The sequence below is a fragment of the Mesorhizobium sp. M7A.F.Ca.US.007.01.2.1 genome (genome assembly GCF_003998165.1).
Taxonomy (GTDB): Bacteria; Pseudomonadota; Alphaproteobacteria; order Rhizobiales; family Rhizobiaceae; genus Mesorhizobium; species Mesorhizobium ciceri.
Window position 1 is genome coordinate 1 of record NZ_RZQP01000009.1, and the last position, 54667, is coordinate 54667.

58 protein-coding genes and 1 pseudogene (1 of these 59 cut by a window edge) are annotated in these 54667 nt (G+C 63.8%); 40 read left to right on the top strand and 19 right to left on the bottom strand.

What is annotated here, in order from left to right; translation table 11 throughout:
• Positions 1 to 69 precede the first annotated feature (69 nt).
• Positions 70 to 2760: an aconitate hydratase AcnA gene (gene acnA / locus EN949_RS02960; RefSeq protein ID WP_013528828.1), complete on the bottom strand. Its 2691-nt coding sequence runs from the start codon at positions 2758 to 2760 to the stop codon at positions 70 to 72.
• 280 nt (positions 2761 to 3040) lie between these two features.
• Between acnA and ccmA the strand changes: the two genes are divergently transcribed.
• The 4 genes from ccmA (at position 3041) to EN949_RS02980 (ending at position 5210) form a co-directional block, all read left to right on the top strand.
• Positions 3041 to 3664, top strand: coding sequence for a heme ABC exporter ATP-binding protein CcmA (ccmA, locus tag EN949_RS02965; protein WP_013528829.1), 624 nt, complete (start codon positions 3041 to 3043; stop codon positions 3662 to 3664).
• Between the two features lie 28 nt (positions 3665 to 3692).
• Complete coding sequence (gene ccmB / locus EN949_RS02970) at positions 3693 to 4358, top strand: heme exporter protein CcmB (protein ID WP_127365768.1); 666 nt, start codon at positions 3693 to 3695, stop codon at positions 4356 to 4358.
• A 112-nt stretch (positions 4359 to 4470) separates the two neighbouring features.
• Positions 4471 to 4638: a heme exporter protein CcmD gene (gene ccmD / locus EN949_RS02975; protein WP_013528831.1), complete on the top strand. Its 168-nt coding sequence runs from the start codon at positions 4471 to 4473 to the stop codon at positions 4636 to 4638.
• Entirely contained in the window at positions 4635 to 5210 is a 576-nt protein-coding gene (locus EN949_RS02980) for a DsbE family thiol:disulfide interchange protein (RefSeq protein ID WP_127365769.1), read from the top strand. The genes ccmD and EN949_RS02980 overlap by 4 nt, the downstream gene beginning before the upstream one ends.
• Positions 5211 to 5368: 158 nt before the next feature.
• On the opposite strand, the gene EN949_RS02985 is transcribed toward EN949_RS02980, so the two are convergent.
• Positions 5369 to 5536: a hypothetical protein gene (locus tag EN949_RS02985; protein ID WP_013528833.1), complete on the bottom strand. Its 168-nt coding sequence runs from the start codon at positions 5534 to 5536 to the stop codon at positions 5369 to 5371.
• 259 nt (positions 5537 to 5795) lie between these two features.
• Here EN949_RS02985 and EN949_RS02990 point away from each other — a divergent pair, with 259 nt between their 5' ends.
• Together EN949_RS02990 and EN949_RS02995 are read left to right on the top strand one after the other, a co-directional pair.
• Entirely contained in the window at positions 5796 to 6716 is a 921-nt protein-coding gene (locus tag EN949_RS02990) for an SMP-30/gluconolactonase/LRE family protein (protein ID WP_013528834.1), read from the top strand.
• Positions 6717 to 6792: 76 nt separating this feature from the next.
• On the top strand, positions 6793 to 6999 hold the full coding sequence (locus tag EN949_RS02995) for a 4-oxalocrotonate tautomerase family protein (RefSeq protein ID WP_013528835.1): 207 nt from the start codon (positions 6793 to 6795) through the stop codon (positions 6997 to 6999).
• A 207-nt stretch (positions 7000 to 7206) separates the two neighbouring features.
• Here the strand turns inward: EN949_RS02995 and EN949_RS03000 are convergent, their stop codons facing one another.
• The 8 genes from EN949_RS03000 to EN949_RS03035 all read right to left on the bottom strand — a co-directional run bounded on the left by EN949_RS03000 (position 7207) and on the right by EN949_RS03035 (position 14535).
• Positions 7207 to 7737 (bottom strand): NADPH-dependent FMN reductase, encoded by a 531-nt coding sequence (locus EN949_RS03000; protein WP_127365770.1) that lies wholly within the window; start codon positions 7735 to 7737, stop codon positions 7207 to 7209.
• A 40-nt stretch (positions 7738 to 7777) separates the two neighbouring features.
• Entirely contained in the window at positions 7778 to 8398 is a 621-nt protein-coding gene (locus tag EN949_RS03005; protein ID WP_024504968.1) for a pyridoxamine 5'-phosphate oxidase family protein, read from the bottom strand.
• Positions 8399 to 8423: 25 nt separating this feature from the next.
• Positions 8424 to 9098: a septation protein A gene (locus EN949_RS03010; RefSeq protein ID WP_013528838.1), complete on the bottom strand. Its 675-nt coding sequence runs from the start codon at positions 9096 to 9098 to the stop codon at positions 8424 to 8426.
• A 61-nt stretch (positions 9099 to 9159) separates the two neighbouring features.
• Complete coding sequence (gene ftsY / locus EN949_RS03015) at positions 9160 to 10965, bottom strand: signal recognition particle-docking protein FtsY (protein WP_127365771.1); 1806 nt, start codon at positions 10963 to 10965, stop codon at positions 9160 to 9162.
• A 12-nt stretch (positions 10966 to 10977) separates the two neighbouring features.
• On the bottom strand, positions 10978 to 12291 hold the full coding sequence (mtaB, locus tag EN949_RS03020) for a tRNA (N(6)-L-threonylcarbamoyladenosine(37)-C(2))-methylthiotransferase MtaB (protein WP_127365772.1): 1314 nt from the start codon (positions 12289 to 12291) through the stop codon (positions 10978 to 10980).
• Positions 12291 to 13175 (bottom strand): diaminopimelate epimerase, encoded by an 885-nt coding sequence (gene dapF / locus EN949_RS03025; RefSeq protein WP_063173367.1) that lies wholly within the window; start codon positions 13173 to 13175, stop codon positions 12291 to 12293. Before dapF ends, mtaB begins: the two co-directional genes overlap by 1 nt.
• Before the next feature lie 96 nt (positions 13176 to 13271).
• Positions 13272 to 13433, bottom strand: coding sequence for a DUF1328 family protein (locus EN949_RS03030; protein WP_013528842.1), 162 nt, complete (start codon positions 13431 to 13433; stop codon positions 13272 to 13274).
• 82 nt (positions 13434 to 13515) lie between these two features.
• Positions 13516 to 14535, bottom strand: a complete 1020-nt coding sequence (locus EN949_RS03035) for an MBL fold metallo-hydrolase (protein WP_127365773.1) — start codon at positions 14533 to 14535, stop codon at positions 13516 to 13518.
• 278 nt (positions 14536 to 14813) lie between these two features.
• On the opposite strand from EN949_RS03035, the gene EN949_RS03040 reads away from it, so the two are divergent.
• From EN949_RS03040 to EN949_RS03100, 12 genes and pseudogenes are all read left to right on the top strand, one after another.
• A complete protein-coding gene (locus EN949_RS03040; RefSeq protein ID WP_013528844.1) occupies positions 14814 to 15353 on the top strand; it encodes a protease inhibitor Inh/omp19 family protein in 540 nt (179 codons plus the stop codon).
• 166 nt (positions 15354 to 15519) lie between these two features.
• Complete coding sequence (gene zapE, locus EN949_RS03045; protein WP_127371629.1) at positions 15520 to 16719, top strand: cell division protein ZapE; 1200 nt, start codon at positions 15520 to 15522, stop codon at positions 16717 to 16719.
• A 368-nt stretch (positions 16720 to 17087) separates the two neighbouring features.
• Positions 17088 to 18056: a malate dehydrogenase gene (mdh, locus tag EN949_RS03050; protein WP_013528846.1), complete on the top strand. Its 969-nt coding sequence runs from the start codon at positions 17088 to 17090 to the stop codon at positions 18054 to 18056.
• Positions 18057 to 18099: 43 nt separating this feature from the next.
• On the top strand, positions 18100 to 19293 hold the full coding sequence (gene sucC, locus EN949_RS03055) for an ADP-forming succinate--CoA ligase subunit beta (RefSeq protein WP_024504973.1): 1194 nt from the start codon (positions 18100 to 18102) through the stop codon (positions 19291 to 19293).
• A gap of 4 nt (positions 19294 to 19297) precedes the next feature.
• A complete protein-coding gene (locus EN949_RS03060; RefSeq protein WP_127366721.1) occupies positions 19298 to 19669 on the top strand; it encodes a cupin domain-containing protein in 372 nt (123 codons plus the stop codon).
• Between the two features lie 41 nt (positions 19670 to 19710).
• Positions 19711 to 20613 (top strand): succinate--CoA ligase subunit alpha, encoded by a 903-nt coding sequence (sucD, locus tag EN949_RS03065; protein ID WP_127366720.1) that lies wholly within the window; start codon positions 19711 to 19713, stop codon positions 20611 to 20613.
• Between the two features lie 128 nt (positions 20614 to 20741).
• Positions 20742 to 23729, top strand: coding sequence for a 2-oxoglutarate dehydrogenase E1 component (locus EN949_RS03070; protein WP_013528850.1), 2988 nt, complete (start codon positions 20742 to 20744; stop codon positions 23727 to 23729).
• Positions 23730 to 23776: 47 nt separating this feature from the next.
• Complete coding sequence (gene odhB, locus EN949_RS03075) at positions 23777 to 25057, top strand: 2-oxoglutarate dehydrogenase complex dihydrolipoyllysine-residue succinyltransferase (protein ID WP_127371212.1); 1281 nt, start codon at positions 23777 to 23779, stop codon at positions 25055 to 25057.
• A 59-nt stretch (positions 25058 to 25116) separates the two neighbouring features.
• Entirely contained in the window at positions 25117 to 25635 is a 519-nt protein-coding gene (locus tag EN949_RS03080; protein ID WP_127366543.1) for a hypothetical protein, read from the top strand.
• Positions 25632 to 26387, top strand: a complete 756-nt coding sequence (locus tag EN949_RS03085) for an SDR family oxidoreductase (RefSeq protein WP_127366544.1) — start codon at positions 25632 to 25634, stop codon at positions 26385 to 26387. Before EN949_RS03080 ends, EN949_RS03085 begins: the two co-directional genes overlap by 4 nt.
• Before the next feature lie 76 nt (positions 26388 to 26463).
• Positions 26464 to 27879, top strand: a pseudogene (gene lpdA, locus EN949_RS03090) (dihydrolipoyl dehydrogenase); the annotation flags it as partial.
• An 857-nt stretch (positions 27880 to 28736) separates the two neighbouring features.
• Positions 28737 to 29216: a DUF2867 domain-containing protein gene (locus EN949_RS03100; RefSeq protein WP_027163289.1), complete on the top strand. Its 480-nt coding sequence runs from the start codon at positions 28737 to 28739 to the stop codon at positions 29214 to 29216.
• A gap of 10 nt (positions 29217 to 29226) precedes the next feature.
• Here the strand turns inward: EN949_RS03100 and EN949_RS03105 are convergent, their stop codons facing one another.
• Both EN949_RS03105 and EN949_RS03110 read right to left on the bottom strand, forming a co-directional pair.
• Positions 29227 to 30297, bottom strand: a complete 1071-nt coding sequence (locus EN949_RS03105) for a TraB/GumN family protein (protein ID WP_027163290.1) — start codon at positions 30295 to 30297, stop codon at positions 29227 to 29229.
• A gap of 230 nt (positions 30298 to 30527) precedes the next feature.
• Positions 30528 to 31466, bottom strand: coding sequence for a tyrosine recombinase XerC (locus EN949_RS03110; protein WP_024504979.1), 939 nt, complete (start codon positions 31464 to 31466; stop codon positions 30528 to 30530).
• Between the two features lie 97 nt (positions 31467 to 31563).
• On the opposite strand from EN949_RS03110, the gene rimM reads away from it, so the two are divergent.
• Positions 31564 to 32163: a ribosome maturation factor RimM gene (gene rimM, locus EN949_RS03115; protein WP_024504980.1), complete on the top strand. Its 600-nt coding sequence runs from the start codon at positions 31564 to 31566 to the stop codon at positions 32161 to 32163.
• Positions 32160 to 32861, top strand: coding sequence for a tRNA (guanosine(37)-N1)-methyltransferase TrmD (gene trmD / locus EN949_RS03120; RefSeq protein ID WP_027163292.1), 702 nt, complete (start codon positions 32160 to 32162; stop codon positions 32859 to 32861). Before rimM ends, trmD begins: the two co-directional genes overlap by 4 nt.
• On the opposite strand, the gene EN949_RS03125 is transcribed toward trmD, so the two are convergent.
• Positions 32843 to 33595, bottom strand: a complete 753-nt coding sequence (locus tag EN949_RS03125; protein WP_027163293.1) for a sulfite exporter TauE/SafE family protein — start codon at positions 33593 to 33595, stop codon at positions 32843 to 32845. The genes trmD and EN949_RS03125 overlap by 19 nt on opposite strands.
• A 329-nt stretch (positions 33596 to 33924) precedes the next feature.
• Between EN949_RS03125 and rplS the strand changes: the two genes are divergently transcribed.
• The 7 genes from rplS (at position 33925) to leuC (ending at position 39965) form a co-directional block, all read left to right on the top strand.
• Positions 33925 to 34476: a 50S ribosomal protein L19 gene (rplS, locus tag EN949_RS03135; RefSeq protein WP_013528861.1), complete on the top strand. Its 552-nt coding sequence runs from the start codon at positions 33925 to 33927 to the stop codon at positions 34474 to 34476.
• A 156-nt stretch (positions 34477 to 34632) separates the two neighbouring features.
• The gene (locus EN949_RS03140; RefSeq protein WP_013528862.1) at positions 34633 to 35046 is read left to right on the top strand and encodes an organic hydroperoxide resistance protein; all 414 of its coding nucleotides are present in this window, start codon (positions 34633 to 34635) and stop codon (positions 35044 to 35046) included.
• The gene (locus tag EN949_RS03145) at positions 35043 to 35552 is read left to right on the top strand and encodes a MarR family transcriptional regulator (RefSeq protein ID WP_013528863.1); all 510 of its coding nucleotides are present in this window, start codon (positions 35043 to 35045) and stop codon (positions 35550 to 35552) included. Before EN949_RS03140 ends, EN949_RS03145 begins: the two co-directional genes overlap by 4 nt.
• A gap of 177 nt (positions 35553 to 35729) precedes the next feature.
• Positions 35730 to 36527, top strand: coding sequence for a transporter substrate-binding domain-containing protein (locus EN949_RS03150; protein WP_013528864.1), 798 nt, complete (start codon positions 35730 to 35732; stop codon positions 36525 to 36527).
• 201 nt (positions 36528 to 36728) lie between these two features.
• Positions 36729 to 37538: an amino acid ABC transporter permease gene (locus EN949_RS03160; RefSeq protein WP_027163295.1), complete on the top strand. Its 810-nt coding sequence runs from the start codon at positions 36729 to 36731 to the stop codon at positions 37536 to 37538.
• Positions 37539 to 37592: 54 nt separating this feature from the next.
• Positions 37593 to 38228 (top strand): class I SAM-dependent methyltransferase, encoded by a 636-nt coding sequence (locus EN949_RS03165; RefSeq protein ID WP_063169534.1) that lies wholly within the window; start codon positions 37593 to 37595, stop codon positions 38226 to 38228.
• A gap of 327 nt (positions 38229 to 38555) precedes the next feature.
• Positions 38556 to 39965, top strand: a complete 1410-nt coding sequence (gene leuC / locus EN949_RS03175; RefSeq protein WP_063169533.1) for a 3-isopropylmalate dehydratase large subunit — start codon at positions 38556 to 38558, stop codon at positions 39963 to 39965.
• 38 nt (positions 39966 to 40003) lie between these two features.
• Here the strand turns inward: leuC and EN949_RS03180 are convergent, their stop codons facing one another.
• The gene (locus EN949_RS03180) at positions 40004 to 40321 is read right to left on the bottom strand and encodes a hypothetical protein (RefSeq protein ID WP_013528869.1); all 318 of its coding nucleotides are present in this window, start codon (positions 40319 to 40321) and stop codon (positions 40004 to 40006) included.
• A 159-nt stretch (positions 40322 to 40480) separates the two neighbouring features.
• Between EN949_RS03180 and EN949_RS03185 the strand changes: the two genes are divergently transcribed.
• Positions 40481 to 41677 (top strand): GGDEF domain-containing protein, encoded by a 1197-nt coding sequence (locus tag EN949_RS03185; RefSeq protein ID WP_063169532.1) that lies wholly within the window; start codon positions 40481 to 40483, stop codon positions 41675 to 41677.
• A 73-nt stretch (positions 41678 to 41750) separates the two neighbouring features.
• Entirely contained in the window at positions 41751 to 42959 is a 1209-nt protein-coding gene (locus EN949_RS03190; protein ID WP_063169531.1) for a GGDEF domain-containing protein, read from the top strand.
• Here the strand turns inward: EN949_RS03190 and EN949_RS03195 are convergent.
• Complete coding sequence (locus EN949_RS03195) at positions 42943 to 43305, bottom strand: hypothetical protein (protein ID WP_024504989.1); 363 nt, start codon at positions 43303 to 43305, stop codon at positions 42943 to 42945. The two genes, EN949_RS03190 and EN949_RS03195, sit on opposite strands and share 17 nt — an antisense overlap.
• A 261-nt stretch (positions 43306 to 43566) precedes the next feature.
• Here EN949_RS03195 and EN949_RS03200 point away from each other — a divergent pair, with 261 nt between their 5' ends.
• The 6 genes from EN949_RS03200 (at position 43567) to EN949_RS03225 (ending at position 48368) form a co-directional block, all read left to right on the top strand.
• Complete coding sequence (locus EN949_RS03200; RefSeq protein WP_063169530.1) at positions 43567 to 43995, top strand: hypothetical protein; 429 nt, start codon at positions 43567 to 43569, stop codon at positions 43993 to 43995.
• 261 nt (positions 43996 to 44256) lie between these two features.
• Entirely contained in the window at positions 44257 to 44676 is a 420-nt protein-coding gene (gene sdhC / locus EN949_RS03205; protein ID WP_063169529.1) for a succinate dehydrogenase, cytochrome b556 subunit, read from the top strand.
• Between the two features lie 2 nt (positions 44677 to 44678).
• On the top strand, positions 44679 to 45074 hold the full coding sequence (gene sdhD, locus EN949_RS03210) for a succinate dehydrogenase, hydrophobic membrane anchor protein (RefSeq protein WP_013528875.1): 396 nt from the start codon (positions 44679 to 44681) through the stop codon (positions 45072 to 45074).
• A 1-nt stretch (position 45075) separates the two neighbouring features.
• The gene (gene sdhA, locus EN949_RS03215) at positions 45076 to 46911 is read left to right on the top strand and encodes a succinate dehydrogenase flavoprotein subunit (protein ID WP_127371098.1); all 1836 of its coding nucleotides are present in this window, start codon (positions 45076 to 45078) and stop codon (positions 46909 to 46911) included.
• Between the two features lie 9 nt (positions 46912 to 46920).
• The gene (locus EN949_RS03220) at positions 46921 to 47700 is read left to right on the top strand and encodes a succinate dehydrogenase iron-sulfur subunit (protein ID WP_013528877.1); all 780 of its coding nucleotides are present in this window, start codon (positions 46921 to 46923) and stop codon (positions 47698 to 47700) included.
• Between the two features lie 32 nt (positions 47701 to 47732).
• Positions 47733 to 48368 carry a DUF480 domain-containing protein gene (locus EN949_RS03225; RefSeq protein ID WP_164755331.1) on the top strand — a complete coding sequence of 212 codons (636 nt, stop codon included), beginning with the start codon at positions 47733 to 47735 and terminating at the stop codon, positions 48366 to 48368.
• Between the two features lie 2 nt (positions 48369 to 48370).
• On the opposite strand, the gene EN949_RS03230 is transcribed toward EN949_RS03225, so the two are convergent.
• Positions 48371 to 48910: a hypothetical protein gene (locus EN949_RS03230; protein ID WP_013528879.1), complete on the bottom strand. Its 540-nt coding sequence runs from the start codon at positions 48908 to 48910 to the stop codon at positions 48371 to 48373.
• A complete protein-coding gene (locus EN949_RS03235) occupies positions 48904 to 49257 on the bottom strand; it encodes a hypothetical protein (RefSeq protein WP_013528880.1) in 354 nt (117 codons plus the stop codon). The genes EN949_RS03230 and EN949_RS03235 overlap by 7 nt, the downstream gene beginning before the upstream one ends.
• Before the next feature lie 324 nt (positions 49258 to 49581).
• Here EN949_RS03235 and EN949_RS03245 point away from each other — a divergent pair, with 324 nt between their 5' ends.
• Positions 49582 to 50553 carry an AraC family transcriptional regulator gene (locus EN949_RS03245; RefSeq protein ID WP_013528882.1) on the top strand — a complete coding sequence of 324 codons (972 nt, stop codon included), beginning with the start codon at positions 49582 to 49584 and terminating at the stop codon, positions 50551 to 50553.
• A 62-nt stretch (positions 50554 to 50615) separates the two neighbouring features.
• On the opposite strand, the gene EN949_RS03250 is transcribed toward EN949_RS03245, so the two are convergent.
• Positions 50616 to 51041: an OsmC family protein gene (locus tag EN949_RS03250; protein ID WP_013528883.1), complete on the bottom strand. Its 426-nt coding sequence runs from the start codon at positions 51039 to 51041 to the stop codon at positions 50616 to 50618.
• A 220-nt stretch (positions 51042 to 51261) separates the two neighbouring features.
• Here EN949_RS03250 and EN949_RS03255 point away from each other — a divergent pair, with 220 nt between their 5' ends.
• The 3 genes from EN949_RS03255 (at position 51262) to EN949_RS03265 (ending at position 52504) form a co-directional block, all read left to right on the top strand.
• Positions 51262 to 51483, top strand: a complete 222-nt coding sequence (locus EN949_RS03255) for a hypothetical protein (RefSeq protein WP_063170404.1) — start codon at positions 51262 to 51264, stop codon at positions 51481 to 51483.
• The gene (locus tag EN949_RS03260; RefSeq protein WP_024504997.1) at positions 51480 to 51836 is read left to right on the top strand and encodes a YciI family protein; all 357 of its coding nucleotides are present in this window, start codon (positions 51480 to 51482) and stop codon (positions 51834 to 51836) included. Before EN949_RS03255 ends, EN949_RS03260 begins: the two co-directional genes overlap by 4 nt.
• Before the next feature lie 140 nt (positions 51837 to 51976).
• Positions 51977 to 52504, top strand: a complete 528-nt coding sequence (locus EN949_RS03265) for a hypothetical protein (RefSeq protein WP_127367597.1) — start codon at positions 51977 to 51979, stop codon at positions 52502 to 52504.
• 10 nt (positions 52505 to 52514) lie between these two features.
• On the opposite strand, the gene EN949_RS03270 is transcribed toward EN949_RS03265, so the two are convergent.
• Positions 52515 to 53774, bottom strand: a complete 1260-nt coding sequence (locus EN949_RS03270; RefSeq protein ID WP_024504999.1) for a ubiquinone biosynthesis hydroxylase — start codon at positions 53772 to 53774, stop codon at positions 52515 to 52517.
• Positions 53775 to 53870: 96 nt separating this feature from the next.
• On the opposite strand from EN949_RS03270, the gene tesB reads away from it, so the two are divergent.
• Positions 53871 to 54667, top strand: partial view of an acyl-CoA thioesterase II gene (gene tesB / locus EN949_RS03275; RefSeq protein ID WP_013528888.1) — the 5' portion only. Its footprint extends 79 nt past the window's final position; the window shows 797 of its 876 coding nt (coding positions 1-797); it begins with the start codon at positions 53871 to 53873; its stop codon lies beyond the right edge, outside the window.

Below are 54667 nucleotides of genomic sequence, written 5' to 3' on the forward strand. Positions count from 1 at the left end.
GAATAGGGGAATAGGGGAATAGGGGAATAGGTATTCCCTTCCCTACTTCCCTACTCCCCTACTCCCTTACTAAGCTGCCAGATCGCGCAGCACGTATTGCAGGATGCCGCCGTTCTTGAAGTAGTCGAGCTCATCCAGCGTATCGATGCGGCAGATGATCGGCACGTTCTTCACCGTGCCGTCGCCATAGGTGATTTTGGCGATCATCGTCTGGCGCGGCTTGATGGTGCTCAGTCCGTCGATCTCGACCAGCTCGTCTCCCTTGAGGTTGAGCGATGCCCATGAGGTGCCTTCCTCGAAGACGAAGGGGATGACACCCATGCCGACCAGGTTCGAGCGATGGATGCGCTCGAAAGACTGGGCGATGACCGCGCGGACACCGAGCAGATTGGTTCCCTTGGCCGCCCAGTCGCGCGACGAGCCGTTGCCGTATTCGACGCCGGCGAAGACGACCAGCGGCACGCCTTCCCTTTTGTACTCCATCGCCGCGTCGTAGATCGATTCCTCTTCCTTCGACGGGTAGTGGATGGTGTAGCCGCCCTCGCGGCCGTTCTCGCCCAGCATGTGGTTGCGGATGCGGATGTTGGCGAAGGTGCCGCGCATCATCACCTCGTGATTGCCGCGCCGCGTGCCGTACTGGTTGAAGTCGGCGACGCCGACGCCGTGGTCGGTGAGGTATTTGCCGGCCGGCGACGCTGCCTTGATCGATCCGGCCGGCGAGATGTGATCGGTGGTGATCTTGTCGCCGAACAGGCCGAGCACGCGGGCGCCCTTGATGTCGCCGATCTTGCCGAAACCTGATGTCATGCCGGCGAAATAGGGCGGGTTCTGCACATAGGTCGAGTTGTCGTCCCAGGCATAGGTCTGGCCTTCCGGCGCCTTGACGTTCTGCCAGTACTCGTCGCCCTTGAAGACGTCGGCATATTTGCGGGCGAACAGCTCGCGGGTGACGTTCTTCTCGATGAACTCCTGGATTTCGGCCGAGCTTGGCCAGATGTCCTTGAGGTAGACCGGCTCGCCGTTCTTGTCCTCGCCGAGCGGCTCTGTCGTGAGGTCCTTGGTGACAGTTCCGGCCAGCGCATGCGCGACGACCAGCGGCGGCGAGGCCAGATAGTTGGCCTGCACGTCAGGCGAGACACGGCCTTCGAAGTTGCGATTGCCGGACAGGACCGCGGCGGCGATCAGGCCCTTGTCGTTGATGGTTTTGGAGATCGGCGCCGGCAGCGGGCCGGAATTGCCGATACAGGTGGTGCAGCCGAAGCCGACCAGGTTGAAGCCGATCTGGTCGAGCTCCTTCTGCAGGCCGGATTTCTCCAGATATTCGGCGACCACCTGGCTGCCGGGAGCCAGCGAGGTCTTCACCCACGGCTTCTGCTTCAAACCGAGCCGGTTGGCATTGCGGGCCAAAAGACCGGCGCCGATCAGCACGCTCGGGTTCGAGGTGTTGGTGCAGGAGGTGATGGCGGCAATGACGACATCGCCGTGACCGAGATCATGGTCGGTGCCTTCGACGGCATAGCGCTTGGAGATTTCGGCCGCCTTCTTGTATTCGGTCTCCATCGCCTTGGCGAAGCCTTCCGGAATGCCTTCCAGGGCGACGCGGCCTTCCGGTCGCTTGGGGCCGGCCATCGACGGCACGACGGAGCCAAGTTCGAGCTCGAGCAGATCAGTGAAGACAGGGTCGGCCGAGCCGGTTTCACGCCACAGGCCCTGCGCCTTGGCATAGGCCTCGACCAGCGCGATGCGGTCCTCGCTGCGGCCGGACATTGTGAGATAGCGGATGGTTTCCGAGTCGACCGGGAAGAAGCCGCAGGTGGCGCCATATTCGGGGGCCATGTTGCCGATGGTGGCGCGGTCGGCCAGCGTCATGTTGGAGAGGCCCGGGCCGAAGAACTCGACGAACTTGCCGACGACCCCCTTCTTGCGCAGCATCTGGGTGACGGTGAGCACGAGGTCGGTGGCGGTGACGCCCTCTTTCAGCTTGCCGGTGAGGCGGAAGCCGATGACTTCCGGCAGCAGCATGGAGACCGGCTGGCCGAGCATGGCCGCCTCGGCCTCGATGCCGCCGACGCCCCAGCCGAGCACGCCCAGGCCGTTGATCATGGTGGTGTGCGAATCGGTGCCGACGCAGGTGTCGGGATAGGCTGTGGTTTCGCCGTCCTCGGTGTTGGTCCACACCACCTGGCCGAGATATTCGAGGTTGACCTGATGGCAGATGCCGGTGCCAGGCGGCACGACGCGGAAGTTGCGGAACGCCTGCTGGCCCCATTTCAGGAATTTGTAGCGCTCCTCGTTGCGCTCATATTCCAGCTCGACATTGCGGGCGAAGGCCATCGGCGTGCCGAATTCGTCGACGATGACGGAATGGTCGATGACGAGGTCGACCGGCACCAGCGGGTTGATCTTCTGCGGATCGCCGCCGAGCGAAGCCATGGCGTCGCGCATTGCGGCAAGATCGACCACGGCCGGAACGCCGGTGAAATCCTGCATCAGCACGCGGGCCGGCCGATAGGCGATCTCGACGCCGGCGGTGCCCTTGTCGGTCAGCCAGCCGGCCACCGCCTGGATCGATTCCTTGGTGACGGAGCGGCCGTCTTCGTTGCGCAGCAGGTTTTCCAGCAGCACCTTCATCGAATAGGGCAGCTGCGAGATGCCGGTAAGGCCGTTCTTTTCGGCCTCGATGAGATCGAAATAGGCATATTCAGCGCCGCCTGCGGTCAGCGTGCGGCGGCAATTGAAACTGTCGAGGGATTTTGACACGTGCGATCCTTGTCTGTTCAGCCTGAAAGGGAACGGACGCCGATGGCATGCAATCACGCGCAAAGGTGCGGGTACGGCCATTTCCGCTGTCCGTTCCCAAGCAACCCGAGCCGTTCAAGGCGGCGCGTGCGCTGGTTCGGCGCTAATTCTGTTCCCGTGCCGACCGCTGGCACGGATGCACCGCATATAGAGAATTTTCTGGAATAGTTCTAGACAGTTGGAAAGCAATTTTGTGCGATGCGGCAGCGGCCGCGACACATGGTTTCAGGGCAGGCGAGGAATGCGGCTGATCGCCGAAAATCTGGGCGGCGAGCGAGGCGGCGACGCGGTGTTTTCCGGCATCGGCTTTGCCTTGGAGCAGTGTCAGGCGCTTATCGTCACCGGGCCGAACGGATCGGGCAAGTCGACCTTGCTGCGGATCATCGCCGGGCTGCTGCCGGCGGCGGAAGGCAGCGTGAGGATTGAGGGCGTCATGAAGGTTGAAGACGGGGGCGAAGCGTTTCCGTCTGTCGCCTCGGCCTGTCACTATCTCGGCCACCAGAACGCAATGAAGCCGGCGCTCAGCGTGGCGGAGAATTTGCGCTTTTGGCGAGACTTCAATGGCGACGGACAGCTCGGCGTCGAAGAGGCGCTGGAAACGGTCGGGCTCGGCGGCATCGGCCACCTGCCGTTCGGCTATCTATCGACCGGGCAGCGGCGCCGCGCGGCGATCGCCAGGCTTTTGGTCAGCCACCGGCCATTGTGGCTGCTGGACGAGCCGACGGCGGGGCTGGACAAGGCGGCGGAGGCGCGGTTTGCGGGGTTGATGGCGAGGCATTGCGCGGATGGCGGGATGATTGTCGCGGCGACGCATCTGCCGCTCGGGATCGAGGGGATGGAGTTGAGGATGGGGGAAGCCGGTTGATGGTGTCTGGGCGAAAGCATCTCAAACCATGCTAGCGCTCTTCCTGCGCGACATCCGCCTCAACATTCGTGCCGGCGGCGGAGCGCTGACCGGGGTCATCTTCTTCCTCGCCGTCATCGTCACCATCCCGTTCGGGGTCGGGCCGGACCTGAAGCTGCTGGCCCGCATCGGACCGGCCATCCTGTGGATCGGCGCGCTGTTGTCCTGCCTGCTCGGGCTCGACCGGTTGTTCCAGGCCGATCGCGAGGACGGTTCGCTCGATCTCCTGGTGCTCGGCAACGATCGCCACATGCTGGCCTTGACGGTGCTGGTGAAATGCCTGGCGTATTGGGCGGGCAGCGTGCTGCCGCTGGTCATTGCGGCTCCCTTGCTCGGCCTGTTCATGAACATGGAGCCGCTCGGCATCGGCGCCACGGCGCTGACGCTGCTGGTCGGCACGCCGGCCATCACGTTCATCGGCGCCGCCGGTGCGGCGGTGGCGGTGGCGCTGCCGCGTGGCGGGCTGCTGATCTCGGTGCTGGTGCTGCCACTGACCATCCCGGTGCTGATCTTCGGCGTTTCGGCAAGCTATGGGGCGACCGCCAATCCCGACCCGTTTCTGCAGCCCTTCCTCATTCTTGCCGCGCTGACCCTGTTTCTTGGCGTGCTGGGTCCGGTCTCGGCGGCGCTGGCGCTGCGCCATGGCACGGATTGACGCGGCGTATGACTGCGGATTGCGAAGCCGACGGAGCGAGGCTAAGGAAAAGCATGTCTAGACTGGGCGACATGATCGGTTTGGAAGGCCGCACTTCAGCGGGGCCTGCCGCATGAGTGCGCATGCACTCTACGTGACCGCCGCCTATGGCATCACTGCCGTGGTGCTCGCCGGATTGATCGGCTGGATCCTGCTTGACCAGCGGGCGCGCAAGCGTGAGCTTGCCGAACTGGAGGCGTCCGGCGTAAGGCGTCGCTCCGACAAGGTCGCCAAGCCATGAGCACCGAAACGGAAACGCCGCCGCCCAGTCGTCGCCTGTTCGTGCTTCTGCCGCTGCTGATCTTCCTCGGCCTGGCCGGACTGTTCCTGTCGCAGCTGCTGTCGGGGCGCGATGCTTCGGAAGTGCCGTCGGCCCTGATCGGCCTGCCTGCGCCGCAAACCAGCCTGCCGGCGCTGGAGGGCTCAAACCTGCCGGGGCTCCATTCGAAAACCTTCGCCGGCAAGGTCACATTGGTCAACGTCTTCGCGTCGTGGTGCGCGCCATGCCGCGAAGAGCACCCGGTGCTTCTGGCGTTGTCGCAGGATAAGCGTTTCACCATGGCAGCGCTGAACTACAAGGACCGGCCCGAAAACGCACGCCGGTTCCTCGGCGATCTCGGCAATCCGTTCCAGGCGATAGGGGTCGACGAAGCGGGCCGCGCGGCGATCGACTGGGGCGTCTACGGCGTGCCGGAAACTTTCGTCATCGGCAAGGACGGCAAGATCGCCTACAAACATGTCGGCCCGCTGACGCCCGAGACGGTGCAGGCGTTGCTGTTGCCGCAGATCGACAAGGCACTGGCGGCGCATTGATATTCAGGTGATGCCGGCCTGCAAACAGCGGCTTCCTGCGCGTCCGGTGCTCGCGTACCAAAAGTACGCTCCGCTCCGGTTCTCGGAAACCACCGTTTTCGACTCGGCCTGACCTGAATCTCAACGCACCTTGGCGGCGCGTCTTATCGGGCTTGAGATCAGCCGTAGATCTGCTTGTGGATCTGGTAGAGCATTTCCGAGCGGTCGGCGCGCATGTCGGCCAGATCGCGGCTGGAAAAGCTGTCGATTTCGGCGACAAGGCGGTTGTAGTGCTTGCGCTTGGCAATGCTGTTGCGAGCGCGGGTCATGAGACTGTCGAGGATCATAGCAAGGTTCCTTTTTGGCGCCGCATTTCGGCGGCGGTTTCTTCCTCCCTTGATCGATACGAAGCATGACATAGTAATGGTGCATTGCAAAAAGAAGATGTTGCAATGCACCATTGCGCTGGACGCATAGCCGCTTAATGCGGCGCTAACGTCATGCGCAGAGCCGGCAAGCGATCTTTTGTGCGACACTGTGCGTACCCACATTGCCTTCTGTCCCTCCGGCTGGCTTGATCCCTGTCATTGATGCCGGGAGGAAAGCATGGCGGCCGCAGACTATTATGAAATTCTCGATCCGCGCTTCGCGCGCCTGTTCAACGGCAACGCGCAGGTCGAGAAGCTGTTCACCGGATGCCAGTGGGCGGAGGGGCCGGCCTGGTTCGCCGCCGGCCGCTATGTCGTCTGGTCCGACATCCCCAACAATCGCATGCTGCGTTATGACGAGACCGACGGCAATGTCAGCGTCTTCCGGCAGCCGTCCGGCAACTCGAACGGCAACACCGTCGACCGGCAGGGCCGGCTGATCACCTGCGAGCATTCGGGCCGCCGCGTCAGCCGCACCGAGTTCGACGGCTCGGTCACCACGATCGCGGCCAAATGGAAAGGCAAGCGGCTGAATTCGCCCAACGACGCGGTGGTGAAATCCGACGGTTCCATCTGGTTCACCGATCCAAGCTACGGCATCGATACGGATTATGAGGGCGACAGGGCTGAGAGCGAAATCGGCGCCTGCCACGTCTACCGGGTCGATCCCGGCACCGGCGAGGTCGAAGCCGTCATCACCGACATGGTCAGGCCCAACGGCCTCGCCTTCTCGCTGGACGAGAGCAAGCTTTATGTCGTCGATACCGGCCGCACGCATGGCGCGCAGAATCCGGCGCATATGCGGGTGTTCAATGTCGGCAAGGGCGGCAAGAAAGTCTCCGGCGAAAAAGTCTTCGCCGACTGCACCGCCGGCCTGTTCGACGGCTTCAGGCTCGACGAGGACGGCCGCATCTGGACCAGTGCCGCCGATGGCATCCATTGCTACGATCCGGACGGCACGCTGATCGGCAAGGTCAAGGTGCCGGAAGTCACCGCCAATTGCGTGTTCGGCGGCAACAAGCTGAATTGCCTCTACATCGCCGGCACCACGTCGCTCTACATGGTGCGGCTGATGGTCAACGGCGCCAAGACATACTGAGAGTTGAACACTGGCGACCGTTCGACGGTTTCATCGAAGCGGGTCGTGAGCACGAACATCCCCGGGAGGACAAGAAATGCCATTCGTCAACATCCGCATCGTCAAGGAAGTGATCGCCGCCGATCCGGCGGGCAAGAAGGCGGATATCGCCAAGAAGGTCACCGCGGCCATCATGGACGCCACCGGGCTGAGCAACGACGATGTCTGGGTGGTTTTTGAAGAGGTCAACGCCCGCGATTGGTACGTGGGGAAGACCGATGTGGAGACGCTGCGAAAGGGGTAGTGCGCGATCTTTCCTTCTCCCCTTGTGGGAGGTGGATCGGCGCGCAGCGCCGAGACGGTTGAGGGGTGGGTGACGGATTGCCGTCGGTGCCAAGCTGGAACACACCCTCATCCGACCTCGCTTCGCGAGGCCACCACCCTGGGGCGAGCAACGGGTCTCGCCCCGTCCTTCAGACCCCACAAGGGGAGAAGGAAGAGAGGCCGCCGCTCAACGCGAGCGGATAAACTCCGCGAAGGCATTCAGTGCATCATGCATCGCCTGCCGGTTCGCCGGCGCCGCCAGGATGCCCGCCACCTCCGGCGGCTTCCTGCCGAGCAGGGCGATCTCCAGCACATCGTCGTAAAGCGCGAACGACATGGTGCGCATGATCTCGGCCAATGCGGCGCGGGCGAACAGCGAGCGCGGCGAGGCGTGTACCAGCATGGCGGGCTTGGCGACGGCGGCATCGCGCGAGACCAGCCAGTCGAGCGCGTTCTTCAGCCCGCCCGGCACGCCATGGGCATATTCCGGACAGGAGACGATCAGGCCGTCGGCTCGACTGACGGCATCGATCAGCTTGGAGGCTTCGAGCGGCCTCCGCTCGCCTTCATCGTCGGGATTGAAGATCGGCAAACGGCCAAGCCCGTCATGGACGGTGACGCGGCAGCCGGACGGCGCTTCGCGCGCCAGTGCGGCGATCAGCGCCGAATTTGTGGAGGCCGCGCGCAGGCTGCCGGAAATGGCAAGGATGTTCAGCAAGGTATGGAATCGGTCCAGACGCGAATCGCGTCCGCAAAAACTACCACATCGTCTTCTTGTATTCCTCGTCGAGCCAGCGGTCGGTCGCCTCGGCGGAATCGGCAACCGCCAGCTGATCGCGCATGATCTGGCCGAGCGTCGGCAGCGTCGCGCGGTCGTACCAGGTTTCCGGCTTCCACAAATCCGAGCGCATGAAGGCTTTTGCGCAGTGCATGTAGGCCGCCTTGACGCTGACCACGACAACGCTTTGCGGCTCCCTGCCGTCGACGGCGAGCCGTTCGCGCAGATTTGCGTCGACGGTGATGCGGGCATCGCCGTTGACGCGCAGCGTCTCGTTCATGCCGGGGATGAGGAAGAGCAGCCCGACCGAGGGATTGACGAGGATGTTTTCCAGCGTGTCGAGCCGGTTGTTGCCGGGCCGGTCGGGAATGGCGATGGTGGTGTCGTCCAGAACGGTGGCAAAGCCCGGTTTGTCGCCCTTCGGCGTCACGTCGGCATTGCCGGCACCGTCGGACGAGCCAATCAGCACGAATGGGCTCTTGCCGATGAAGGAGCGGCAATGGCCGTCAAGTTTTTTCAGCTCCTTGCGGATAGAACCGTCGGTCGGCCGTGGCGTCTTGTAGATCGTCCTCAACTGGTCGCGCGTGGTGACGAATTCCATGGCCCTTTCCCCTTATTTGCAGGCTCTATTTCCCGGCCTTCTCTTCTTTGCCGGTCTTGTCGTCCAGCGAATGGCGCAGGATCAGCGGCATCTGGCTGAAGGTGAACAGAAGCGTGATCGGCATGATGCCCCAGACTTTGAAAGTAACCCAGGCGTCGGTGGAAAAATTGCGCCACACCACCTCATTGACGATGGCCAGGAACAGGAAGAACAGGCCCCAGCGGAAGGTCAGCTTGCGCCAGCCTTCAGCGTCGAGGCTGAAGGCTGAATCGAAGACATAGCCAAGCAGCGACTTGCCGAAGTACAGGCCGCCGAGCAGCACCCCGCCGAACAGCGTGTTGACGATGGTGGGCTTCATCTTGATGAAGATGTCGTCCTGCAGATAGAGCGTCAGCGCGCCGAAAATGAAGACGACGACGCCCGACACCATCGGCATGATCGGCAAGGTGCGGGTGAGCAGCCACGAGGCGATCAGCGCGATTGCCGTGGCAGCCATGAACAGGCCGGTGGCGACGAAGATCGGCCCGCCGAACTCGGCCAGAACAGGGAATTTCTGCACCAGCCATCCGCTGCGCGCATTGGCGAAGAAGAACACCATCAACGGACCCAGCTCCAGCACCAGCTTGAGCAGCGGATTGACGCCTTCCTTCTTCTGCTTCTGCGGGTCCGACGGATCGCGTTCGAGAATGGGTGGGTTCATGGAATCTCTTTCTTGCGCATGATCTGATCCAAAAAGTCTGCAACTTTTTGGGACATGCTTGTTAAGCTACTCCAGCGATCGCCCTGGCGAATTCGCTTGCCGAGAAAGGTTCGAGGTCGTCGACCTGTTCGCCGACGCCGATGAAATAGACCGGCAATTTGTGCTTTGCCGCGATCGCCACCAGAATACCGCCGCGCGCCGTGCCGTCCAGCTTGGTCATCACCAGGCCGTTGACGCCGGCGATATTGCGGAAGATCTCGACCTGGTTGAGCGCGTTCTGGCCGGTGGTGGCGTCGACCGTCTGCAGCACGGTGTGCGGCGCTTCCGGATCGAGCTTGCCGAGCACGCGGACGATCTTTTCGAGCTCGGCCATCAGTTCGGTCTTGTTCTGCAGACGGCCGGCGGTGTCGATGATCAGCACGTCGGAGCCGGCCTCTTTCGCCCGCTCGAATGCATCATAGGCAAGGCCGGCGGCATCGGCGCCGAGCTTGGAGGCGATGACCGGCGATTTCGTCCGCTCGCCCCAGATCTTCAGCTGCTCGATGGCTGCCGCGCGGAACGTGTCGCCGGCGGCGAGCATGACCGACAGGCCGCCATCGGTCAGCTTGGCGGCGAGCTTGCCGATGGTGGTGGTCTTGCCGGTGCCGTTGACGCCAACCACCAGGATGACATGCGGCTTGTGCGAGAGGTCGAGCTCCAGCGGCATGGCGACATGGGCCAGCACTTTTTCCACCTCGGCCGCCATGATGGCGCGGACCTCGGTGTCGGAAACGTCCTTGCCGTAGCGGCTCGCGGCCAGCGCGTCGGTAACGCGCAAGGCCGTCTCCATGCCGAGATCGGCGCGGATCAGCACATCCTCCAGGTCCTGCAAAGTCTCTTCGTCCAGCTTGCGCTTGGTGAAGACGCCGGCAATGTTGCCGGTCAGTTCCTTGGACGAGCGGGCAAGCCCGTCCTTCATGCGCTGGAACCAGGAGCGCCTCGGTGCCGGCTCCGGCGCCTTTTGCGGCTCGGCCTTCTGCTCGACCTTCTTGGTGACGGTCACCTTGCCGGGGGCGGCTTTCGGCTCCGGCGCGGGTGGTGGAAGAGGCTGCGGCTCGGGCGCAATTTCCGCAATGACCGGCTGCGATTCGATCGGCGCAGGCTGGCGAATGGGAGGTGCGATTTCGGCGGCGGGTGCTTCGGGCGTCGGCGCTGAAACTTCTTCCTTCTCCCCGTCGCTATACGGGGAGAAGGTGCCGGCAGGCGGATGAGGGGCGGCGCCGGCCTTTGAAGACGGCTGAAGAGGGGACGGCGCCGGTGTGGGCACCTCGATCGGCGCTGGTGTTTCTGCCGGAACCTCGGCCGGCGTCGGCACTTCGACCGGGGCCGGCTCCGGCCGCTTTTCCGGGCGTGACGGGACGATCTCCGGTTCGGCCGGCGCCGGCGCTGGGACTTCTTGCGGCTGCCGTTCGGGCGTGGGTTCGGGAGTCGCAGGGGTGAGCGGAACTTCCTCGGGCGCCGGCGGCTCTGGAGTCTCTGGCGCGGGCGCCGGTTCTTCTTTCGGCGCGGGCTCCGGCAGAGGTTCCGGCTCGGAGGGAACAGTCGGCTCCGGTGCTGGCGGGATGGTCGGCTCCGGCGCGGGCACCGGTTCCTCGACAGGCGCCGGTTCCGGCGCAGGAATTACCTCCGGCTCGACCGTCGGCGTCGTTTCTGCCTCGGGCCGAGGCTCGTCGCGCTTCAAGAACTCCGGGACGACCTGTTCGGCCGCCGGCTTCAGCGCATCGAGTGCTTCCCATTTGATCGGCGGTAGCGGGGCGGTCTCGTCGATCCGTTCCTCGACCACCTCTTTCTTGCCGAACGAAAATATCTTCTTGAAAAAACCAGCCATGCTTTGCGTTTCTCAGGCGGCGCGGGCGGCAAGCGGCGCCGCGATCAGCCTGGTACCATCATGGCCCGATATATCGGCCTCGACGATCTCACCCGGTGCGCCCGTGCCGAGTGCGGCAAGCGTAAAACCCTCGGTGCGGCCAAGGCCGTCTCGCTCGATCAGGATCGACTGACGCGTACCGGTGAGCAACGACAGATGCCTGACATAGGCAACTTCACCGGCGGCGCGCAGCCGGGCGGCGCGCTGCTTGACCACCTCGCGGCGGAGCTGCGGCATGCGCGCGGCAGGCGTGCCTTCGCGTGGACTGAAGGGGAAGACGTGGAGATGGGTCAGGCCACACTCCTCGACAATTTTCTCCGAGTTCTCGAACATTTCGTCGGTCTCGGTCGGGAAGCCGGCGATGATGTCGGCGCCAAAGACGATACCGGGGCGCAGTTTGCGCACATCCTCGCAGAAGCGGATCGACTGATCGCGCAGATGCCTTCGCTTCATGCGCTTCAGGATCATGTCGTCGCCCGACTGCAGCGACAGATGCAGATGCGGCATCAACCGGGGCTCGGTGGCGATGGCGTCGAGCAAATCGTCGTCGGCCTCGATCGAATCGATCGACGACAGCCGCAGGCGCTTCACATCGGGCACCTGTTTCAGGATGGTCTTCACCAGTTTGCCGAGCTTCGGCGCGCCCGGCAGGTCGGCGCCGAATGAAGTCATGTCGACGCCGGTCAGAACGATCTCGGCATAGCCGTTGCCGGCGAGCCGCTTGACCTGCTCGACCACGGCGCCCATCGGCACCGAGCGCGAATTGCCGCGGCCGTAGGGAATGATGCAGAAGGTGCAGCGGTGGTCGCAGCCGTTCTGCACCTGGACGAAGGCGCGTGCGCGGCCCTCGATGGCGTCGACCAGGTGGCCCGCGGTCTCGCGCACCGAAAAGATATCGTTGACGCGCGCCTTCTCGGTGTCGTTGACGCCGAAATCCGGCAGCGCGCGGTAGGAATTCGCGTTCAGCTTCTCTTCATTGCCAAGCACGAGATCGACCTCGTCCATGGCGGCGAATTTTTCAGGCTCGGTCTGCGCGGCGCAGCCGGTGACGATGATGCGGGCCTGCGGGTTGTCTCGGCGCGCCTTGCGGATCGCCTGCTTGGCCTGGCGCACTGCTTCGCCTGTCACGGCGCAGGTGTTGAAGATCACGGCGCCACCTTCCAACGCGCCGAGGCCCGCACTTTCAGCCTCGCGCCGCATCACCTGCGATTCATAGGTGTTGAGCCGGCAGCCGAAGGTGACGACATCGATCCCCGGGGACACCGGGCTCTTGGGCAGAGCGGACATCAGGCCGCGCTTTCAGTGTCGCGGGCCCATGTCCCGATCGACGGGTCGAAGTTGCCGGAAAATTCCCATTCGGCGGCGCCGGTCAGGACCACGTGGTCATCGTCGCGCCATTCGACATGCAGCGTGCCGCCGCCTGGCGTCAACAGACTGACGCTGCGGCCGGTCCGGTTGGTGCGGGCCGCGGCCACGACGGCCGCGCAGGAGGCCGAGCCGCAGGCCTTGGTCAGGCCGGCGCCGCGTTCCCAGGTGCGGATGACCATTGTTTCGGGCGAAGTAACCTGAGCGATGGTTATGTTGGCGCGCTCGGGGAACATCGGGTGGTTCTCGAGCAGCGGACCGAAGCGGTCGAGCTCGTAGGACCAGACGTCGTTGTCGACCCAGAAGATCGCGTGCGGGTTGCCCATCGAAACGACCGAGGGTGAATGCAGCACGGGGGCGTCGATCGGGCCGATCTGCAGCTCGATCATGCGGGTGTCGCGGAATTCCTCGGCCAGCGGGATATCCTGCCAGCCGAAGCGCGGCGTGCCCATGTCGACCGAGATCGAACCGTCGGCGTGTTCGCGCGCATTGAGGATGCCCGCCACGGTCTCGAAGGTGAAGATCTTCTGGCCGGTCTCGGCGGCGAGCGCCTGGACGACGCAGCGCATGCCATTGCCGCAGGCCTGCGCACCGGTTCCATCGGAATTCAGGATGTCGATGAAAAAGGCGGTGCCAGACGTCCTGGCGTCATGGATCGCCATGATCTGGTCGAAGCTGGTCGCAGCATCGGCGTTCAGCGCAATCGCCGCCGCCGCCGTCACCCGATCGGCACGGCCACGCATATCGGCAACGATGATCTCGTTGCCGATGCCGTTCATCTTGGCGAAAGGGGCAGTGCTGGCCATTGCTCCGAAAAATTCCGTGTCCGTTTGGCGCTATATGGCGGAAACGGGCAGGAATTACCAGTGCGCAGCCGCTTGGTCTCGGCGAAAGCGCCGGACTTACGTGACCGCGAAAATGCCCAGCACCACCAGCAGGAAGATGATCAGAACGATGCCGATAAGGATACGCGCACCGGTGGCCGCGGCACCTGCCAGTGCCGGCATGCCGAGCAAGCTCGCCGCCGCGGCGACGATCAGGAGAATGATAATCCATTTGAGCATGACAATGCCTCGCAAACCGGCAGATATTTCAACCACATGAAAACGCGGTTGCAGCGCTGGGGTTCCGTCGAACCGATGCGGATCAGGGCGCTATGTGCTCCGGCACATCCCAGACCTCGCCCGGCCGCAAGGCGCGAAAGCGCTCGCGTGGGATGCCTTGATCGTCAAGCGCCTCGGTCAATTTGCGCGCCGGCTCGTCGATCGGCTCGTCGGTGAGCTGGAAGGTGCCCCAGTGACAGCCGGCGGCATGGGCGGCGTTGCGCAGCGTCATGCCTTGCACGGCTTCCCAGGGATTCTGGTGCTGCGGCGCCATGAACCAGCGCGGCTCATAGGCGCCGATCGGCAGGATGGCGAAGCGGAAACCGCCATGTTTCTCGGCCATCCGCCGGTAGTTGATGCCATCGTGGAAGCCGGTATCGCCGGCGAAATAGAGCTTGCCGTCAGGCGTTTCGACGACAAAGCCGGCCCAGAGCGCCATGCGCCGGTCTCGGGCGCCACGCGCCGACCAGTGATGCACCGGCTCGACATGGACGGCGGCGCCATTGCCGATCTCGACGCTGTCGCCCCAGTCATGCGCCGACAGTCGCATGCCGGGCACGGCGGCTTCGATGATGGCGTCGTTGCCGAGCGGAGTGAGCACCAGCGGGTCGTGGCCGGCCTTCAGCCGCTTCAACGTGGCGAGGTCGAGATGGTCATAGTGGTTGTGGCTGACCAGCACGAGGTCGATCGGCGGCAGGTCGGCAAAGGCGATGCCTGGCGCATTGATGCGTTTTGGTCCGGCGAAGGAAAGCGGCGAGGCGCGCAACGACCATACCGGATCGGTAAGGATGTTCAGACCGGCCGTCTGGACCAGCAAGGTGGAATGACCAACCATGGTCACTTCCAGCGCGGCGCCCTCGACCCTTGTCGCCGGCTTTGCCTGCGGAAAGGGGCTTGCATCGCTCGCCGGCCATTTCGAGCGCTGGCCATTCAACTGCCATTTCAGCAGGTCGGCGAAACGGCCGGGTGGCTGGCCGTCGGGATTGAAGAACAATGCGCCGTCGAAATGGTCGCTGGGCGGGCCGCTATAATAGCGATTGGCGGCTGTCTTTCTCGCGGCCAATTTTGCGGCTCCGGCAGGTGTTTCGTTTTCCAGACATAGGCGCTAAGGCGGCTCGCGCAAGCGTCCAACCGTCGATGTCGGCGCTGCACTGCTTTGACCGGATCCCCAGGCGACGCGCGACAAGCGGTCAGCCGCCGCGATTGCGATAAATTTGCAACAATTCTTGCTGCAAACTGTATTTTAACCATATCGGGTTGAAATTTCGCCACCTTCTCCATCTTGGTGGGGGTGAGATTGTGCGGACGGCTTCCCCCCAGCCGGATCCGACGGAGGTTGGAATGACTTTTTCGAAAACCGGTCTGGTGGCCGTATCGCTGGCGGCGCTCGTTGCGAGCGGCTGTTCGACCTCGCGTTTCTCCTCGATGGATGACCAGCAGCCGGCACCGCTGGAGGCCGCGCCCGCCGGCAAGGTGACGGCGAACCAACTGCCGCCGCCGGCATCGCCCGGCACCACCGACCCGTCTCAATTCCCGACCGCTCCTGCGAACACGCAGGTCGCCGCGCTGCCTTCGGATGGTTCGGCGCCGGCCGGCGCTTCGGACGTGACTGCCGCCAGCGTCGCCGGTGTCTGGAACGCCAGCGTTGCGGGCCAGAGCTGCAAGGTGGCGACACCGCAGACCAAATTCGGCGCCGGCTTCCGCGCCGGGCCGCTGCATTGCCCGGCGCCGATGGACGGCGTCAAGTCGTGGAACGTCGCCGGCAAGCAGCTGACGCTCTATGACGAGAGTGGCGGTGCGCTGGCGCGGCTCTATTCCTCGGGCGGCTCGAAATTCGACGGCCAGACTTCCAACGGCCAGCCGATTTCGCTTACAAGGTAGGCTAATGCATGTCGCCCAAAAGTGGCCGCGGTTTTGGGAAAACAAAGATCTAAAGCGGGTCGTCTGAATCCGTTCAGACACGACCGCTTTAGTCCTCCGAATGCATGTCGCGCAGAAGTGACCCCGGTTTCGGGACAGCGACATGCATAAACAAATGACGTGACCGATGCATCTGCGTGACGGCCTCCAGACCCATGCGACCGTCAGGCAGCGCTACGAGCATCTGGTGGAAACCGGTACGATCGACCGCGATCCGGCGCAGGAACGGATCGTTGCGGCGCTCGACCGGCTGACCGATGAGATCTCGGCCAAGCGGCTGGCGCATAAGTCGAGCGCGCTGGGCTGGCTGTTCGCCCGCAAGCGCGAGACGCATGAGGCCGTCAAAGGCCTTTACATCCATGGCGGCGTCGGTCGCGGCAAGACCATGCTGATGGACATGTTCTTCGACTTGCTGCCGGTGCGGCGCAAGCGCCGCGTCCACTTCAACGACTTCATGGCGGACGTGCAGGACCGTATCCAGAAGCACCGGCAGGCGCGCAAGAATGGCGACGTCAAGGAGGACGCCCCGATCCCGCCGGTGGCCAAGGCCCTTGCCGAGCAAGCCTGGGTGCTGTGCTTCGACGAGTTCTCGGTCACCGACATCGCCGACGCGATGATCCTGTCCAGGTTGTTTTCGGCGCTGTTTGCCAGCGGTGTGGTGCTGGTCGCCACCTCGAATGTGGCGCCGGAAAACCTCTACAGCGACGGGCTGAACCGTCAGCTTTTCCTGCCCTTCATCGGCATACTGGAGCGGCACACACAGGTGCTGGCGCTCGATGCCGACAAGGACTACCGGCTGGAAAAGCTCGCCCGGACACCGGTCTATGTCACGCCAGCCGATGCGGCGGCGGACCAGCTACTCGACGAGGCCTGGCAAGCCATGACGCGCAACGCGCCGACCGCCGAGACATCGATTGCCCTCAAAGGGCGGCAGGTGATCGTGCCGCGTGCGGCAGGCGATGCGGCGCGGTTCTCCTTCGCCGATCTCTGCGAAAAGCCGCTTGGCGCGCGCGATTTCCTGGCGATCGCCGGGCGCTTCTCAACCATTTTCATCGACCACGTCCCGGTGCTCGGCGAAGGCAAGCGCAACGAGGCCAAACGCTTCATCCTTCTGATCGACACGCTCTACGACCATCATGTGCGGCTGGTGGTGAGCGCCGAAGCCCCGCCGCAAGCGCTTTATGCCGCCAAGCGCGGCGTGGAGGTCTTCGAGTTCGAGCGCACCGCATCGCGGCTGATCGAGATGCAAAGCCGCGACTGGCTGGAGAATTGGGCGGAGCGGCAGAAAGGGAAGCCGGCGCCAGAGGCACAGCAGGCGCAGGCCTGAATTTCCAGGGAATGCGTCGGTAGCGATCCTTTGCCCCCCTCTGTCATGCCAACGTCTACAACTCGAACCTCCTCGGCCACCCGCATCACAAGGGCGTCATTACCCGCATTCAGCCTTACGATTTCCATCTTCGTCGGTTATTTCCCCCCAAGTCGGCTTACAAACTTTGACGTTTACGTAAATCCCAAATGATCTAACCGATTGAAAACACTGACGCCAAAATAATCGTTTGAATTTTTTCCGTGCCGGGGCTATTGGGTGCGGCGAAAATTCGCGGTTCCCCGCAGCATTCCGGCCTCTTCTTCGACGCCGCCATCAAGTCACAGAGATTTGAGACGTCGTCACCGACAAAGGGAAAACATCCTCACATGGCACGCAACAAAATAGCGCTTATCGGCTCTGGCATGATCGGCGGCACGCTCGCTCACATGATCGGCCTCAAGGACCTCGGCGACGTGGTGCTGTTCGATATTGCCGAAGGTATCCCGCAGGGCAAGGGGCTCGATATCGCGCAGTCGTCGCCGGTCGATGGCTTCGACTCCAGGCTCACCGGCATCAACGACTATGCCGGCATCGAAGGCGCCGACGTCTGCATCGTCACCGCCGGCGTGCCGCGCAAGCCCGGCATGAGCCGCGACGACCTTTTGGGCATCAACCTCAAGGTCATGGAGCAGGTCGGCGCCGGGCTGAAGAAGTATGCGCCGAAGGCTTTCGTCATCTGCATCACAAACCCGCTCGACGCCATGGTCTGGGCGCTGCAGAAATTCTCAGGCCTGCCCAACAGCCACGTCGTCGGCATGGCCGGCGTGCTCGACAGCGCGCGCTTCCGCTATTTCCTGGCCGAGGAATTCAAGGTCTCGGTCGAGGACGTCACCGCCTTCGTGCTCGGCGGCCACGGCGATTCCATGGTGCCGATGATCCGCTACTCGACGGTATCGGGCATTCCGCTGCCCGACCTCATCAAGATGGGCTGGACCTCGAAGGAGAAGCTCGACCAGATCGTGCAGCGCACCCGCGACGGCGGCGCCGAGATCGTCGGCCTGCTCAAGACCGGCTCGGCCTATTACGCGCCGGCCGCTTCGGCGATCTCGATGGCCGAAGCCTATCTCAAGGACAAGAAGCGCGTGCTGCCCTGCGCGGCGTATCTCTCCGGCCAGTATGGCGTCAAGAATACCTATGTCGGCGTTCCCGTGGTCATCGGCGCCGGCGGCGTCGAGCGCATCATCGAGATCGAGCTCAACAAGAGCGAGCAGAAGATGTTCGACTCCTCCGTGGCGACGGTGCAGGGCCTGACCGAGGCCTGCGTCAAGATCGCGCCGCAACTCGCCTCCAAATGAATCTCCAGTAAGTGAACCCCCAGTCGATCCGGAGACCATACAGATGAACATCCATGAGTATCAGGGCAAGGCACTGCTGAAGTCGTTCGGCGCGCCGGTGGCCGAAGGCGTGCCGGTGTTCAAGGCGAGCGAAGCGGAAGCCGCCGCCAAGGCGCTGCCGGGCCCGCTCTATGTGGTGAAGAGCCAGATCCATGCCGGCGGCCGCGGCAAGGGCAAATTCACCGAGCTCGGCCCGGACGCCAAGGGCGGCGTGCGGCTGGCGAAATCGGTGGCCGATGTCGTCGCCAACGCCAACGAGATGCTGGGCAACACTCTGGTGACCAAGCAGACCGGCCCGGCCGGCAAGCAGGTCAACCGCCTCTATATCGAAGACGGCGCCGACATCGAACGCGAGCTCTATCTGTCGATCCTGGTCGACCGTTCGGTCGGCCGCATTGCGTTCGTCGTCTCGACCGAAGGCGGCATGGACATCGAAGCGGTTGCCCATGACACGCCCGAAAAGATCATCACCGTCGCCATCGATCCGGAAAAAGGCGTCACATCGGCCGACCTGAAGGCGCTCAACGGCGCGCTCAAGCTCGACGGCGATGCGGCCAAGGACGGCGATACGCTGTTCCCGATCCTCTACAAGGCCTTCGTCGAGAAGGACATGAGCCTGCTCGAGGTCAATCCGCTGATCGTCATGAAGAACGGCCGGCTGCGCGTGCTCGACGCAAAAGTGTCGTTCGACAACAACGCGCTGTTCCGTCACCCCGACGTGCTCGAACTGCGCGACACCACCGAAGAGGACGAGAAGGAAATCGAGGCGTCGAAATACGACCTCGCCTATGTCGCGCTCGACGGCAATATCGGCTGCATGGTCAACGGCGCCGGCCTTGCCATGGCGACGATGGACATCATCAAGCTCTATGGCGCCGAACCCGCCAACTTCCTCGATGTCGGCGGCGGTGCGTCCAAGGAAAAAGTGACGGCGGCGTTCAAGATCATCACCAGGGATCCGGCGGTCAAGGGCATCCTGATCAACATCTTCGGCGGCATCATGAAGTGCGACATCATTGCCGAGGGCGTCATTGCCGCGGTCAAGGAAGTCGGCCTGGAAGTGCCGCTGGTGGTGCGCCTGGAAGGCACCAATGCCGAGCTGGGCAAGAAGATCATCAACGACAGCGGCCTGAACGTGGTGTCGGCCGACGATCTCGACGATGCAGCCAAGAAGATCGTGGCGGCGGTGAAGGGCTGATCTGGTGCCTCCGCATAAGATAAACCTGCTCGAGGCTGCGGATCAAAAGATCAAGAAGGTCTTCGATCCGCATATCGCCGGCGACGTCAACGACAGCCAGGCGAAGGTCGCCAAGTTCGGCGAGGTCTTCGACTGGCATGCGCATGACAATGAGGACGAAGCCTTCCTCGTGTTGCGTGGGCGTATCACCATCGATTTCCGCGACGGCCCGGTCGAACTCGGCGAGGGCGATTTCATCGTCGTGCCGCGCGGCGTCGAACACCGGCCGCGCTCGCTCACCGTCGAGCCCGTGGTGCTGATGTTCGAGCCGGCGACGACGCTCAACACCGGCAACGCCAAGAGCGACCTCACCGTCGCCGACTTGAAGCGGCTCTGACCATGTTTCCCTCGATCAACGGTTTTTAGAAAAGGGCTCCCATGTCCATCCTCGTCGACAAGAACACCAAGGTGCTGGTGCAGGGCCTGACCGGCAAGACCGGCACGTTCCACACCGAACAGGCGCTGGCTTATCACGGCACGAAAATGGTCGGCGGCATCCATCCCAAGAAGGGTGGCGAGACGTGGACCGGCGCGAAGGGCGAAAACCTGCCGATCTTCGCCACCGTCGCCGAGGGCAAGGAAAAGACGGGCGCCAATGCGTCCGTCGTCTATGTGCCGCCGGCAGGCGCCGCCGAGGCCATCCTCGAAGCGATCGAGGCCGAGATCCCGCTGATCATCTGCATCACCGAAGGCATACCGGTGATGGACATGATCAGGGTCAAGGCCAGGCTCGACCGTTCGACCTCGCGGCTGATCGGCCCGAACTGCCCGGGCGTGCTGACGCCCAACGAATGCAAGATCGGCATCATGCCCGGCAACATCTTCCGCAAGGGCTCGGTCGGCGTTGTTTCGCGGTCGGGAACGCTTACCTATGAGGCAGTGTTCCAGACCACCAATGTCGGCCTCGGCCAGACCACCGCCGTCGGCATTGGCGGCGACCCCGTCAAAGGCACCGAGTTCATCGACGTGCTCGAGATGTTCCTCGCCGACGAGGAGACCAAGTCGATCATCATGATCGGCGAGATCGGCGGTTCGGCCGAGGAAGACGCCGCGCAGTTCCTCAAGGACGAAGCCAAGCGGGGCCGTAAGAAGCCGATGGCCGGCTTCATCGCCGGGCGCACGGCGCCGGCCGGCCGCACCATGGGCCACGCCGGCGCGGTCATCTCCGGCGGCAAGGGCGGCGCCGAAGACAAGATCGCGGCAATGGAATCGGCCGGGATAAAAGTTTCGCCGTCGCCGGCAAGGCTGGGCACGACCTTGGTCGAAGCGATCAAAGGGTAAGGGAATAGGGGAGTAAGGGAGTAGGGCAGTAGGGAAAATAGCAGCGGCAAAAAGCCCTACTCCCCTATTCCCTTATTTCCCTACTCCCCTCCAAAAACAGGAGACGGAGCCGGGCTCCGCGGACAAAAATGGCAAGACAAGATCAGGCCAACGACCAATTTTCTCTCACCTCTTTCCTCTATGGCGGCAATGCCGATTACATCGACGCGCTTTATGCCGCCTATGAGGACGATCCAGCCTCGGTCAATCCCGAATGGCAGGAGTTCTTCGCCGGGCTGAAAGACGATGCCGGCGATGTGCGCAGGAACGCCAAGGGCGCCTCCTGGGCCAAGCCCTCCTGGCCGCTGCAGGCCAATGGCGAATTGGTGTCGGCGCTCGACGGCAATTGGGGCATCGTCGAGAAGACGATCGAAAAGAAGGTCAAGGACAAGGCGGTCACCAATGGCGTCGTCCTGTCCGACGCCGACGTGCACCAGGCGACGCGCGATTCGGTGCGCGCCATCATGATGATCCGCGCCTACCGCATGCGCGGCCATCTGCACGCCAATCTCGATCCGCTCGGCATCGCCAAGCCGCTCGAGGACTACAACGAGCTGTCGCCGGAAAACTACGGCTTCACCGAAGCCGATTACGACCGGCCGATCTTCCTCGACAATGTGCTGGGGCTTGAATTCGGCAGCATCCGGCAGATGCTGGAAATCCTGACCCGCACCTATTGCTCCACGCTCGGCGTCGAGTTCATGCATATTTCCGACCCTGAGGAAAAGGCCTGGATCCAGGCGCGCATCGAGGGTGCCGACAAGGAGATCACCTTCACCGCCGCCGGCAAGAAGGCGATCCTGCAGAAGCTGGTCGAGGCTGAAGGCTTCGAGCAGTTCATCGACGTCAAGTACAAGGGCACCAAGCGCTTCGGCCTCGATGGCAGTGAGGCGCTGATCCCGGCGCTGGAGCAGATCGTCAAGCGCGGCGGCCAGCTCGGCATGAAGGAAATCGTGCTCGGCATGGCGCATCGCGGCCGGCTGAACGTGCTCTCCCAGGTGATGGCCAAGCCCCACCGCGCCATCTTCCACGAGTTCAAGGGCGGCTCTGCGGCACCCGATGAGGTCGAAGGCTCGGGCGACGTCAAGTACCATCTCGGCGCCTCGTCGGACCGCGAATTCGACGGCAACAAGGTGCATCTGTCCTTGACCGCCAACCCCTCGCATCTGGAGATCGTCGATCCGGTGGTGATGGGCAAGGCGCGCGCCAAGCAGGATTATCTGTTCGGCCGCAGCCGCGAGGAAATCGTGCCGCTGGAAGAGCGCGCCAAGGTGCTGCCGCTCTTGCTGCATGGCGATGCCGCCTTCGCCGGTCAGGGCGTGATCGCCGAGATCCTCGGCCTGTCCGGCCTGCGCGGCCACCGCGTCGCCGGCACGCTGCATTTCATCATCAACAACCAGATCGGTTTCACCACCAACCCGCGCTTTTCGCGCTCCTCGCCCTATCCGTCCGACGTCGCCAAGATGATCGAAGCACCGATCTTCCACGTCAATGGCGACGACCCGGAAGCCGTGGTGCACGCCACCAAGGTGGCGATCGAGTTTCGCATGAAGTTCTTCAAGCCTGTTGTGGTCGATATGTTCTGCTATCGCCGCTTCGGCCACAATGAGGGCGACGAACCGGCCTTCACCCAGCCGATCATGTACCGCAACATCCGCAACCACAAGACGACGGTGCAGATCTATGGCGACCGGCTGATCGCCGAGGGTCACCTCACCCAGGCCGAGCTCGACCAGTTGAAGGCCGACTGGCGGGCGCATCTGGAATCCGAATGGGAAGTCGGCCAGCATTACAAGCCCAACAAGGCTGACTGGCTCGACGGCGCCTGGTCGGGCCTGCGCACCGCCGACAACCAGGACGAACAAAGGCGCGGCAAGACCGCCGTGCCGGTCAAGACGCTGAAGGAAATCGGCAGGAAGCTGACCGAGGTGCCGAAGGATTTCGAGGCGCACAAGACGATCATCCGTTTCCTCGAAAACCGCCGCCAGGCGATCGAGTCCGGCGAAGGCATCGACTGGTCGACGGCCGAGGCGCTGGCCTTTGGCGCCATCCTGCTCGACGGCAATCCGATCCGCCTGTCGGGGCAGGATTCCGAACGCGGCACCTTCTCGCAGCGCCATTCCGTGCTCTACGACCAGCGCGACGAGACCCGCTACATCCCGCTCAACAATCTGTCGGCGGCTCAGGCCGGCTATGAAGTCATCAACTCGATGCTGTCGGAAGAGGCGGTTCTGGGCTTCGAATACGGCTATAGCCTGGCCGAGCCCAAGGCGCTGACCTTGTGGGAAGCGCAGTTCGGCGACTTCGCCAACGGCGCCCAGGTGGTGTTCGACCAGTTCATCTCGTCAGGCGAACGCAAGTGGCTCAGAATGTCGGGCCTCGTCTGCCTGTTGCCGCATGGCTATGAAGGCCAGGGTCCGGAACATTCCTCGGCCCGGCTCGAACGCTTCCTGCAGCTTTGCGCCGAAGACAACATGCAAGTCGCCAACTGCACCACGCCGGCCAACTACTTCCACATATTGCGCCGGCAGCTGAAGCGCGACTTCCGCAAGCCGCTGATTCTGATGACGCCGAAGTCGCTGCTGCGCCACAAGCGGGCGGTGTCGACGCTGCCGGAAATTTCGGGCGAAAGCTCGTTCCACCGGTTGCTGTGGGACGATGCGCAGCTGCTTTCCGGACAAGCGATCAAGCTGGTCAAGGATTCCAAGATCCGCCGCGTCGTGCTGTGTTCGGGCAAGGTCTATTACGACCTCTATGAGGAGCGCGAGAAGCGCGGCATCAACGACATCTATCTGCTGCGCGTCGAGCAGCTTTACCCGTTCCCGGCCAAGGCGCTGATCACCGAACTGTCGCGGTTCCGCAATGCCGAGATGGTGTGGTGCCAGGAGGAGCCCAAGAACATGGGCGCCTGGTCGTTCATCGACCCGTATCTGGAATGGGTGCTGGCGCATATCGACGCCAAGCATCAGCGGGTGCGCTACACCGGCCGTCCGGCCGCCGCCTCGCCGGCGACCGGACTGATGTCGAAGCATCTCGCCCAGCTCGCCGCCTTGCTCGAAGACGCGCTTGGTGAATAGAGAAGATCTGGGCGAACAACAGAACCGAAAGAAAACGGACAGGCACAATGGCTACCGAAATCCGCGTTCCCACTCTCGGCGAATCCGTCACTGAAGCGACCGTCGGCAAATGGTTCAAGAAGGTTGGCGATACAATCGCCGCCGATGAACCGCTGGTCGAGCTCGAGACCGACAAGGTGACGGTGGAGGTGCCTGCCGCCGCCGCCGGCACTCTGGGTGAGATCACCGTCAAGGAAGGCGAGACGGTCGGTGTCGGCGCGCTGCTGGGGTCGATTTCGGCAGGCGGCGCGGCCGCCGCGCCGGCGACCAAGCCGCAAGCGGTGTCGCAGGCCTCGTCGCCGGATGCGGCATCGACCGGCAAGCAGGCCGCGGCCGAGACCGCCAAGATCGCCGGCGATGCCGGCCCGGTCGAGCCGCGCACCATGCCACCGGCACCGGCCGCGGCGAAACTGATCGCCGAAAGCAATCTCTCGGTCGACCAGATCTCCGGTTCGGGAAAGCGCGGCCAGGTGCTGAAAGGTGACGTGCTCGACGCCATCTCCAAGGGCGCGCCGTCGCAGCCGGCCGAGACGCCGAAAGCAGCACCGGCACCGGTTGCCGTGCGGGCGCCGTCCTCGGGCGACGATGCATCGCGCGAGGAGCGCGTGCGCATGACCAAATTGCGCCAGACCATCGCGCGCCGCCTCAAGGAAGCGCAGTCGACCGCAGCCATGCTGACCACCTTCAACGAGGTCGACATGTCAGCGGTGATGGCGCTGCGCACCAAATACAAGGATGTGTTCGAGAAGAAGCACGGCGTGAAGCTCGGCTTCATGGGCTTCTTCACCAAGGCCGTCACGCACGCGTTGAAGGAAATCCCCTCGGTCAATGCCGAGATCGACGGCACCGATATCATCTTCAAGAACTATGCCCATATCGGCGTCGCCGTCGGCACTGAAAAGGGCCTCGTCGTGCCGGTGGTGCGCGATGCCGACCAGATGTCGATCGCCGAGATCGAGAAGGACATCGGCCGGCTGGGTATCGCCGCGCGTGACGGAAAGCTGTCGGTCGCCGACATGCAGGGCGGCACGTTTACGATTTCGAACGGCGGCGTTTACGGGTCGCTGATGTCGACCCCGATCCTCAACGCGCCGCAGTCGGGCATTCTCGGCATGCACAAGATCCAGGACCGGCCTGTCGTGGTCGGCGGCCAGATCGTCATCCGGCCGATGATGTACCTGGCGCTCAGCTACGATCACCGTATCGTCGACGGCAAGGAAGCGGTGACGTTCCTGGTGCGCGTCAAGGAAAGCCTGGAGGATCCGGAACGGCTGGTGCTTGATCTCTGAGGTCTGGTGCTGATCCGGCTGTTGGAATGTGTGCCGGAGGAAGGGATCTGCGCGGCAGAATGACGACCCGTTCCCTTAGCCTTTCCAAGGTGCTTTCGATCGGATCGATCGCGGCCGGCATGGTGCTGGCCGCTGCCGGCGCCCATGCCGCCTGCCCGATAGAACTCGCTGTCTATGGCGACGCCCAGAGCGGCAGCGAGATCGATTTCACGCCGACCGGCACCTCGGCGACCGTCACCAACAGCTTCCGGATGATCCTCGACAACAATGTGGTGCTGAACGGCATCGTCATGTGGAATGAAGGCGTATCGCGGCCGAACGGCGCGCTGATGCACAAATGCCCCGAGGGCGACGTCACCGGCGAGGAGCTTGCCGCCTGCACGCCCTGGCACGGCGTCATCTACACGGCGGATGAAAAGGGCAACATCGGACTGCTGCCGGCTGAAGGCGTCGAAGCGCCGAAGACGCTGATCCTGCCGGACCTCGGGCCGGCGTTGCGCCAATCCAGCGTCTATGGCGGCAGCGGATTTTCGAAAGTGCCGTGGGATGTGTTTGCCTTGAAGGGATGCCAGGAATGAGCGGGACGCAAAAGGTGCTGCTGGTCACCGGCGGCAGCCGCGGCATCGGCGCCGCGATCTGCCGGCTCGGATCGAAGGCCGGCTACCGGGTCGCGGTCAACTACGCTTCGAACCAGGAGGCCGCCAAGGCGCTGGTCGCCGAGATCGAGGCCGCCGGCGGCGAGGCTTTCGCGGTCAAGGGCGATGTCGGCAAGGAGTCCGATATCGTAGCCATGTTCGAGGCCGTCGACCGCGCCTATGGACGGCTCGATGCCTTCGTCAACAATGCCGGCATCGTCGACGTCAAGGCGCGCGTCGACGAGATGGATGTTTCGCGGCTGGAGCGCATGATGCGCATCAATGTCGTCGGCTCGTTCCTCTGCGCCCGCGAGGCGGTGAAGCGCATGTCGACCCGTCATGGCGGGTCGGGCGGATCCATCGTCAACATCTCGTCGGCCGCGGCGACATTGGGCTCGCCGGGCGAATATGTCGATTATGCCGCCTCCAAGGGCGCCATCGACACCTTCACCGTCGGGCTCGCCCGTGAGGTGGCGCTAGAAGGCATCCGCGTCAATGCGGTGCGGCCGGGCATCATCGACACGGACATCCACGCCTCCGGCGGGCAGCCGGACCGGGTGGAGCGGTTCCGCGATCTGCTGCCGATGACAAGAGCCGGTACAGTGGATGAAGTCGCGGGCGCGGTTCTCTATCTTCTCTCCGACGCCGCGTCCTATACGACGGGCGCGATCCTGAATGTAAGCGGCGGCCGCTGAGCGCTCTCAAGCAGATCGAGCATGATGTTATCCGAAAACCGCGTCACACTTTTCGGCATCATGCTCAAAACAGAAGGACAGTATCATGGCTTATGACGTCGTTATCATCGGATCGGGACCCGGCGGCTATGTCTGCGCCATCAAGGCGGCGCAGCTCGGGCTCAGGGTTGCGGTGGTCGAGAAGAACGCGACCTTCGGCGGCACCTGCCTGAACATCGGCTGCATCCCGTCCAAGGCGCTGCTCCATGCCTCCGAGATGTTCGCCGAGGCCGGCCACTCCTTCGACACGCTCGGCGTCGAGATATCGGCGCCGAAATTGAACCTGAAGAAGATGATGGCGCACAAGGATGCGACGGTGTCGTCGAACGTCAACGGCGTCGCCTTCCTGTTCAAGAAGAACAAGATCGACAGTTTCCGCGGCACCGGCAAGGTGCTCGCCGCCGGCAAGGTGTCGGTCACCTCCGAGGACGGCAAGGTCGAGGAGATCGAGACCAAGAACATCGTCATCGCCACCGGCTCGGATGTCGCCGGCATTCCCGGCGTCAAGGTCGACATCGACGAGAAGGTGATCGTGTCGTCGACCGGCGCGCTGTCGCTGGATAAGGTTCCCGGCCATCTGGTGGTGGTCGGCGGCGGTGTCATCGGGCTCGAGCTCGGCTCGGTGTGGGCGCGGCTCGGCGCCAAGGTCACCGTGGTCGAATTCCTCGACACCATCCTGGGCGGCATGGACGGCGAGGTCTCCAAGCAATTCCAGCGGCTGCTGGGCAAACAGGGCTTCGAGTTCAAGCTCGGCGCCAAGGTCACCGGCGTCGCCAAGGCCAAGAAGGGTGCGACCGTCACCTTCGAGCCGGTCAAGGGCGGCGCCGCCGAGACCATCGAGGCCGATGCCGTGCTGATCGCCACCGGCCGCCGCGCCTATGCCGACAGCCTCGGGCTCGGGGAAGCCGGCGTCGAGGTCGACGAGCGCGGCCGGGTCAAGACCGATGGCCATCTCAAGACCAATATCCCGGGCATCTATGCCATCGGCGATGTCATCGCCGGGCCGATGCTGGCGCACAAGGCCGAGGATGAGGGCGTGGCGGTAGCGGAAACCATTGCCGGTCAGGCCGGCCACGTGAACTATGACGTCATTCCGAGCGTCGTCTACACCAGCCCGGAAATCGCCTCGGTCGGCAAAACCGAAGAAGAGTTGAAGAAGGCCGGCATCGACTACAAGGTCGGAAAATTCCCGTTCAGCGCCAATGGTCGGGCGCGCGCCATGCTGCACACGGACGGTTTTGTGAAGATCCTCGCCGACAGGCAAAGCGACCGCGTGCTCGGCGTCCATATCGTCGGCTTCGGCGCCGGCGAGATGATCCACGAGGCGGCGGTGCTGATGGAGTTCGGTGGTTCGTCGGAGGATCTCGCCCGCACCTGCCATGCGCACCCGACGATGTCGGAGGCGATCAAGGAGGCGGCGCTGGCGACGTTCTTCAAGCCGATCCACATCTAAGGCCCTTTCATAAACTCTACTCCGGCGGCCATCTGGCGAGGTTTTCTCCGCTTTCACAGCGCCGCGCGTCCTCCTGGACGCTTAAAGGATGCTGTGACCCTTTTTGATTGGCGCATGATCCTCTCCGAAAATCGGACTGTCTTCGGGGTCATGCACTGCTCACGGACCTAATGTCCGCTGCGCTCCGGTTCTCGAAAACCACACCAGCTGACTCACCGGAGCGAGTTTCTGGAAAGGCCTTTCTGGCGGCCCCTACAAAACAGAACGGCCCGCTTTTCAGCGGGCCGTTCGTAACTGATATCGAGCCAATCACTGGGCCGGTGCAGGTGCCGGCGCAGGGGCTGGTGCCGGCGCAGGAGCCGGTGCGGGCGCGGGTGCCGGGGCAGGCGCCGGTTCTGCAGGTGCCGGAGCAGGCGCGGGCGCAGGCGCAGGTTCAGCCGGCTTCATCGGTTCCGCCGGTGCAGGCGCTGGGGCCGGTGTGCTGGCCGCCGGCGGCTCGGCGGGTGCCGGGTGCTCACCACTTCTTCCGAAAACATAATACGCGACAACCGCCAGAATAACGACGACCAGTGCAATCAGCCAACCGCTACCACCGCCGCCGCCACTTGGCCTTGGTGCGTTGGTGGACGAATTGAACGGGTCGTTTGGATTCGGTGTGTTCGCCATAAAAGTGTCCTCCGTGGATGAAAAATATCAATCAACACCATACAACGCGCAATCATTGAACTGGTTTCACGCTAGGGTTGGAAAACGCCAAAAACAAGGACAATCCTGCCCTTCCGCAGCCGGAGTGGCGTCGTTTCGCCACGCAGCGCGCCAAGTTTGCGTCTGTTAAGGTCGAATCAGAGGGTTTTGCCGTGACGAATCCGTCAGCTCAGCTTGTCCCGAATCACTGCGATGCTCTCGCCAGAGCCCAGTTCGCAGACCGCTATGTGCTGGTCACTGAAGGCCTTTCCTTAACCGCATTCGGCGCGGCCGAACGCGCTCTGGGGCGAACGCCGCCCTGGGTCGGCAGGCTCATGGCGCTGCGCAATCTTGCCGTCAGGCCGTTCCGGCTGAAGACGGGCTTGGAAACTGCGGTGTTGCCGTCGGGCCGGATCGGGATATTTCCGCTCATCAGCCAGTTTCCCGGCAAGGTTGTGCTTGGCCTCGACGACCGGCATCTCGATTTCCGTGTCCTGGTCGAAGTCAGGGATCTTGGCAGCGGCCGGCAAGAGGTGGCCGCGACGACGATCGTCAAGACGCACAATTGGCTCGGGCGCGCCTATCTCGCGATCATCATGCCGTTTCACCGGATCGTCGTTCCGGCGATGCTGGCCCAGATCCTGGCGAAGTAAGCTGAAGTCACTAAAGTCCAACAGGCGTGACGGTGTAACCGGCCTTGCGGAAATCCTCGACCAGGCCTTCGGGGCCGGGGAGGTGGAGGGCGCCGACCGCCATGAAGACGTTGCCTTTGGCAAGGATCGGTTCGGCATGCTCGACCATCACCTTGTTGCGGCTGGTGATCATGGTTTCCTCGAACGCCGCATAGCCCGCGGGGTCGTCCTGTTGGTCCGGCATCGCGGCACGAAACAGCGGCCAGAACATGCCGGTGTCGCCACGCTGGTAGAGCACGATCATGGTTTCGTTGATGTCGTTGACCTTGTCGCCGAGCTTCAGCGTGTCGACGAGGCCCTTCATGTGAAACGCCAGCGGCAGCGAGGCCATGGCGCGCAGTTGGCCTTCAGCCGTCTCCAATCCTTCCACCGGCTTGCCGGAAGCCTTCGCGCCTTCCGCCAGCCTGACATCGAGCACCGGGGCGCCGCCTGACTGACGGGCCAGCTCGCAGGCCGGCAGTGCCATCATGGCCGAGAGCATCCACGGCTTCATCTTGGCAACCGTTGCCGGCGGAATGCCGCGTGCGTCGAGCGCGGTGTTCATGGCCGCCGCATCGTCGGGCGACAGCAGCGACGCCAGCGTCGTCGAATCCGTGAACATCATCAGGTCCGGCTCCTTGAGCATCGCTACCATCATCTTCTGCTTGTCGAGCACGTCGGTGGTTTCGATGACGATGGTGCCGGCGGCGTCATAGGCTTTCTGCGCTTCGGGAGGCAGCGTGGTGACGCGCGGGTCGGTCATATGCATGGTGCCGAACAGGAAGGACGGCTTCTCGCCGGGCTTTTCCAGCTTCCACAACAGGCCCTTGCCGTTCGGCGTCGCGGCGGCTTCCGCTTCGATCTTGCGGTAGGTCGCCGGATCGTTCTTCTGCAGGGCCGACAGCATGTCGGCACCGGTGCAGGTCGGGACTTCGGCATGCGCCTTGCCGGCCGCGAACAGCAGCACGGCGAGGAACGACAGGAAGAACAGAACATTGAGCGCGACGAGCAGCTTCAGCGACACGGAAGCAGCACGGTCGGCGATGGCTATGACGCGTTTCATGAGCCTCTTCTAGGACTGAAAAGCGGCAAAACGGTTAACCTGTGCTGAGAAATTGTCTTGGACTGGCTATCGCCCTCAACTGACGTCGATGGGGCTCATGCTTCAACGATTAGCGGAAACGCCCATTTCTTCGTCATCCCAGGGTCTCCGCGACGGAGCTTCGCTCCTGCTTCGCCCAGGGACGACGACGTTGGGGAGGCTTTCGGCCAAATGGTGAACGTTACTGGCGTTCACGCCCTGGGATGCGCCTGCTCATAAATCTCGAGCAGCCTCGCGGTGTCGACGCCGGTGTAGATTTGCGTCGTCGACAGGCTGGCGTGGCCGAGCAGTTCCTGGATGGTGCGCAAATCACCGCCGCGGCCGAGCAGATGCGTGGCGAAGGAATGGCGCAGCGCATGCGGCGTCGCGGTATCGGGCAGGTTGAGCGCCGAGCGCAGCTTGGCCATGTCGCGCTGGACGATGGCCGGGTTGAGCGGGCCGCCGCGGGCGCCGCGAAACAACAGGCCCTTGGGGTCGAGATGGTAGGGGCAGAGCCGGCGATATTCGGCGATCGCCCTGAGCGCCACCGGCAGCACCGGCACCAGGCGCGTCTTGCCGCCCTTGCCGGCAACGCGCAGCACCGTGTCGGCCGCCGACGCCAGATCGGCGCCGGTCAGGCCGAGCGCCTCGGAAATGCGCAGGCCAGAGCCGTAGAGCAGCGTCAGCACGGCGGCGTTGCGGGCTGCGATCCAGGGTTCCTCCGCCAGTTGGCCTTCGATGGAAACGATATGCTTGGCATCGCTCGCCGTCAGCGGCTTGGGCAGCGATTTGGGCTGGCGCGGCGCGCGCAGTGCCGCCGCACCGGCCGCATTGGCGAGGCCGCGCCGCTCGAGGAAACGCAGCAGCGAGCGGATGCCGGCGAGACCCCGGCCCAGCGTGCGGGCGCCGGCACCGGCATTGCGGCGGGCGGCAAGGAAGCCGCGCAAATCCGCCGGGCGCAGATCGGCGATGTCCGAAATGCCGGGCGAGCCGCCGCAATGGCCGGTGAGGAAATGCAGGAACTGACGCGTGTCGCGCTCATAGGCTTCCACCGTCTCGGGCGACAGCCGACGTTCTCGCGCCAGCATCTTCAGCCAGCTTTCGCGCGCCGCCTGGAGATCGGGTTTGGCCGGGATGAGGAATTCCTGCATGGCGGCATTTTCGGATATTCGGGTTAGGAAGCGGTGAATAGCCCGTCATTGAAATGACAGCCGCGTGGGGCTAGAGCAGGCCAAAGGATATTTCGCCATGAGCAAGCCCCAGAACCCTGTCCAGATGGCCGTGATCGGCGCCGCCCATGGCATCAAGGGCGAATTGCGGGTGAAGACCTTCACCGGCGAGCCGCTGGCGCTGGCCGACTACGGGCCGCTCTACGCCAGGGACGGGCGCGCCTTCCAGATCGTCGACATCAGGCCCGCCAACACCGTCGTCGTGGTCCGTTTCAAGGGCATTGCCGACCGCAATGCGGCCGAGGCGCTGGCCGGCACGGAGCTGTTCGTCGACCGTTCGATGCTGCCGGACGATGGCGAGGAAGACGAATTCTACCATGCCGACCTCGTCGGCCTCGAAGTCCGCGACGACACGGGTGCCGTGCTTGGCAAGGTGGTCGCGGTGCACAATTTCGGCGGCGGCGACATTCTCGACGTGACGCTGGGCGGGCGCAAGGGCGTGCTGATCCCGTTCACACAGGCTGCCGTACCGCAAGTGTCGATCGCCGAAGGTTTCGTCCGCGTCGATCCGGCGGCGGCCGGGCTGGTCGATGACGAGGATGGCGGTGGTCCGCGTGAGGAAGACTTCGATCCGAAGGGCAGGCCGCGCGGACCGAGCGATGCCGGGGGCAACCGGTGAGTTTTTCCGCTTCGGTGCTGACGCTTTACCCCGAGATGTTTCCCGGCGCGCTCGGCCTGTCGTTGGCCGGCCGGGCGCTCGAGGCCGGGACGTGGTCGCTGGAGACGATCCAGATCCGTGACTTCGCCACCGACCGCCACCGCACCGTCGACGACACGCCCGCCGGCGGCGGCGCCGGCATGGTGATGCGCGCCGACGTGCTGGCGAAAGCCATCGACTATGCTTCGCCGGAAGGCGATGCGCGGCCTCGGCTGCTGATGAGCCCGCGCGGCAAGCCGCTGACCCAGGCGCGTGTGCGCGAGCTGGCCGCTGGGCCGGGCGCCGTCATCCTGTGCGGCCGCTTCGAAGGCGTCGACCAGCGGGTGATCGACGCGCGGGAATTGGAGGAAGTCTCCATCGGCGATTTCATTCTCTCGGGTGGTGAGCCGGCCGCCCTTGTGCTGCTCGACGCGGTGGTGCGGCTGCTGCCCGGGGTCATGGGCAACGCGATGTCGGGCGAGGAAGAGAGTTTTGAAAACGGCCTGCTCGAACATCCGCACTATACGCGGCCGCAGGAGTTCGAAGGCCGTGACATTCCCGAGGTCCTGATTTCCGGCAATCACAAGAAGATCGCCGCCTGGCGGCGGGCGGAGTCAGAAAGACTGACAGCCGAGAGGCGTCCGGACCTGCTTGCCGCTGCTCAGCCCTTGGCAAAATAATAGAAGGCCAAAAACAGGCCGACGGCGACGACGAAGCCGCGCACCGCGTTTTGCGGCACGCGCTTGGCGATCCAGACGCCGGCATAGCCGCCGAGCGCGCCGCCCGGGATCATGATGATCGCCTGCGGCCAGGCGACGACGCCGCCCGAGACGAAGACGACGATCGCGACAGCGGCGATGACCATGGCCAGCATGTTCTTCAACGCGTTCAGCCGGTGATAGTCGCCGGCCTGGGTGAGGCCGAGCGTCGCCAGCATCATCACGCCCATGCCGGCGCCGAAGAAGCCGCCATAGATGGCGGTGAGAAATTGTGCGAGCGAGCCGGCCAGCGAGCCCACCGCCGCTTCATGGCCGGGCTTCGGCACTGGTTTCAGCCAGGGGCCGGCGGCGAACAGGGCCGTCGCGGCTAGCAGCAGCCACGGCACCAGAGCGCGAAACGAGGGATTGTCGAGCGCCAAAAGGATCAGAGCGCCGGCCAGTGCGCCCACGGCCGAGATCAGGCACAGCAGCAGCGCGCCGCGCCAGAAGTGCCTGATATCGGCCGAGTAGGCGAGGGTCGAGGTGATGTAGCCTGGAAATTGCGTCACCGAGGAGGTGGCGTTGGCAACAATCGGCGGCAGGCCGACCAACGTCATGGCGCCGAAGGTGATGAAGGTGCCGCCACCGGCGACCGCATTGGCGGCGCCTGACAGAAAGCCCGCTAGAAACAGCAGGATGGCATCGAAGACAGACATGAATTGCGGCCGCTCAAAACTGTGTTATTTCAGGCTTTAGAAAGCCTGAACGACCGGCGCAACCCGGCACGGCAGGATTACGATGGTGCCATGCGAGCAGAAAATGCGCGCCCAAGGCGTGACAAAGCGGCGAAATAGCTGTATGTGCCCGCCCGTACCGGCCAGAAAGAATCTGCCGGACCCGTCAACAATGACGGTGTAGTCGCCCCTGCCTGATGTTTCAAAGACAAATGTCTTGGAGACAAAAGGCATAGCCAAGCGGTCAATGGAACTGCAAGGCGAGTGTCGGACGCTCTGACTGTCGGAAGAACAAGAAGTGGACTTTTGAGATGGATATTCTCCGTCAGCTCGAGGCCGAACAGGCCGCCAAGATCGAAGCCAAGCGCAAGCTTCCCGAATTCCAGCCCGGCGACACCGTGCGCGTCCAGGTCCGCGTGACCGAAGGCACCCGCACCCGCGTCCAGGCCTATGAGGGCGTCGTCATCGCCCGCGCCGGCGCCGGCTTCCAGGAGAACTTCACGGTTCGCAAGATTTCCTACGGCGAAGGTGTCGAGCGCGTGTTCCCGGTCTACTCGCCGATGGTTGAAGGCGTCGAGATCGTTCGCCGCGGCAAGGTGCGTCGCGCCAAGCTCTACTACCTGCGCGATCGTCGCGGCAAATCGGCCCGTATTTCTGAAAACACCGGCGTGCGCGCCCGCAAGCTGAACGATGAGGAGCGCGATGCGCTGAACGCCGAGAAGGCCCGTATCGAAGCCGAGAAGGTGGCAGCAGCCGAGGCCCTGGCCGTCGAGAAGGCCGCCCAGGACGCCGCCGAGAAGAAGGCCGCCGCCGAGGCCGAAGCAGCAGCCAAGGCCGCCGCAGAAGCGACCCCTGCCGAATAAGGTTTTCGGAAATCCCATTCAAAAAGGCGGCTTCGGCCGCCTTTTTTCGTTTCACCAGACTGTGAACGCTTTCAGCGCCAGACACAGGATCCGGCTGTTGACGGCGCATTACTTTGTGAACTAAATAATCGCGCACAAAGTAATTGGAGATTTGATATGGCACTCTACACCACACAGGCTCACGTCACCGGCGGCCGCGCCGGCCATGGCGAGACCAGCGACGGTCTGCTCAAGGTCGATCTGGCAATGCCCAAAGAACTCGGCGGGCCGGGGGGCGCCACCAATCCCGAGCAACTGTTCGCTATCGGCTATGCCGCCTGCTTCGAAAGCGCCATCCGCTTTGTCGCGCGCAAACAGAAGCTGTCGCTGACGGATGCCGGGGTAACCTCCACCGTCAGCCTGCTTCCCGATGGCGAAGGCTTTAAGCTCGGTGTCGCGCTCGCGGCGGAAACGAAAGGCCTTGATCAGGCGGCGGCGGAAGCGCTTGTATCGGAGGCGCACAAGATCTGCCCCTATTCCAACGCCATCAGGGGCAATGTCGACGTAGCGCTTTCGGTAAAGGCGGCATGACGGAAAAGACGACAAAGAGCACCAGGGACGTCCCGGCGGAGGCCACCGGGACGTTTCACGTTCCGCGGCTCGACCAACAGCTCTGCTTCGCGCTCTATTCGGCAAGCGGGCTGATGACGAAGCTCTACCGCCCGCTGCTCGATCCGCTCGGCCTGACCTATCCGCAATATCTGGCCATGTTGGCGCTCTGGGAACGGGCTCCAAGCACGGTCGGCGAGCTTGGCGAAGCGCTCGGGCTGGATTCGGCGACGCTGACGCCGCTGCTCAAGCGGCTGGAGGCCGGTGGCCTGGTCACACGCCGGCGCGACCCCGCCGACGAGCGCCGGGTTCTGGTCGAGCCGACAGCGAAGGGACAAGCGTTGCGTGAGCAGGCCAAAAGCGTGCCGGCGGCGATGCTTTGCAACCTGCCGCTGGATGCCGACGAGTTGAAATCCCTGCACCGCACGCTGACACGGTTCGTCTCCGGCTTGCGCAAGGCGGATGCCGGCATCGTGAAGCGGAGCTGATCGCTGCCGCGACACCGTTCATTCCTGAATCCCGGAAATGAAGGCATCGGAATCCCTTTTCGCGCGCGCTGACGCAGCGGACCGTCTTGCATGACGCTTGCGGAAAGCTAAAGTCGGCGCCGGATTTTCCTACAAGCCCGGCCGTGCCCGGGTCCTTCAATTTCCGGGGAGTGTGTCATGACCAAATCGAAACTGCTGCTGGCAGGCCTGCTTGCCCTCGTCCTGGTACCCGTTGCCGCCTTTGCGCAGGCGCTGCCCGACCTCGGCGGCAAAAAGGTGGTGGTTGTGACCGAAAACGCCTATCCGCCGCTGCAGTTCATCGATGCCAAGACCGGCAAGCAGATCGGCTGGGAATATGATGCGATGAACGAGATCGCCAAGCGGCTGAATTTCGCCGTCGAGTACCAGAACACATCCTGGGACGCGATGATCCAGGCGGTTTCCGACAACCAGTACAACATCGGCATGACCGGCATCACCATCAAGGACGACCGCAAGGAGAAGGTCGATTTCTCCGACCCCTATATGCGCTCGGAACAGTTCATGCTGGTGCGCGGCGATGAAAGCCGTTTCACCGACGCCAAGACCTTCGGCGCCTTCAAGGATGGGCTGATCGGCGCGCAGGCCGGTACCACGCCCTTCTACACCGCCGTCTACAGCGTGCTCGACGGCAATGAGCAGAACCCGCGCATCAAGCTGTTCGAGACCTTCGGCGCCACGGTGCAGGCACTGAAATCCGGCGACGTTGACGTCGTCTTGACCGACGGCACCGCGGGGAAGGGCTATGTCGACGCCTCCGAGGGCAAGCTGAAGCTGATCGGCGGACCGCTCGGCACCGAGGATTTCGGCTTCATCTTCCCGAAGGGTTCCGACCTGGTGAAGCCGGTCAATGCGGCGATTGCGGCGTTGAAGGCGGACGGGACGTTCGATGCGCTGAACAAGAAGTGGTTTCTTGATTACAAGATGGGGCAGTGATTTCGCACTGACTTCGCGCTTGAACGCCCCCCTCTGCCTTGCCGGGCATCTCCCCCTCAAGGGGGGAGATTGGCTGTTTTTTCCGCTTTCACCAATCACCAAAGTTGTAAAAAGAGTGCCGTCGACGAAGCTGCCAATCTCCCCCCTTGAGGGGGAGATGGCCGGCAGGCCAGAGGGGGCTGCCTTGGCGCAATCCTTTTGATGCCTCCCGCCTCTTCCTCCAAAGCCGACTTCCCCTGGTGGCTCGTCGTGGCCGTGACCATCGCGATCGCGGTGGCCGTCTTCGTCGCCACCAGCAATCTCTATGCCCAGGTGTTCGCCACGGTCGCCAAGGGCATCGGCGTCACCATCTTCGTCACCGTGATTGCCTTCGTGCTGGCGTCGGCCATTGGGCTCGGCATCGCGCTGATGGGAATGTCGGGTTCGCGCTGGCTGCGCCAGATCGCGCGCTTCTATGTCGAGATCATCCGCGGCGTGCCGATCCTGGTGCTGTTGTTCTGGATCGCCTTTGCCGGCGCGCCGGCCTTCGTCGCGGCCTGGAACGCGCTGACCGCGCCGCTGCAAAGCGCCGGCCTGTTCGGCGAGCTTTTGGTGCGCGACGTGTCGCTGTTGTGGCGCGCCATCATGGCGCTGACCATCGGCTATTCGGCTTTCATCTCGGAGGTTTTCCGGGCCGGCATCCAGGCGGTGGAGAAGGGCCAGATCGAAGCGGCGAAGGCGCTCGGGCTGACCCGCGCGCAGCGTTTCCGGCTCATCGTGTTTCCACAGGCGATCCGCACCATCCTGCCGCCCCTCGGCAATGATTTCGTCGCACTGGTCAAGGATTCCTCGCTGGTCTCGGTGCTCGGCGTTGCCGACATCACGCAGATGGGCAAGGTCTACGCCGCCGGCTCCTTTCGCTTCTTCGAGACCTATTCGATAACAGCCTACATCTACCTCATCCTGACCGTCGGCCTGTCGCTGGCGCTCAGGGCGCTGGAACGGCGGCTGCGCCGCCAGCACGAGGAATAGTTTTTCGGCCAAGGCAGCGCTACGATCCCCGAGCATTCCCGTTGAGGAGGTCCCATGATCGTCGACAAAGCCAATGCGGCGCTGGATTCCGTCTATACGGCCGACACGCCGGAAGCGCTTGAAGAGGCCTATGCCGCATGGGCCGGGACCTATGACAGCGAGACCGCCTCGCTCGGCTACCTCCTGCCTTTCCTGATCACCGCCTGGGTGGCGCGCCATGTGCCGGCGGGCGATGGCCCGTTGCTCGATGCCGGCTGCGGCACCGGCCTGTCGGGACCGTCGCTGAATGCGCTCGGCTACCGCGACATTGCGGGGCTCGACCTCTCGGACGATATGCTGAAGATCGCCGGCAGCCGCAATGCCTACAGCGAACTGAAGCAGGCAATGCTGGGCGGTCCGCTGCCGTGGCCGGACGGGTATTTCCGCGCCTTCTTCTCGACAGGCGTGTTCACCATCAGCCATGCGCCGGCGACAGGCCTGCACGAACTGGTGCGCATCACCCGCAAGGGCGGCCATGCGATCTTCACCGTGCGCGACCGGGTGTTCGAGAGCGGCGGCTTCCAGGCGGTGTTCGATGAGTTGGAGCAGACTGGGAAATGGCGGCCGGTCGAGGAAAGCCCGTGGTTCCGCTGCTATGCGATCGCCGAGCCGGATGCGCTGGTGAAGACTTTTGTGTTTGAAGTGATCTGAGCGGCGCGTTCTCCGATCTTGGCTTCCTTCCTCTCCCCCTGAAGGTGTGGAAGTGAGGACGAGGAACCCGAGTTCTGCGAAGGCAGCTTCCAATTGCCGAAAACCCAAAACATTGATATGAGCCACGCCATGGAAGAGCTTTTTGGCGATCCGGCCTACAAGGGGTTCGTGCTGCAGGACAGAAAACGCCTGCCGTCGCGCTTCTCCGCGCGCGTGTCCGGGGCGCTGACCAGCCGACTACCCTAGGCCGACCCATCGGGGTCGTTTCGCCGGGCCGGAGGTCCGGCACCTGCTCTTTCCCATTCTCATATCGACGGATTTACGCACATGAGCGCACCGCGCACCCTCTACGACAAGATTTTCGACGACCATGTCGTCGATCGCCAGGAAGACGGCACCTGCCTGCTCTACATCGACCGCCACCTGGTCCATGAAGTGACCAGTCCGCAGGCCTTCGAAGGCCTGCGCATGACCGGCCGTAAAGTCCGGCATCCGGAAAAGACGCTGGCCGTGGTCGATCACAATGTCTCGACTTCGCCCGAGCGCAAGTTCGGCATCAAGAACGAGGAAAGCCGCATCCAGGTCGAGGCGCTGGCCAAGAACGCCAGGGATTTCGGCGTCGAATATTATTCCGAGAACGATATCCGCCAGGGCATCGTCCACATCATCGGTCCGGAGCAGGGCTTTACACTGCCCGGCATGACCATCGTCTGCGGCGACAGCCACACCTCGACGCACGGCGCTTTCGGCGCGCTGGCGCATGGCATCGGCACATCCGAGGTCGAGCATGTTCTGGCGACGCAGACGCTGATCCAGCGCAAGGCCAAGAACATGCTGGTGCGTGTCGACGGCCAATTGCCGGAAGGTGTCACCGCCAAGGACATCATCCTGGCCATCATCGGCGAGATCGGCACTGCCGGTGGCACCGGCTATGTCATCGAATATGCCGGCGAGGCGATCCGTGCGCTGTCGATGGAGGGCCGCATGACGATCTGCAACATGTCGATCGAAGGCGGCGCGCGCGCCGGCCTGATCGCCGCGGACGAGACGACCTTCGCCTATGTCAAGGACAAGCCCCGCGCGCCGAAGGGCGCGGCCTGGGATGCGGCACTCGAATACTGGAAGACGCTACAGTCCGACGAGGGCGCGCATTTCGACAAGGTGATCGTGCTCGACGCGGCCAAGCTGCCGCCGATCGTCTCCTGGGGCTCTTCGCCCGAGGACGTCGTGTCGGTGCAAGGCATCGTGCCGAACCCGGACGACATCACCGATGAGAACAAGCGCACCTCCAAGCAGCGCGCGCTCGACTATATGGGTCTGACGCCGGGCACCAGGATCACCGACATCACGCTCGACCGCGTCTTCATCGGTTCCTGCACCAATGGCCGCATCGAGGATCTGCGCGCCGTCGCCAAGGTGGTCGAAGGCAAGACGGTCAGCCCGCATGTCGATGCGATGATCGTGCCGGGCTCCGGCCTGGTCAAGGAACAGGCGGAAGCCGAAGGCCTCGACAAGATCTTTGTCGCCGCCGGTTTCGATTGGCGCGAGCCGGGCTGCTCGATGTGCCTGGCCATGAACGACGACCGGCTGAAGCCGCATGAACGCTGCGCCTCGACTTCGAACCGCAATTTCGAGGGCCGGCAAGGCTTCAAGGGCCGCACCCATCTGGTGTCGCCGGCGATGGCGGCCGCGGCGGCGATCGCCGGCCACTTCGTCGACATTCGCGAGTGGAAGTAGTCCAGACTTGAACGGACCCGAGCCGCACCCGGCTCGGGTCAACGCTTCCCGTCGCGGCGGACGAGTTCGTGGAACTCCTCGCGGCGTCCGGGCTGTTCGGCCGCGACCACAAGCGCAAGCTGTTGTTCTTCGAAGAGCTTGAACCATTCGTCCCATTCGACGAGTTCATAGCCCCCCGCATTGAGCGGCCGTTCAGGCTGGTCCTGATCCTGATAGGCGTGCTGGCCGAAGACCAGCCTCAACATGGGCTGCGTCCCCGCTTCGGGCGAGATGTCGACGATTGCGGGAAAGCCGGCGCGCCCGGCAGCCCACGAGCGGATCGCATCGTGGTCGGTCAGTGTGATTGTGTCGGCCATCGGTCGCTCCAGATTGTCAACGAAGGAACGCTGACCGGAGACGGCGGTTCCCTGACATTATTTTGAGATGGCGGTCCTGCTTGCGGCGAGGCTTAACCGCTTGTTTGGGCTTGCCCTCTAAGCTCTTCCCCGACGTAAGCGAGGGGAAGTCATAGTCGTTTGGACACGGGTCTGCTCATAGCGCTGCTTAACCCGACGATCGCGCTGGCGCTCGGCGCGGCGTTCCTCGTGCTATGGTCCTATCAGCGCCACCGCCCCTATCTGGCCGTGCTGGCGCTCAGCTACAGTCTCTCGGCGGTGGGCTTCCTGCTTCAGTATTTCACCTTGCCGATCGGCATGCCGCTGACCAAGCTGGTGTCGAACATCTGCTTCAGCATCGCCGGCTGCTGCCTGGCCGGCGCCATCGTCCACCGCTATGGCCGCAAGGTGCCCTATGTGGGGATCGGCGCGCTGGCCTGCGGGGGACTGGCGTCGTTCTGCTGGTTCCTGTTCATCGCGCCGGATCTCACCTGGCGCATCCTGGCGATGAACTTCGCTTTCGGCGGTATCAGCCTTCTGGTTGCCGCCGAACTGCGCCCGGTGCGCAACAACGGCCCGACCGAGAAAATCCTGTTCGTGCTGTCGCTGCTGTCGGGCGTCAACTTCTTCGTGCGCACCCTTATCGTCGTCATCGCGCACGGGCCCTTCACGAGCTATGACGGGTTCTATGGCTCGTCCTACTGGACGACGGCGCTGCTGTCGCACGCGCTGCTGTCGCTGCTTATCGCGCTGTGCCTGTTTTCCGCCGCGGCACTCGACGTGTTGAAGGCGTTGAAGACCGAGACCTTTACCGACCCCCTGTCGGGCCTGCTCAACCGGCGTGGCTTCGAGGAGCGCGGCATGCTGCTCTTGCGGCACTGCGCCTCGGCGCGGTTCCCGGTCGCGTTGGTGCTGGCCGACCTCGATCATTTCAAGGCGCTCAACGATGTGCATGGGCATGGGGCGGGCGATCGCGTGATTGCCGATTTCGCCGCCAAGCTTCGGTCGGCGGCCGGCGCGCGCGGTGTTGCCGGGCGTATCGGCGGCGAGGAATTCGCCGTGCTGCTGCCACTCAGCGATCTTGCCGCGGCACGGCTGTTCGCCGAAGCGGTGCGCACGGTCTATTCGGCCGGCCATGTCGACGGGCTTCCCCAGGGAACGAAGGTGACGGCAAGCTTCGGCGTGGCGGCCCGCAGCGGTGACGAGGCGCTGGAGCCGCTGATGCGCCGTGCCGACGATGCGCTCTACAAGGCCAAGAAGAACGGCCGCGACAGTGTACGCCTGTCCTATGAGCGGCCGGAAACGGCGTTCCTGCCGGAGCCGCTCAAGACCGGCTGAATCCTGGCCGGCCAGGACGTTAACGTCTTCTTCGCCCGTCGATGATTAGCTGTCGGCGCGGGTGCGGGAGAACATGAGCGGCGCCAACTTCATCCTGTTGATCAATCTGTCGGTTGCCGGCCTGCTGGCGGCCTGCTTCATGGCGGTCGCCTTCCACGATGTCGGCCGGGCGCCGGCGCGCTGGCTGGCATTTGGCTATCTGCTGGGCATGGCCTATTCGGCCATCGAATTCTCCATTCCCGCTTTTGCCGACGCGCGGCTCCCGGTCGTTGCCGCCTTCGCGGTCTTCCTTGCCGCCACCATTGCGTTCAATGGCGGGCTTGCCCGCAAATACGGCGTGGCGCCGCCCTGGAAGGCGATGCTGTTTTTCCTGTTGGCCACCACCATAGCTGTGTATTTCGTACAGGACCTGCCCCGCCAGTCGCTGATCCGCATCATGGCTTACCAGCTTCCCTATGCGGTCATGCAGTTCATCGGGCTGGCCATCGTCTGGTCATCGAGGCAAAAGCTTGCCCGTCTCGATCGCATATTGATGGCCGTGCTGGCGGCGAGCGGCCTGCAGTTTGCCTCCAAGCCATTCATCGCCCATGCGCTCGGCGGCTGGGGCGCCAATCCGCAAGCCTATCTGCAAAGCAACTACGCGCTGGTGTCGCAATCGCTCGGCACTGTCTTTGCGCTGGCGCTGGCGCTGCTGATGCTGGCCATCCTGGTTCGCGACGTGCTTGCCGAAGTGACGTCGAAGTCGGAGACGGACACGCTTTCGCGCCTGCTCAATCGCGGCGGCTTCACCCGCCATGCCGAACTGGCGGTGCTTGGCGCCCTGCGGCAAGGCGTGCCGGTCGCGCTGGTCATAGCCGATCTCGATCATTTCAAGAGCGTCAACGACAGCTTCGGCCATGCGTCCGGCGACCGGGTGATCGAGACTTTTGCAGGCTTCCTGCGTGAAGCCGCCGCCGCGCATCACGTTGCCGGCCGCATTGGCGGCGAGGAGTTCGCCATCATCCTGCCGGGAACCAACCTTGCCGCGGCGCGGCTGTTCGCCGAGGGGACGCGCAGCGCCTTCGGCGCGCTGCCCATAGACGGACTGCCGGCTGACAACCGCTGCACCGCGAGCTTCGGCGTCGCCGAACTCCATGCGAGCGAAGACTTTGCCGATCTGATGCGGCGGGCCGACCAGGCGCTCTATCAGGCGAAGAATGCCGGGCGCGATTGCGTGCGCGTCTCCGTCGGGCCTGCCGGCAACTGGTCGTCAGCCGGAACGGAAGCTAACGGCAGGGGCTGAGTTCGGGCATCTCGCCGTCGGAGAGGCCGTACATATAGGAGCGGCCCTTCACCAGCACCGGCGGCCGGTAGCAATCGCTATAACCGCCGATTTCGTCGGCTTCGTTCTCGTAGATCACCTTGGGCTGGCCGGCGCTGGTGTAGTCGGAGAGCTGCTTGGCCAGCCTGCCTTGGCCGACGATGATGCGCTTGTAGCCGGCGGCGCTGTCGACGACGAGGTTGCCGAAGGAATCGGCGTAGACGCGATCCTGATGCCGTGCGCCGGCAAGCGCTGGCGCTGCAAGGCCGGCGACCGAGGCTGCTACGACGAGCGCCGCAAGGCGCGATTTGCCCGAATTCGAACGCATGGCGTCCTCCGTGTCTTGAGGGAAAGCCTCCTCGAATCAGAAATTAACGGTTTCTTAACCTTTGTTAAGAGGCCGGCGCGTTTGGCGGCGATGTCTCGGTAAACATGGTTAATATCCGTTAATATCCGACTGGATGGAAAACCCGGTGGCCATCATTCGGCCATGCTTGGCCGCACCATCGCGGCGGCGTCCGCCTTGGCGTCGGGACGATCGTGATCTGGACAAAGCATCGTGGCCGCTTGCCGCGCGGGAGGACAGCATATGGCGCTACGCCGGCCGATTTGGGTGTCCGTTTTCCCGTTGCTCGGTGTCGTCGCTGCCTGTGTGCCGCAAGACAGCGCGCCGAAGGCAGCCAATACCGTCGTCGTCTCACCTGCGCCGGCCCAGCAGTCCGTCGCAGCCGCGGTGCCTCCGGCAGCTGCACCCAAGATCATCACCGACCTTACCGCGCCGCGACCAGGCATAGGCACGGCCACCTATAGATGCGGCAACAACGGTATGATTTTCATCCAAAATCTAGGCACGTCGTTGCGTGTGGTCGGGTCCGACGGCGCGACCGAGGAGTTTGCGGCGTCGCCTGCCAACCAGAGCAGCCGCTACCAGGCGGCCACGCATGACGCAATCGTGATCGACGGGCGCGAGGCGCTGGTGATGAAGAAGGGATCGACGCCGCAGACCTGCAAACGCTGACGCCAGTCTCACCACCGCTGGGCCCTGGAGCCAGATATGTTGCACTGCAGCGATATCGAGCCGGCTTCAGGCCTTCCCAGCCTAATCGATTGAAGCCAAAGCCCGCCTTTTAGTCAGACTAAATTACGTTTTCGAAACGGTTTTCTGGCTTTGACGCGGTGCAAAAAGAGCATTAGAAACCGGCTGTCCGAAGTCGCAACCGGAAGCGGCAATGCCGCATTTCCACCTGAGGCTCCAGAGAGACGCCGAACTGGGGGAGCCATGAGCAAATCACCAGCCACCCGCGAATTTGCCAGACGTGAACGGCCGATTTCGCCGCACCTCACCGTGTACCGGCCGCCGATCACCATGACGATGTCGATCATTCACCGCATCACCGGCGGCGCGCTGTATTTCGGCACGCTGCTGGTCGCCCTGTGGCTGATGGCGGCGGCAAGCTCGCAGGCGACCTTCGATTGGGCCAATTCGGCCTTCGGCACCTGGCTCGGCCGGATCATCCTGTTCGGCTACACCTGGGCGCTGATGCATCATATGCTGGGCGGCGTACGGCACCTCATCTGGGACACGGGCGCGGGCCTGGAAAAGCATACCGCCTCGAAGATCGCCTGGGCGACGCTGGCCGGCTCGATCCTGCTCACGCTGCTGATCTGGATCGCCGGCACCATGGCGCGGGGAGCTTGATCATGAGCGGCAAAAACACCGACATGCGCACGCCGCTGGCGAGGGTCCGCGGCCTCGGCTCCGCCCGCGAGGGCACCGGGCATTTCTGGCGCCAGCGCCTGACCGCGATCGCCAACATCCCGCTGATCCTGTTCTTCGTCGGTTTCCTGATCGCGCTCAACGGCGCCGACCACGAGCATGTGCGGGCAGCCCTTGCCAACCCGTTCGTGGCGCTGGTGATGGCCCTGGTGCTCATCTCCGGTCTCACCCATATGCGGATCGGCATGCAGGTGATCATCGAGGATTACGTGCATGGCGAAGGCATGAAGCTGGCGCTGATCGCGCTCAATACATTTTTCACCATAGCGGTCGGCGTCGCCTCGATCTTCGCCCTGCTCAAGCTGGCATTCGGAGGCTGAGTTGGCCAAGGACGCGAAACAAGCCAACACGGCAGGCTATACCTTTGTCGACCACAAGTTCGACGTGGTGGTCGTTGGCGCCGGCGGCGCCGGCCTGCGCGCCACGCTCGGCATGGCCGAACAGGGGCTGCGCACCGCCTGCATCAGCAAGGTGTTCCCGACCCGCTCGCACACGGTGGCGGCGCAAGGCGGCATTGCCGCCTCGCTGTCCAACATGGGTCCCGATTCCTGGCAATGGCACATGTACGACACCGTCAAGGGCTCGGACTGGCTGGGCGATGTCGACGCCATGGAATATCTGGTGCGCGAGGCGCCGGCCGCGGTCTACGAGCTCGAACATTACGGCGTGCCGTTTTCGCGCACCGAAGAGGGCAAGATCTACCAGCGGCCGTTCGGCGGCCACATGATGAACTATGGCGAAGGTCCCCCGGTGCAGCGCACCTGTGCCGCCGCCGACCGCACCGGGCATGCCATCCTGCACACGCTTTACGGCCAGTCGCTGAAGAACAATGCGCAGTTCTTCATCGAGTATTTCGCGCTCGACCTGATCATGGAGCCGGACGGCACCTGCACCGGTGTCGTCGCCTGGAACCTGGATGACGGCACCATCCACCGCTTCTCGGCCAAGATGGTGGTGCTGGCGACCGGCGGCTATGGCCGCGCCTATTTCTCGGCCACCTCGGCGCACACCTGCACCGGCGACGGCGGCGGCATGGCCGCGCGTGCCGGCTTTCCGCTGCAGGACATGGAGTTCGTGCAATTCCACCCGACCGGCATCTATGGCGCCGGCTGCCTGATCACCGAGGGTGCGCGCGGCGAGGGCGGCTATCTCGTCAATTCCGAGGGCGAGCGCTTCATGGAGCGCTACGCGCCGTCAGCCAAGGACCTTGCCTCGCGCGACGTCGTCTCGCGCTGCATGACGCTGGAGATCCGTGAGGGCCGCGGCGTCGGCAAGAACAAGGACCACATCTTCCTGCATCTCGACCATCTCGATCCCGCCGTCCTGCATGAGCGGCTGCCGGGCATTTCGGAATCGGCCAAGATCTTTGCCGGTGTCGACCTGACCAAGGAGCCGATCCCGGTGCTGCCCACGGTCCACTACAATATGGGCGGAGTGCCGACCAATTACTGGGGCGAGGTGCTCAATCCGACGGCGCTCAATCCAGACCAGGTGTCGCCCGGATTGATGGCTGTCGGCGAAGCCGGCTGCGCCTCCGTGCACGGCGCCAACAGGCTCGGTTCGAATTCGTTGATCGATCTTGTGGTGTTCGGCCGCGCGGCGGCGATCCGCGCCGGCCAGGTCATCGACCGCAAGTCGGCGATCCCTTCGCCCAACGAAGCCTCGGTCGAAAAGATCATGGACCGCTTCGACAGGCTGCGCCACGCCAACGGCTCGACGCCGACGGCGGTGCTGCGTGAAAAGATGCAGAAGGCGATGCAGGAAGACGCGGCCGTATTCCGCACGCAGGAGTCGCTCGAAAACGGCTGTAAGCGCATTTCGCAGATCTGGGGCGAGTTGAAGGACATCAAAGTGTCCGACCGCTCGATGATCTGGAACTCCGATCTGGTCGAAACGCTGGAGCTGGAAAACCTGATGGCCAATGCCATCACCACGGTCTACAGCGCCGAGGCGCGCAAGGAGAGCCGTGGCGCGCACGCACGCGAGGACTTTTCGGCGCGCGACGACGCGGTCTGGCGCAAGCATACGCTGGCCAGGCTGAGCGAAGACGGCGAGGTGGCACTCTCCTACCGGCCGGTACACACCGAGCCGCAGCTGGCTGAAAAGGACGGCGGCATCAGCCTCGCCAAGATCGCGCCCAAGGCCAGAGTGTATTGAGGATCGAACATGGTTGAACTCACGCTCCCCAAGAATTCGCAGATCAAGCCGGGCAAGACCTGGCCGAAGCCGGAGGGCGCCACCAATCTGCGGGAATACCGCATCTATCGCTGGTCGCCGGACGACGACGAGAACCCGCGCATCGACACCTATTTCGTCGACATGGACGATTGCGGGCCGATGGTGCTCGACGCGCTGCTGTGGATCAAGAACAAGATCGACCCGACGCTGACCTTGCGGCGTTCCTGCCGCGAAGGCATTTGCGGCTCCTGCGCCATGAACATCGACGGTTCCAACACGCTCGCCTGTACCAAGGGCTGCGACGACATTTCCGGCGCGGTAAAAGTCTACCCGCTGCCGCATATGCAGGTGGTCAAGGACCTGGTGCCCGACCTCACCAATTTCTACGCCCAGCACGCGTCGATCCAGCCCTGGCTGAAGACGGTGTCGCCGGAGCCGGCCAAGGAGTGGCTGCAGAGCCATGAGGATCGCGAGAAGCTCGACGGGCTCTATGAATGCATATTGTGCGCCTGCTGCTCGACCTCGTGCCCGAGCTATTGGTGGAACGGCGACCGCTATCTCGGCCCGGCAACGCTTCTGCAGGCCTATCGCTGGCTGATCGATAGCCGCGACGAGGCCACCGGCGAGCGGCTCGACAATCTCGAAGACCCGTTCCGGCTCTATCGCTGCCACACCATCATGAACTGCGCGCAGACCTGCCCCAAAGGCCTCAACCCGGCCAAGGCGATCGCGGAGATCAAGAAGATGATGGTGGAGAGAAGGGTTTAGGCGGTTGGTTGGTTGCCGGCGAGAGTAATCCAATGAGCGATGACCTTCCCATCCTTTCCCCTGTGGAAGCTCGCATTCTCGGCTGCCTGATCGAGAAGAAGGGGCTGACGCCGGATGTCTATCCGCTGACGCTCAACGCGGCACTGGCTGCCGCCAACCAGAAGACGGCGCGCGAGCCGGTGATGGCGCTGGAGCAGAGCGAGGTGCACCGGGGGCTGAAGCTGCTCGAACAAAAAGGGCTGGTGCGGCAGATGTTCGGTTCGCGTGTCGAGCGCTACGAGCACCAGATGGCACAGCGCTTCTCGCTGACCACACCGCAGACCGCCTTGATCGGCTTGCTGTTGCTGCGCGGGCCGCAGACGGCCCATGAATTGTCGGCGCGCACCGAGCGCATGGCACGGTTTTCGTCGATCGAAGATCTGCGCGCCGAGCTCGACATGCTGATCGGCCGCCGACCGCCACTCATCCAGGAAATCCCACGCGGACCGGGCCAGCGCGAGGAGCGTTACGTCCATCTGCTGAGCGGGATTCCGCAGATCGCCCCCATCGCCATGCAGGCTGCGTCGGCTGCTTCATCTGCCTCCGGCCTCGAGGAGCGCGTCAGCGCCCTCGAGGAGGAGATTGCAATGTTACGCGCCCGCATCGACGCGCTGACCGGCGAGCGCTAGGTTCACCTCCTCGAGTAAACGCCGCTCGCTTCGCCGTCGGGGTCGATCAGCCGCAACTGGTTGCCGTCCAGTTGCCAACGCAAGGAGACCGGCTTCAGGTCACCGGGCTTGAATTTCCAGAGGCCCGTGAGGTCGGGCCGGCAACCATTGACGGATTTGTAGGTTCCTGCCGTCGGCGTGAAAACCAGGGTCGAACCGCGCACGGAGGCCTTGCCGGTCTTCAGGGTCAGCGACCGGACCTGACCGCAGCCGTCGACCAGAGACGATTGGAACAGCGCGTAATAGGTGCGCCCGTCAGCCCCGAAGGTAAAGGTGACGCTGCCGCCGCTGCCTGGATCGCAGTTGCTGAATGTGTCGCAATAATTGCCGCTGGCAACTGCAAAACCCCACTTGCCGACGAGCGCTGCCGGCATCGCACCGAGGCGCGAGCGTGTCGTCGGTCCCTTGCCCTGGCCGTAAGCGCCGCCGGCGCTGAAGGCCAGCCAGCCGGCAAGCCCGACAAGTGCCGCCCGGCAGGCGTGGTGTGACGAGGCCCTCAACATCCTTTGCTCGCAACAAGCTGCCGGAGATAGACAAGCCGCGTGCCGATGACATTGTTGACGATCGCCGTCTTGCCGGCCGGCGCCATGCCGCCGTATTTCTTGACCGACGGCCCATGATTCTTCGCCTCTTCGTAACCTGCCATCAATTGCCGCAGATCCGCACAGGACATCGAGGCGTACTTCGCCTGCTCCTGCGGGCTGATGACGCTCGATTGCGCCATGCCGGCGGAGTTGGCCGCCGCCATGCCGGCCATGCCGACGACCGCAGAAACCGGGTTGATGCCGACGCAGCCCGATAGGCCGAGGCACAGGACCGGTGCCGCCAGGACTGTATGCCGGACGCTCATGGCCGACGCTCCCCACACGGCCGCTTCGGATCGCGATGGTCGGCGACGGTTCCGCCGAGAGCGATGGACAACAGATAGACGCGTGGATTGAAGCCTGCCGAGGCGAGCCCCGACAGTGTCCTGAACAATTGCAAATGATACATCGAACCCCCTTGTGGCTGTTTGCGATGCGCTTCCTGATCGGAAACGCGCTGCAAACTAGGTCCGGCAAAAGCGGGCAGCTTGGACGCAGCGGCCCTAAAAACGGCCCAAACGGCCCTGTATTGACGTTTTCGGAGGCGCGGCGCATATCACGCCGCTTCTAATTGACCTGAGGCATGGGGGATGCCGGTGACGGCGACGATGGGGCCAACCGCCTCGTTCCGACTGATGACGGACGCGCTTCCGGAGCGGGATCGCGTCGAGGTCATGCGCGAGGTCTATGGCCGCACGGTGCTCAAGGTCGATCTCGATCCACTCGGCCCGACGCATGTCGATATGCAGGTGCGCGCGTTGCCTGGCCTCGGCATCGCCACGGGCACGTGTTCGGAATTCCGCGTCCATCATTCGACGTCGCTGATCGACAGCGACGATCTCGTCCTCCTGGTCGCCCTCGATGGCGCAAGCGTGATGAAGCATCGCGGCCGCGAGGAGCCGGTCGGCAACGGCCAGGCGCTGATGATGAGCGGCGAGGAGGTCGGCCTCAATGTCATCCAGCCAGGCGGTCTTCGCTTCGTCAATATGAGCTTCTCGCTCAAGGCACTGTCACCGCTGATCGGCGACCCGGCCCCGGCGCTGATGCAGCCGCTGCCAACCTCCGGCGGGGCGATGCGGCTGCTGCTCGACTATGTCAGGTCGATCCAGGATGCCGGCGACGTGCTGACCCCGGAGGCCTGGCATCTGGCGACGACGCATATTTTCGATCTCGTCGCTCTGGCCATGGGTGCCACCCGAGACGCGGCAGAAATCGCCCGGGGCCGAGGCGTGCGCGTGGCGCGGCTGCGTGCCATCAAGGCCGAAATAACAGCCCATGGCGGCGACCTGTCGGCCGAAGACATCGCCCGCCGTCACCGCCTTTCGGCCCGCTACATCAGAAAACTGTTCGAGAGCGAAGGCACGTCGCTGTCGGATTTCATGCTGTGCCAGCGCCTGTTGCGCGCGCATCGGATGCTCAGCAATCCTCGTCATGCCGGACGCAGCATCACGGCGATCGCCTTCGAGGCAGGCTTCAACGACCTCTCCTATTTCAACCGGGCGTTCCGGCGGCGCTACGGCGCGACGCCATCGGATGTGCGGGCGGCCGCGTTGAAAGGCTGACCGCAAACGAAAACGCCGGCCCAAGGGCCAGCGGTTTCTGGATGAATTTGCCGTTCGGGCCTTCAGCCGAGCTTGGCGTCGAGCGATACGTTTATGGCGCCGAGCGCCTTCGAGACCGGGCAGCCGGCCTTGGCCTTTTCGGCCAATTCCTTGAACTTCGCCGCGTCGATGCCCGGGACCTTGCCGACCACTGTGAGGGCGCTGCCGGTGATCCCGGTGCCGGGAACCAGCGTCACCACGGCCTTGGCGTCGAGTTCGGTGGCCGGCGTGCCGTTCTCGGCCAGGAAATGCGAAAACTGCATGGCAAAGCAGCCGGCGTGCGCCGCCGCGATCAGCTCTTCAGGGTTGGTGCCGGATTTGCCGCTCTCGTCCTCGAAGCGGGCTTTGAACGAATAGGGCGTGCCCTTCAGGGTTCCGCTCTGGGTGTCGAGCGTGCCCGTGCCCTCTTTCAGATTGCCTTTCCAGACGGCGTTTGCGGTGCGGTCCATGAATTCCTCCTTATTACAGCGGTGGCGCCGGCCAGGCGGCGTTCCTCCCAACTATAGCGCGGGCGCGAGGGAAGGCCACCGCGCTGTTTGCGCGCGCATGCAGCACCGGCGAGCCGCACCGAATCTTTTTTGAAAAAATGTGCGTGCAAAAATGTCGACTTGCATCGGCCCCGACCGTCCTGCGGGCGGCCACGGATTCTCGTGGCGGATGGAGGTTCGCATGAACAATCTGTTTTCTGCCCATTGGACAAGCACCTGCCGAACGGCCGATCCAGGGAAAAGCGGCCCGCTGCATGTGCCGCCCTCCGGCTTCGGCCGGCTGCTTGCGGCAGTTGCAATCATCGGCATTGCGGTCAGCCTTCTCGACCATGTCGCTGCCGGCAAGAACTCAACCGATACCGTGATCGCCTATGGTTCGTCACAGCAAGGGAGCTGGAAATGAAATATGTCTGTCTGGTCTATGGCGAGGAAAACGACCTCCATGCCATGACGCCGGAGCGTCTGGCCAAGCTCGATGCCGATTCGATGGCTCATGATCGGTCATTGGATCAGCGTGGGGTGCTGATCGTCGCGCAGGCGCTGCAATCGGTGAAGACGTCGAAGACGGTGCGGCGACGCCAGGGCAAGCGGCTGATCACCGACGGCCCGTTCGCCGAAACCAAGGAGCAGTTGCTTGGCTTCGTCATGATCGAGGCCGACAATCTCGACCAGGCGCTGGAGATCGCCGGCGAGATCCCGCTGGCCGAAATCGGCACCATCGAGGTGCGGGCGATCTACAATGTGCCGGGGTCATAGCCCCCGCCATGTGCTACAGCCACGCGGAAACCAAGGCGTTCGATTGAACGATCGTCGCGGTTCATTTGGTGCGCAACTTTTGCGTGTTGAAGCAAGGCGAGAGTTCTCCTATCGTCGCCGGGGTTCTTGGGGATTTCGACATGCCTTTCCTGATTGCTATCCTTGGCGTGTTGGGCGCGGCGGCGTTCTGGTGGTACCGGATGAAGGCGATGAACGACGCGGCTCGCGAGGTTGCGGACGTTGTCGGGCGCGTGCAGGGCAACATCCGTCGCAAGAAGCTGCGCAAGCAGGCGGCTCTGTCGCCTCTGACGGCGATCGATGATCCGGTCGTAGCGGCGGCTACGTTGATCACATCAATCGTCTCCGAGGATGGGCCCATCCTGCCGCAGCGCGAGGCTGTCATCCGCGCGGTGATTTCCGAGATCGCCGACAAGAAGAAGACCGACGAGGCGGTGATCTACGCCAAATGGGCGGCGGCGCAGGTCGACGACACCACCGTCGTCATCGACAAGCTGGCGCCGTTCCTGCGCGAACGCCTCGATGTCGCCGAGCGGAACGATCTGCTGCAGATGGTCAACCGCGCCGCCCAGGGCGGCGAGAAACGCCTCGAAATATCCGACCAGAGGATATTGCGGCTGCGGCAGAAGCTGGGTTTCGAGGTCAACTGAGCGATAGCGCTCAGATCGCCTCGCCCTTCAACAATCGCGGCGTGCTGGTGGACAACCCCGACGCCTGCCGGATAAAAAAATCCTTCAGGCGCGGCATGCGTTCGACAAGGCCGAGGCCGATGTCGCGGACGGTTCGCAGCGGGCCGATATCGTTGGAAAACAGCCGGTTCAGCGCGTCCGTGGTGATGCCCATCTGCACCGTGTCGAAGCGGCGCCACTGCTGGTAGCGTTCGAGGACGTCGAGCGCGCCGATGTCCTGGCCGAGCCGGTCGGCCTCGACGATCACCTCGGCAAGGGCCGCGACATCCTTGAAGCCGAGATTGAGGCCCTGGCCGGCGATCGGGTGGATGCCGTGGGCGGCATCGCCGGCGAGTGCGATGCGGGGCGCGACGAAGGCACGCGCAATGGTCAAGCCGAGCGGCCAGGCGCGCGGCGCATCAGTAACGCGGATCTCGCCAAGCTTCAGGCCAAAACGCTGCTCGAGTTCGTGTTCGAACAGGAGATCGTCACCGGCCACCAGCTTCTCGGCATCGGGCGTACGCTCGACCCAGACGATCGACGAGCGGTTGGTGCCGTCCTCACCGGGTTTGAGCGGCAATGTGGCGAAAGGCCCGGCCGGCAGGAAATGCTCTTCGGCGCGACCATTGTGCGGGCGTTCATGCGCTACCGTGCAGACGATGCCGGACTGGCCATATTCCCACTTCACCGTCTTGATGCCGGCCATGTCGCGCAGCTTCGAGTTGACGCCGTCGGCGGCGACCAGCAGCCGCGCCTTCAGCGCTGCGCCGTCGGCGAGATGCACGGTGATGCCACTGCCGTTGGTCTCGAAGCCCTGCACCGCGACGCCTTCGATGATATCGATGCCGAGCCTTTCGGCGCTGGCCCGCAAGGCGCCGTTCAGCACCTTGTTGGCGACCATATGCGCAAAGGGCTCGCCCGGCGCCACTTCGCCGCCGAAGGTCAGGAAGACCGGACGCACCGGATCGGCGGTGCGCGAATCGGTGATGATCATCTCAGTGATCGCCTGCGCCTGGGGTGCGATCTCGGCCCACACGCCGAGCTGGTCGAGCATGCGGCAGGCGGCAGCGGCAATGGCCGAGGCGCGGCCATCCCTTTGCCAGGCGCCAGCAGGTGCCGCATCGACGAGAGCGATGGCGAGGCCCGGTCGCGCCTGTTTCAGCGATACGGCGGCGGCCAGGCCGACATAGCCGGCGCCGGCGACCAGGACATCGAGCCCGGATCTGTTTTTCGTGTCCGCCTTGCGTTCCATCATCTTCGCTCCTGCGCCGGCCGGGTCTTGCGCCCTTGACTGCCTGTCCGTCCTGTCGGAAACCGCCATAACACTTCTGCGGCGAGGGCGCGAAATATGACGGCAGCCATGGACGAGCTTCTCGGCATTCTCGACCTCGAGAAGCTGGAACACAATCTGTATCGTGGTCGCAGCCCGCTGCTCGACTGGCAGCGCGTGTTCGGCGGCCAGACCATCGCCCAGGCGCTGGTGGCGGCGCAGCGGACAGTGGATCCCGATCGGTACGTGCATTCGCTGCACGGCTATTTCATGCGGCCCGGCGACACCAAGGTGCCGATCGTCTACGAGGTCGACCGCATTCGCGACGGCGGCTCCTTCACCACGCGGCGCGTGGTGGCGGTCCAGCACGGCCAGGCGATCTTTTCGCTCGAAGCCTCGTTCCAGCAGGATGAGGTCGGCCTGGAGCACCAGGTGCCGATGCCGCAGGACGTTCCGGGGCCGGACACATTGCTGTCGCAACGCGAATTGCTGGGCAAATTCGGCGAGGCGGTGCCCGATGGGATCAAACGCTACTGGGAGCGCGACCGGCCGATCGAGATGAAGCCGGTGATGCTGAAGCATTACACCAGCCGCGAAAAGCTGGAGCCAAAGCAGAACATCTGGATCCGCACCACCGGTCCGGTGCCGGCGGACCGCGCCATCCAGGCAGCGGTGCTCGCCTATCTCTCCGACATGACGCTGCTCGACACATCGACCTTCGCGCATGGCCGCGCCATTTTCGATCGAGATATCCAGGCGGCGAGCCTCGACCACGCCATGTGGTTCCACCGCAGCCATGCGCTCGACGACTGGATGCTCTACACGCAGGACAGCCCGTCGACGCAGGGCTCGCGCGGCTTTACACGCGGCTCGCT

Bases quoted from the DNA above. Each gene is read 5' to 3' on its own strand.
- EN949_RS03070 (WP_013528850.1), top strand. From the start codon at position 20,742: ATGGCAAGACAAGATCAGGCCAACGACCAATTTTCTCTCACCTCTTTC.
- sdhC (WP_063169529.1), top strand. From the start codon at position 44,257: ATGAGCAAATCACCAGCCACCCGCGAATTTGCCAGACGTGAACGGCCG.
- EN949_RS02980 (WP_127365769.1), top strand. From the start codon at position 4,635: ATGAGCACCGAAACGGAAACGCCGCCGCCCAGTCGTCGCCTGTTCGTG.
- EN949_RS03195 (WP_024504989.1), bottom strand. From the start codon at position 43,305: ATGCGTTCGAATTCGGGCAAATCGCGCCTTGCGGCGCTCGTCGTAGCA.
- EN949_RS03220 (WP_013528877.1), top strand. From the start codon at position 46,921: ATGGTTGAACTCACGCTCCCCAAGAATTCGCAGATCAAGCCGGGCAAG.
- EN949_RS03265 (WP_127367597.1), top strand. From the start codon at position 51,977: ATGCCTTTCCTGATTGCTATCCTTGGCGTGTTGGGCGCGGCGGCGTTC.
- EN949_RS03250 (WP_013528883.1), bottom strand. From the start codon at position 51,041: ATGGACCGCACCGCAAACGCCGTCTGGAAAGGCAATCTGAAAGAGGGC.
- sucD (WP_127366720.1), top strand. From the start codon at position 19,711: ATGTCCATCCTCGTCGACAAGAACACCAAGGTGCTGGTGCAGGGCCTG.
- odhB (WP_127371212.1), top strand. From the start codon at position 23,777: ATGGCTACCGAAATCCGCGTTCCCACTCTCGGCGAATCCGTCACTGAA.
- dapF (WP_063173367.1), bottom strand. From the start codon at position 13,175: ATGGCCAGCACTGCCCCTTTCGCCAAGATGAACGGCATCGGCAACGAG.
- EN949_RS02995 (WP_013528835.1), top strand. From the start codon at position 6,793: ATGCCATTCGTCAACATCCGCATCGTCAAGGAAGTGATCGCCGCCGAT.
- EN949_RS03245 (WP_013528882.1), top strand. From the start codon at position 49,582: ATGCCGGTGACGGCGACGATGGGGCCAACCGCCTCGTTCCGACTGATG.
- EN949_RS03010 (WP_013528838.1), bottom strand. From the start codon at position 9,098: ATGAACCCACCCATTCTCGAACGCGATCCGTCGGACCCGCAGAAGCAG.
- EN949_RS03040 (WP_013528844.1), top strand. From the start codon at position 14,814: ATGACTTTTTCGAAAACCGGTCTGGTGGCCGTATCGCTGGCGGCGCTC.
- rimM (WP_024504980.1), top strand. From the start codon at position 31,564: ATGAGCAAGCCCCAGAACCCTGTCCAGATGGCCGTGATCGGCGCCGCC.
- EN949_RS03225 (WP_164755331.1), top strand. From the start codon at position 47,733: ATGAGCGATGACCTTCCCATCCTTTCCCCTGTGGAAGCTCGCATTCTC.
- EN949_RS03145 (WP_013528863.1), top strand. From the start codon at position 35,043: ATGACGGAAAAGACGACAAAGAGCACCAGGGACGTCCCGGCGGAGGCC.
- leuC (WP_063169533.1), top strand. From the start codon at position 38,556: ATGAGCGCACCGCGCACCCTCTACGACAAGATTTTCGACGACCATGTC.
- EN949_RS03080 (WP_127366543.1), top strand. From the start codon at position 25,117: ATGACGACCCGTTCCCTTAGCCTTTCCAAGGTGCTTTCGATCGGATCG.
- mdh (WP_013528846.1), top strand. From the start codon at position 17,088: ATGGCACGCAACAAAATAGCGCTTATCGGCTCTGGCATGATCGGCGGC.
- sucC (WP_024504973.1), top strand. From the start codon at position 18,100: ATGAACATCCATGAGTATCAGGGCAAGGCACTGCTGAAGTCGTTCGGC.
- EN949_RS03190 (WP_063169531.1), top strand. From the start codon at position 41,751: ATGAGCGGCGCCAACTTCATCCTGTTGATCAATCTGTCGGTTGCCGGC.
- EN949_RS03085 (WP_127366544.1), top strand. From the start codon at position 25,632: ATGAGCGGGACGCAAAAGGTGCTGCTGGTCACCGGCGGCAGCCGCGGC.
- EN949_RS03110 (WP_024504979.1), bottom strand. From the start codon at position 31,466: ATGCAGGAATTCCTCATCCCGGCCAAACCCGATCTCCAGGCGGCGCGC.
- EN949_RS02990 (WP_013528834.1), top strand. From the start codon at position 5,796: ATGGCGGCCGCAGACTATTATGAAATTCTCGATCCGCGCTTCGCGCGC.
- ftsY (WP_127365771.1), bottom strand. From the start codon at position 10,965: ATGGCTGGTTTTTTCAAGAAGATATTTTCGTTCGGCAAGAAAGAGGTG.
- EN949_RS03180 (WP_013528869.1), bottom strand. From the start codon at position 40,321: ATGGCCGACACAATCACACTGACCGACCACGATGCGATCCGCTCGTGG.
- EN949_RS03150 (WP_013528864.1), top strand. From the start codon at position 35,730: ATGACCAAATCGAAACTGCTGCTGGCAGGCCTGCTTGCCCTCGTCCTG.
- EN949_RS03125 (WP_027163293.1), bottom strand. From the start codon at position 33,595: ATGTCTGTCTTCGATGCCATCCTGCTGTTTCTAGCGGGCTTTCTGTCA.
- EN949_RS03160 (WP_027163295.1), top strand. From the start codon at position 36,729: ATGCCTCCCGCCTCTTCCTCCAAAGCCGACTTCCCCTGGTGGCTCGTC.
- EN949_RS03200 (WP_063169530.1), top strand. From the start codon at position 43,567: ATGGCGCTACGCCGGCCGATTTGGGTGTCCGTTTTCCCGTTGCTCGGT.
- EN949_RS03230 (WP_013528879.1), bottom strand. From the start codon at position 48,910: ATGTTGAGGGCCTCGTCACACCACGCCTGCCGGGCGGCACTTGTCGGG.
- mtaB (WP_127365772.1), bottom strand. From the start codon at position 12,291: ATGTCCGCTCTGCCCAAGAGCCCGGTGTCCCCGGGGATCGATGTCGTC.
- EN949_RS03255 (WP_063170404.1), top strand. From the start codon at position 51,262: ATGAACAATCTGTTTTCTGCCCATTGGACAAGCACCTGCCGAACGGCC.
- EN949_RS03165 (WP_063169534.1), top strand. From the start codon at position 37,593: ATGATCGTCGACAAAGCCAATGCGGCGCTGGATTCCGTCTATACGGCC.
- EN949_RS03030 (WP_013528842.1), bottom strand. From the start codon at position 13,433: ATGCTCAAATGGATTATCATTCTCCTGATCGTCGCCGCGGCGGCGAGC.
- EN949_RS03140 (WP_013528862.1), top strand. From the start codon at position 34,633: ATGGCACTCTACACCACACAGGCTCACGTCACCGGCGGCCGCGCCGGC.
- EN949_RS03105 (WP_027163290.1), bottom strand. From the start codon at position 30,297: ATGAAACGCGTCATAGCCATCGCCGACCGTGCTGCTTCCGTGTCGCTG.
- sdhD (WP_013528875.1), top strand. From the start codon at position 44,679: ATGAGCGGCAAAAACACCGACATGCGCACGCCGCTGGCGAGGGTCCGC.
- ccmA (WP_013528829.1), top strand. From the start codon at position 3,041: ATGCGGCTGATCGCCGAAAATCTGGGCGGCGAGCGAGGCGGCGACGCG.
- ccmB (WP_127365768.1), top strand. From the start codon at position 3,693: ATGCTAGCGCTCTTCCTGCGCGACATCCGCCTCAACATTCGTGCCGGC.
- ccmD (WP_013528831.1), top strand. From the start codon at position 4,471: ATGAGTGCGCATGCACTCTACGTGACCGCCGCCTATGGCATCACTGCC.
- rplS (WP_013528861.1), top strand. From the start codon at position 33,925: ATGGATATTCTCCGTCAGCTCGAGGCCGAACAGGCCGCCAAGATCGAA.
- EN949_RS03270 (WP_024504999.1), bottom strand. From the start codon at position 53,774: ATGGAACGCAAGGCGGACACGAAAAACAGATCCGGGCTCGATGTCCTG.
- EN949_RS02985 (WP_013528833.1), bottom strand. From the start codon at position 5,536: ATGATCCTCGACAGTCTCATGACCCGCGCTCGCAACAGCATTGCCAAG.
- EN949_RS03005 (WP_024504968.1), bottom strand. From the start codon at position 8,398: ATGGAATTCGTCACCACGCGCGACCAGTTGAGGACGATCTACAAGACG.
- zapE (WP_127371629.1), top strand. From the start codon at position 15,520: ATGCATCTGCGTGACGGCCTCCAGACCCATGCGACCGTCAGGCAGCGC.
- EN949_RS03235 (WP_013528880.1), bottom strand. From the start codon at position 49,257: ATGAGCGTCCGGCATACAGTCCTGGCGGCACCGGTCCTGTGCCTCGGC.
- EN949_RS03260 (WP_024504997.1), top strand. From the start codon at position 51,480: ATGAAATATGTCTGTCTGGTCTATGGCGAGGAAAACGACCTCCATGCC.